Source organism: Paraburkholderia aspalathi (assembly GCF_900116445.1).
In the GTDB taxonomy this organism is placed as follows: Bacteria; Pseudomonadota; Gammaproteobacteria; order Burkholderiales; family Burkholderiaceae; genus Paraburkholderia; species Paraburkholderia aspalathi.
In genome coordinates this window covers 1-56853 of the sequence record NZ_FPBH01000012.1, presented here as the reverse complement: position 1 = coordinate 56853, position 56853 = coordinate 1, and the positions used below count along the sequence as shown (strand labels likewise).

Genomic DNA, 56853 nt, shown 5'->3' with positions numbered 1-56853 from the left:
GCGGAATTGATGCAGGTTCATATATAACCTCTCCGCATATCAAAAGAATTTTTTAGTCGTTTGAAATATAAGGCGAGTTTATTACGATCTGTCCATCTTTTTCAATATGGATATCTGTATTTGTCATAAGCAAATGAGAGATGGGTCTAAACCCTCATTCGCCTGACCTGACAAATAGAGGTATTCAAGCCGCGGCGGAACCGGGTGGCCGGCCCCCGGACCGCCGTGTGTCACGCAAAAAATTGGGGTCCCCGAATGTACCAATACGATCAGTACGACCAGACCATCGTCGATGAGCGGGTCGCGCAATACGCCGATCAGGTTCGCCGCCGCTTGTCGGGCGAATTGAGCGAAGAGGAGTTCCGTCCGCTGCGCCTGCAGAACGGCCTGTACATGCAGCGCCATGCGTACATGCACCGCATCGCGATTCCGTACGGCAACCTGCGCAGCGACCAGATGCGCGTGCTGGCCCAGATCGCGCGCGAGCACGACCGCGGCTACGGTCACTTTTCGACGCGCTCGAACATCCAGTACAACTGGATCCAGCTCGAAGAGACGCCGGAAATCCTGCGCAAGCTTGCGGCTGTGCAGATGCACGGCATCCAGACCTCGGGCAACTGTATCCGTAACATCACGGCTGACCAATTCGCCGGCGTAGCGCCGGACGAAGTGGTGGATCCGCGCCCCTGGGCAGAAATCCTGCGCCAATGGTCGACGTTCCACCCGGAATTCGCGTGGCTGCCGCGTAAGTTCAAGATCGCCGTGTCGGGTTCGAAGGAAGACCGCGCTGCTGTGCAGATTCACGACATGGGCGTGTATCTGAAGAAGAACGAGCAGGGCGAACTGGTGGCCGACATTCTGGCCGGCGGCGGCATGGGCCGTACGCCGATCATCGGCGCGATCATCCGCAAGGATCTGCCGTGGCAACACCTGCTGACGTACTGCGAAGCCGTGCTGCGTGTGTACAACCGCTACGGCCGCCGCGACAACATCTACAAGGCGCGCATCAAGATTCTCGTGAAGGCATTGAGCCCGGAGAAATTCTCGGCGCAGGTCGAAGAAGAATGGCAACACCTGAAGGACGGTCCGTCGACGCTGACGCAAGCTGAAGTCGACCGCGTGTCGCAATACTTCCAGCCGCCGGTGTATGAAAAGCTGCCGGATACGGATGCTTCGTTCGAGAACCACCTGCTGGAAAACCGTGCGTTCGCCCGTTGGGTCGAACGTAACGTGCGTCCTCACAAAGTGTCGGGCTATTCGTCCGTCACGCTGTCGTTGAAGCCGACCACGATCGCCCCGGGCGATGCAACCGACGCGCAGATGGAAGCGGTCGCCGATTGGGCCGACGAGTACTCGCTCGGCGAAATCCGCGTGTCGCACGAACAGAACCTGATTCTCGCGAACGTCAAGAAGCGTGACCTGTTCGCGCTGTGGGAAAAGGCCAAGGCGCAAGGTTTCGCGACGCCGAACATCGGCTTGCTGACCGACATCATCGCGTGCCCGGGCGGCGATTTCTGCTCGCTCGCGAATGCGAAGTCGATTCCGATCGCGCTGGCGATTCAGGAGCGTTTCAACGATCTCGACTACGTGTACGACCTCGGCGACGTGTCGCTGAACATCTCGGGTTGTATCAATGCTTGCGGTCACCACCACGTCGGCAACATCGGCATTCTGGGCGTCGATAAGGACGGCTCGGAGTGGTATCAGGTGACGCTCGGCGGCGAGCAGGGCACGGGTGCAACTGGTGCGCATCTCGGCCGCGTGATCGGCCCGTCGTTCTCGGCGGAAGAAATGCCGGACGTGATGAGCAAAGTGATCGACACGTTCGTGGAGAATCGCCACGAAGGCGAACGCTTCATCGAAACGTACAACCGCATCGGCATGGCCCCGTTCAAGGAACGTGTGTACGCCTCGCGTCAACCGGCTCACGCGTAACCGCGAAAAGGATACTGAACAGATGGCTTCTATTATCAAGAATCGCGCGATCGTCAACGACGACTGGACGGTGGTGCGCGCCGCTGAAGACGGCACGCTGCCCGCAGTCGACGCTTTGCCGGCCGGCAAGGTGCTGGTGCCGCTCGCGCTGTGGCAAGCTTCGCGCGATGCGCTGATCGCGTCGCGCAGCACCGCTGAAATTGGCGTGTGGCTCGCGGCGGATAGCGAACCGGCGGATATCGTCGGCGACTTCGACACAATCGCACTGATCGGCGTGGACTTCCCGGTGTTTCGCGACGGCCGCGGCTATAGCATCGGCCGCCTGTTGCGCGAGCGTTATGGTTACAAGGGCGAACTGCGCGCGATCGGCGATGTGCTGCGCGATCAGCTGGCGTTTATGTTCCGCTGCGGCTTCGACGCGTATGCACTGCGTGAAGACAAAGACTTCGACGACGCGCTCAAGGCGTTCGACGAATTCAGCTTCAACTATCAGGGCGCGGTGAACTCGTCGCCGCTGTTCCGTCGCCGCGAAGCGGGCGAACTGGCGAAGGCCTCGGTATGAGCGGCGCACAATTGCTCACGCCGGAACTCGCTGCGAAGGTCGAGCGCCTTGATGCGCTGCTCGATTCGATCGCCGCGCGTCACGCGAACGTGAAGCTCGCCAGCAGCCTCGCAGCGGAAGACATGCTGCTCACGCACGCGATTCTGTCGCGTGGCGTCAAGATCGGCATTTTCTCGCTGAACACAGGCCGTCTGCACGCGGAAACGCTGGGCATGCTCGATCGCGTGAAAGAGCGATACGGCTACGACATAGAGCAGTTTCACCCGCAGGCTGCCGCGGTTGAAGAGTATGTCGGCTCGCATGGTCTGAACGCGTTTTATGAAAGCGTCGATCTGCGCAAGCGTTGCTGCGAAATCCGCAAGGTCGAGCCGTTGAACCGCGCGCTGTCGGATGTCAGTGCATGGGTGACGGGCCAACGTCGCGAGCAGTCGGTGACGCGTGCCGAACTGCACGAGGAAGAACACGACGCCGCTCGCAATATCGCCAAGTTCAATCCGCTGACGGACTGGACCGAAGCCGAAGTGTGGGACTATCTGAAAGCGTTGGACGTGCCGGTCAATCCGCTGCATGCGCGCGGTTATCCGAGCATCGGCTGCGAGCCTTGTACCCGCGCAATCCGTCCTGGTGAAGACAGCCGGGCAGGGCGCTGGTGGTGGGAGTCGCGCGATACGAAGGAGTGCGGCCTGCACATCACGACGATTACGCCGATCAGCGTCATCAGCAGCGAAAACGCTTCGGCATAAAGCATTCAGGTGGTTCAGGCCTTGGTTTCCGACCTGAACGCCTCACATACCGATTTGAATACTTTCGCGACGCAAGCAACCGTTTGCGACGCGAATCAACGAAGGACCCAAACATGAGCACCACGCTCGATTCCACTGTGAATGCACCGCTTACCAACACGGCGAACCGGATGGATCACCTCGATTGGCTCGAGGCCGAGTCGATCCACATCCTGCGCGAACTGGTCGCCGAATGCAGCAAGCCCGCATTGCTGTTTTCGGGTGGCAAGGATTCGGTCGTGGTGTTGCACCTCGCGCTGAAGGCCTTCGGCATTGGCGCAAATCGCAAGACTGTGCTGCCGTTCCCGCTCGTGCATATCGACACCGGTCACAACTACGACGAAGTGATCGACTTCCGCGATCGCCGTGCGAAAGAGATCGGCGCTGAACTGGTGGTGGGTCACGTTGAAGATTCGATCAAGCGTGGCACCGTGCGTCTGCGCCGCGAACTGGATTCGCGCAATGCCGCGCAAGCCGTGACGCTGCTCGAAACGATCGCTGAACATGAGTACACCGCGCTGATCGGCGGCGCGCGCCGCGACGAAGAAAAGGCTCGGGCAAAAGAACGGATCTTCTCGTTCCGCGACGAATTCGGTCAATGGGATCCGAAGGCGCAGCGCCCGGAACTGTGGAGCCTGTATAACGCGCGTCTGCATAACGGCGAACACCTGCGCGTGTTCCCGATCTCGAACTGGACCGAACTCGACGTGTGGCAATACATCGCCCGCGAACAACTTGAGCTGCCGTCGATCTATTACGCGCATCAACGCGAAATCGTGCGCCGCAACGGCCTGCTCGTGCCGGTTACGCCGCTTACGCCGATGCGTGAAGGCGAGACCAGCGAAACCGCGCTGGTGCGTTTCCGCACCGTGGGCGATATTAGCTGCACGTGCCCGGTGGAAAGCGATGCGGATGATCTCGAGAAGATCATCGCCGAAACGGCCGTGACCGAAATCACGGAACGCGGCGCGACGCGGATGGACGACCAGGTCTCCGAAGCCGCGATGGAACAGCGTAAGAAGCAAGGTTATTTCTAAGCACACGAACCAAGGTAAAGCAATCATGAGCGGTATTCACCAACCAGAAGACCTCGGCGTGCTGCGTTTCATTACTGCGGGTAGCGTCGACGATGGCAAGAGCACGTTGATCGGCCGCCTGCTGTACGACAGCAAAGCGGTGTTGAGCGACCAGCTCTCCGCACTGTCGCGCGCGAAGAATAAGCGTACCGTTGGCGACGAAATCGATCTGTCGCTGCTGACCGACGGCCTCGAAGCCGAACGCGAACAGGGCATCACGATCGACGTCGCATACCGTTACTTTGCAACGGCTAAGCGCAAGTTCATCATCGCCGACACGCCGGGCCACGAGCAGTACACGCGCAACATGGTGACGGGCGCATCGACCGCACATGCAGCGATTATCCTGGTCGACGCAACGCGTGTGACGTTCATCGACGGCGTCGCGCAACTGTTGCCGCAAACCAAGCGTCACAGCGCGCTGGTGAAGCTGCTCGGCTTGCAACACGCGATCGTCGCGATCAACAAGATGGACCTCGTCGACTACAGCGAAACGCGTTTCAACGAGATTCGCGATGCGTATGTCGAACTCGCGCGTCAACTCGGTCTGAACGATGTGCGCTTCGTGCCGGTGTCGGCGCTGAAGGGCGACAACATCGTGACCGCTAGCGAAAGCATGCCGTGGTACGCGGGCGAACCGCTGCTCGATTTGCTCGAAGCATTGCCGGTGGAAGTTCCGACGGGTCAGGCGCTGCGTTTCCCGGTGCAATGGGTGGCGCGTCAGGACGGCAGCCAGGCTGACGATTTTCGCGGCTACATGGGCCGTGTCGAAGCGGGCGAGGTGAAGGTCGGCGATACCATTGTCGTGCTGCCGGCGAACCGTGAAGCGACGGTTGCCGAGATCATCGCGCCGGTGACGGGCGGAACGGCGGCGGTGGACCGCGCGTTTGCCGGCCAAACCGTGACAATTCGCCTGGCGGAAGACGTCGACGTATCGCGCGGCGATACCTTCGTGCTGCGCGAAGCAGCGCCGGAACCGGCGAAGAAGCTGGAAGCCGATCTGTGCTGGTTCGACGACACGCCGCTGTCGACGCAACGCAAGTATCTGTTGAAGCAGACCACCAACACGGTGTTCGCCCGGATCGGCGCGATCAAGGAAGTGCTCGACGTGCATACGTTGTCGCAGGCAACCGATCGCAAGGACCTGACGATGAACGACATCGGCCGCGTATCGCTGACGTTGCAAAAGCCGCTGGTGTGCGACGTGTACGACTCGCATCAGGGCACGGGCGCATTCGTGTTGATCGACGAAGCGACGCATCACACCGTCGCGGCCGGGATGATCCGGGCATTTTCGGCTTGAGTCACCGACTGGGCAACTAACGCGCGCTCGCGGCTTCGGGTTTCGCACGAACTGGACGAATGGGGTTAAGGCGAATGGGTAAGGTGTATCTGATCGGTGCAGGGCCAGGGGCCGCGGATCTCATCACGGTGCGCGGCGCGCGGCTGCTCGGCACGGCGGATGTCGTGTTGCACGACGCGCTTGTCGAGCCGGCAATGCTCGACTACGCACCCTCTCACGCGCGGCGGATTGCGGTTGGCAAGCGGTGCGGGCAGTTGTCGACGGCGCAGCAGTTCATCAACAAGCAGATTGTCGATGCTGCGCTTGAGCACGACGTGGTGGTGCGCCTGAAGGGCGGTGATCCGATGTTGTTTGGGCGTGCTGATGAGGAGATGCGGGCGCTTGAGGCGGCGGGTATCGAGTATGAGGTGGTGCCTGGGATTACGGCGGCGCTTGCCAGTGCGGCGACGTTGAAGCGGTCGTTGACGCTTCGCGGCGTGTCTCGCAGTGTTGCGTTGGCTACGCATAGCCGGGCGGCTGATACTGCGGCGATTCGGGAGCAGGTGAATGCGGATTCGCTCGTGTTCTATATGGGGCGGGATAGCGGGCCTGAGATAGCGCAAGAGTTGATTGATGCTGGGCGCGATGGCGCGACTCCTGTGGCGATTGTGGAGGCGTGTAGTACGCCTCGTGAGCGGATGCTTACTCTTACGCTTTCGGGCCTCGCTTGTGGCGAGGCTCAGCAGTGGCTTGATGCTTCGCAGCCTAGTCTTTTGATGATCGGGGAGGCGTTTGCTGCTCGGCAGCAGGTGGGGCGCTCCGCGGATGGGATGTTGGTGGCTGCTTGAGGTTTTTGTTTTGCCTTTTGCGGCGCTTGTTTTGGCCGTGTTCTTAGGGCTTTGGGCTTTCCTTGTTCTGGCTTTGGTGCCTTTCCTTGATTTGTTAGTGGTCTATTAGTGTTGCCCCTGTGCGGGGCGGCACTTACTTTCTTTGCCGCCGCAAAGAAAGATAAGCAAAGAAAGATAAGCAAAGAAAGCGGCTAGAAGCCCCTGCTAAGCGGGCACCATTGTCTGCTACGGGTAGTGGTGCATCTGGAATCTGTGCTCTCTCGCATTCGGCGTCAGTGACAAGGACGTCATACTTCCCGTCTCACACTTCGTGCTCGCCGGAAGCGTTTGCCCCGTCGCGGTCGGTTATCTATCAATGCTCCGTTTCTTTGCTGAAGTTTCTTCGGTGCTGTAGTTCTGTGTTCGGGCGCGCGTTTGGGAAATTTCGGAAATGGTGGTTTCCCACGCTCTTTAGCCCAGGCAGGCGATCACTCGCGAAACGATACGTTTTAAACTCAATTCGCCGTCGAGTCAGCGATGGCCGGGCTTGGCAGCCTGCACACCACGCACGTACTCCTGCCCCGGCAGGTCGTGCGTCTGTTTCAGCGCGTCTTCTTGCTATGGGCGGGCCGTGATAGGGAGATCTTCGGGTCTGCTGGTTTGCTGTGGTGCCAGTCTGCCAACCGTATCACTGAGCCCGCTCACCACAGCGCAAATATGAGCGAGCTGTGTGCGCTCAGACCGCTAATGCTAAGTGGGCACCGTAGCCTGCAACGGGTAGTGGTGCATCTGGAATCTGTGTTCTCTCGCATTCGGCGTTAGTGACAAGGACGTCATACCTCCCGTCTCACACTTCGTGCTCGCCGGAAGCGTTTGCCCCGTCGCGCTTCGCGCGACGTCGCGGTCCGTTATCTATCAATACTCCGTTTCTTTGCTGAAGTTTCTTCGGTGCTGTAGTCCTGTGTTTGGGCGCGCGTTTGGGAAATTTCGGAAATGGTGGTTTCCCACGCTCTTTAGCCCAGGCAGGCGATCACTCGCGAAACGATACGTTTTAAACTCAATTCGCCGTCAAAACAACGACGGTCAGGCTTGGCGGCCTGTTGCCAAACGCAGACCTGTCTCGGCAGGTCTGTGTCTATCTCTGCGCGTCTTATGGGCGGGCCGTGATGGGGAGGCCTTCGGGCCTGCCGGTTTTCGTTTGGCACCGGTCGCCAACCTTGTCATTGAGCCCGCTCACCACTTTGCAAACTACAAGCTAGTGCGTCGGGCGGTCCAGGTAAGTTTCAGGGAGATCGCGCCATGAGTAAATCCGCCAAGAATTCACGAACCACATCGCGCCCACCTGTTGACGCACTTCAGTACGAAAAACTTGCCCTGTCTGCTTTCGGACTTGTTGACCGGCAACTAAGCCAACTGGACAAGTTAGTTACGCTTGCGGCCTCGATATTCAGGAGTCCGGCGGTAACGAGGGAAGAGCGGCATCGTCAGCGAAAATTGCTGGAAGTACTGATCGACACTGGCGAGGATTATCGGCGAGAAGTCGAAATTGATCACGAGTTGTACCAGATCATCGCGCTTGATGCGAAGGGAGTACCCCAACGCTGCATTACCGCGCGTCGCGCAGCGAACCTTCTGGCGAAGGCCACGCAGAGGGCACCGGAGAACTGCAGAGGCATGCGCGCAATGGGAACCATGCGCAACAGGCAGGGACGCTTTAAAACGATCACGCGCCCTATTGCAACAGCACACTGACAAAAACCCGCGGTACTAGGCTACGAACATAAAAAGGCGCTAGCGCCTTTTTATGTTGTAAATAGATGGTTTTGCCGTGACTGGCTTAATCTGGAGATATGACTGCCTTGCCACCAAGGCAGAGTGTGCGAGAACACTGTTGGAACGGCAACGGCACCCGTGCCGTGACCGTGATTGCAAGGCGCCTGCCATATCATTTGAAGTTAGGGTTCCCAGGTGAGTGCAGAGCGCCTCGCCGAGGCGAAGCCGACGGCTCCCATAGATCTTGAACGAAGCCCCGGGTTTCCCATGCATACCCGTCCGCGACGCACGCAGTGCGGAGTGGGAGCTGATGAGTCCTTTGTCACTAACGCGGAATGTGCGAGAACACGGATTCCAGTCGCACCACTACCCGTAGCAGACCACGGTGCCCACTTAGCAGGGGCTTCTAGCCGCTTTCTTTGCTTATCTTTCTTTGCGGCGGCAAAGAAAGTAAGTGCCGCCCCGCACAGGGGCAACGCTAATAGACCACTACCAAAACAAGGAAAGGCACCAAACCCAGATCAAGGAAAGCCCAAAGCCCTAAGAACACGACCAATGCCGCCGCCAAAGGCAAAAAAAACCATGCCCCACCACCATTAGCGATAATAGACCCCCACCCGCCGAAGGCAAAACCCCCGCTGCGATGATCATCCGCCCCCACCTCCATTGGTTCCGCATGCTGCTTGCCTGGAGAGGCTCCGTCCTCCCGCAACTGCTGCCCAGGCTATTCCTCATTTTCTGCATCGCGATCGTCGCGGTCGCCGCCCACGACCACCTGCTGCCAGTCTCGCTCAACCTAAACACCACCACCCCATTCTCCCTGCTAGGCATAGCGTTAGCCGTGTTTCTAGGCTTCCGGAACAACGCCAGCTACGACCGCTGGTGGGAAGCCCGCAAGCTCTGGGGCCAGCTCCTGAACGAGTCCCGCTCGCTCACCCGCCAGGCCCTCACGCTGCAAAATAAACAGCTGCCAAAGGAAGACATCAAGGAGTTCGTCGCCGCCCTCAGCGCCCTCCCCCATGCCCTACGCCACCAGCTCCGCGACAGCGATCCGCGTGAAGATCTCGCGGATCGCCTGCCCAAGGCGCTGTTTGACCGCGTCATAGCGTCGCGCTACAAACCGGCAACACTCCTGCTGTTTCTCGGGGAATGGGTGCAGCGCCACGCGCAAACAGGCGCGATCGATCCGATGGCAGTGCTCGCCTTCGATCGGAATCTGAATGGTCTGTCGGATGTGATCGGCGGTTGCGAGCGCATCGTGTCGACGCCGCTGCCCTTCGCCTACTCGGTGATGATTCACCGCACGGTGTATTTCTTCTGTGCGTCCCTGCCGTTCGGACTGGTCGACAGCATCGGGATCTTCACGCCAGTCTTCGCGGTGTTCGTCGCGTACACCTTCATGGCGCACGAAGCGATCGCCGCGCAGATCGAAGAGCCCTTCGGCATCGACGACAACGACCTCGCGCTCGAATCGATGTCGCTCGGCATCGAAGACGCCATGCGTGATCTGCTAGGAGAGCCGGCCGTTGCGCGGCCCGCGTCGCAAGCCGAAAGCCATGTGCTCACGTAAGCCGCGAACACTCAGCTGTTGCCGACCGTCTCCGACAAGCGTTTGAGCGTCGCCACCCGCGCACCGATGATATCGATGCGGCTGTTTTCATCGATCACCGGCGTGGCGGCGTTGAGATACGCAGTCCAGGCCTTTTGGGCACGTGCAAGCGTCGGGCGCGAGCGCGCCGGCATCTTTGCTTGCAAGCGGCGGTAATAGCGGTTCAGATCGAACATCGCGTGCTCGCATTGCGCGTCCGCCGTACAGGCGCGCAGACGGCGCTGTGAGTCTCCGCCGCCGGCGCTGACCTTGGCCAGGGCGCTGCGCAGCGCAAGCGCGCGGTCACGCACCGGCTGTAATTGCATGTCGGCTTCGGCCAGCACATACATCGTGCCGTGTGTCGTCTCGAACACGGCAGCGAGCAACTGCTTCTCGACATCACGCGAGGCAAGCCAGCTTGCCTGACTCTTTTCCCATGCGTTGCGTTGCGCCGGCGGCAACTTCGCCTGAAGCTGCTGCCACGCGCCGTCCAACGCGGCCTTCCAGCCGATTCGCGCGTTGTCCATACACTGCACCTGCCCCGCCGTCGACGACATGTCACTGCGCGCCAGACAGGTGCGCATCGACGCGTCGATCGGGTCGGCCGCGGCGACTTCGGCATGCGCCTGAAGCGGCGCGATGCCGAGCACGGCCACCGACAGCGCCGACGTCAGGGTCAGCGCGCCAAACGCGCGCCGCCAGCCGTCAGCACCCAGCAGGGACTTCACCACCCACATCGTCAGGCGCGCACGCAATCGACGAAGTATTCGATGCGCCCGTTGATGGTTTCGCCGACAAGCCCGTGGATATCCGTGTGGAAACCCGGGAAGCGCTCGTTGAACTCGCGCGCGAAACGCAGATAGTTGACGATGGTCTTGTTGAAGCGCTCGCCCGGAATCAGCAGCGGAATACCCGGCGGATATGGCGTCAACAGGATCGACGTGACGCGGCCTTCGAGTTCGTCGATCGGTACCCGGTCGATCTCGCGGTGCGCGAGCTTGGCGAACGCGTCCGACGGCTTCATTGCCGGTTCCATGCTCGACAGGTACATCTCGGTCGTCAGGCGCGCAATGTCGTTCGCGCGGTACACGCTGTGAATCTGCTCGCACAGATCGCGCAGACCGACACGCTCGTACATCGGATGATGCGAGACGAACTCGGGCAGCACGCGCCACAGCGGCTGGTTGTTGTCGTAGTCGTCCTTGAACTGCTGCAACTCCGTCACCATCGAATTCCAGCGACCCTTGGTGATGCCGATCGTGAACATGATGAAGAACGAATACAGGCCGGTCTTCTCGACGATGATGCCGTGTTCGGCCAGATACTTCGTGACAATCGCAGCCGGAATGCCGGATTCGCCGAAACCGCCGTCCATATCCAAACCCGGCGTGACGATGGTCGCCTTGATCGGGTCCAGCATGTTGAAACCGTCGGCGAGCGGGCCGAAGCCGTGCCATGCATCGTTCGGGCGCAGCATCCAGTCTTCGCGCGAGCCGATGCCTTCTTCCGCGAACGTCTCCGGGCCCCACACCTTGAAGAACCAGTCGTCGCCGTATTCGGCGTCGACCTTGCTCATCGCGCGGCGGAAATCCAACGCTTCGGCAATCGACTCTTCAACCAGAGCCGTGCCGCCCGGCGCTTCCATCATTGCCGCGGCCACGTCGCACGAGGCGATGATCGCGTACTGCGGGCTGGTCGAGGTGTGCATCAGATAGGCTTCGTTGAAGCGATGCTTGTCGAAGCGGCTGTTCTTCGAATCCTGCACGACGATCTGCGAAGCCTGCGAAATACCGGCCAGCAGCTTGTGCGTGGAGTGCGTGGCGAACACCAGTGCGCCAATACGCGGACGGCCGGCGCCGATCGCGTGCATGTCCTGATAGAACTCGTGGAACTCGGCATGCGGCAGCCACGCTTCGTCGAAGTGCAGCGTGTCGAGCCAGTCGCCGAGCATCTCCTTGATCATCTCGACGTTGTAGATCACGCCGTCATAAGTGCTCTGCGTGATGGTCAGGATGCGCGGCTTCAGGTCCGGATTCTTGGCCAACGCTTCGCGGGCGAACGGATTCGCCAGGATCTTCTTCTTGATGTTTTCCGGCTCGAATTCGCTGCGCGGAATCGGGCCGATGATGCCGAAGTTATTGCGCGTCGGCGTGAGGAACACCGGAATCGCGCCCGTCATCGTGATCGCGTGCAGGATCGACTTGTGGCAATTGCGGTCCACCAGCACGATGTCGCCCGGTGCAACCGTACCGTGCCAGACGATCTTGTTCGAGGTCGAGGTGCCGTTAGTCACGAAGAACACGTGGTCCGCGCTAAAGATGCGCGCAGCATTGCGCTCGGAGGCGGCAATCGGGCCGGTGTGATCGAGCAGCTGACCGAGTTCGTCGACGGCATTACACACGTCGGCGCGCAGCATGTTCTCGCCGAAGAACTGGTGGAACATCTGGCCAAGCGGGCTCTTCAGGAACGCGACGCCGCCCGAGTGCCCCGGGCAATGCCATGAATACGAGCCTTCGTCCGCGTACTGCACCAGTTCCTTGAAGAACGGCGGCGCGAGCGAATCCAGGTACACCTTGGTTTCGCGGATGATGTGGCGCGCAACGAACTCCGGCGTGTCCTCGAACATGTGGATGAAGCCGTGCAGTTCGCGCAGGATGTCGTTCGGCAGGTGGCGCGAGGTGCGCGTTTCGCCGTACAGGAAGATCGGAATGTCGGCGTTGCGGCGGCGCACTTCGGTCACGAACGCGCGCAGCGCGATGATCGCGGCCGCCAGTTCCGGCGTCTCGCCTTCCACCACCACGTTATCGACGTACGGCAGCAATTCGTCGTCGTCGATCGACAGGATGAAACACGACGCGCGGCTCGACTGCTGCGCGAACGAAGTCAGGTCGCCGTAGCTCGTCAGCCCGAGCACTTCCGCGCCTTCTTTCTCGATAGCTTCGGCCAAAGCCCGGATGCCGGAACCCGAGATATTCTCGGAGCGAAAATCTTCGTCAATGATGACGACGGGAAAACGAAACTTCATGGGCGATTCTCCAAAAAGAACGACCGCTGCATTTGACTAAGCAGCGGTCACCCGAATAGCTGGTGGGTCAGTACGCTGCCGACGTCACGTCTTGGGCAACGTGACGCCGTGCTGACCTTGATATTTGCCGCCGCGATCCGCGTACGACGTCTCACAAATTTCGTCGCTTTCGAAAAACAGCACCTGGGCGACGCCTTCGTTCGCGTAGATTTTCGCAGGCAAAGGTGTCGTATTCGAGAATTCGAGCGTGACGTGTCCTTCCCATTCCGGCTCGAACGGCGTCACGTTCACGATGATCCCGCAACGCGCATACGTGGATTTGCCCAGACACACGGTCAGGACGCTGCGCGGAATGCGGAAATACTCGACGGTGCGGGCCAGCGCGAACGAATTCGGCGGGATGATGCAGACATCGCCCTTGAAGTCGACAAACGACTTCTCGTCAAAGTTCTTCGGATCGACGATGGTCGAGTTGATGTTGGTGAAGATCTTGAATTCGTCGGCGCAGCGGATGTCGTAGCCGTAGCTCGAGGTGCCGTAGCTGACAATCTTCCGGCCGTCTTCTGAGACGCGGACCTGATCCGGTGCAAACGGCTCGATCATGTTGTGCGACTCGGCCATGCGCCGGATCCACTTGTCGGATTTGATAGTCATAGGTGAACGCTGCTCGACTTGAGTGACAGATGTGTGACGGGTAACGATCCGGCATAAGGTCCGGGCCGGGCGCCACCGGCTACGCGCTCCGGGCTGGGCGCCCCCGGCTACGCGCCCCCGCCGAAAGGCGCTTATTTTACGCGATCAGGAGAATGCTGCCGCGGAAGGGACCTGAGAGTCGTCCCCGGCACCGCGAAAGGCTTGCCGCAAGGCCATTCAAACGGCTAACCGCTTGCGCCGGATGAACCCGCAGGGCATTGCCCTCACTGGCGAATCAACCCGCATGCGAGCGCGGGGCCCGCGCCATGCTGCGGATACGCGTAAGGGTCGGTCGCATCGTGATGCAGCAGAACCGCGCGTTGCAGCACCGAGCGGATACCGTCGAGCGACACGTCCGGCGCAACGATGAAGCCGGTGGCCACGCCGTTCGCGTCCGCATGGATGTTGCCGAGATCGCCTTCGACCCGGGCGCCGGTTTTCAGACGCTCGGCTGCCGGCGAGAACACCGGGCCGGCGCTGGAGCCGTCAGCGGCATTGCAGTCGCCACGCTCATGCACCTGCAACGCGTGGTCGCTATCGGGCGGCAAGCCGGAGAGATTGTAGGTGACCTGCACACCGTCCGAACGCTCGATGAACGTGACGAGACCGCGTGCCTGATTGCCCACGGTGGGCAGCAACTGTGCGTCAGCACGCTTTTCCTGTGGTCTCAGGAACGTGCTACAGCCGCATAACAGCACACTGCTGGCAGCCAGGACGATGAACGCATGCACCGCCTGCCCGTCGATTCGTTTTCCCATGCGATCCTCTTGCCGGCCTGGTGGCCGCCCCTGCGGCCGCCGAGCCGAACTTGTGAAGTCGACATGATACCGCGAGACCAGCCGCAAATTGGCGACTTGGCCCCGCTTTAACCCCTTGTCCGAACGGCGGGTCAGGTGTTCTGGACGACGATGCTGGGAAACTTCGAGGTCATGTCACGCGCCCGCTCGGCGATATGGATCGCAACCTTGCGTGCGATCGACCGGTAGATCTCCGCAATACGTCCCTGCGGGTCCGCCACGACGGTGGGTTTGCCGGAGTCGGCCTGCTCACGGATGGCGATGTCGAGCGGCAGGCTGCCGAGCACGTCGACGCCATATTCCTTGCCCATCCGCTCGCCACCGCCCGCGCCGAAGATATGCTCTTCGTGGCCGCAGTTCGAGCAGATATGCATACCCATGTTCTCGACGATGCCGAGGATCGGAATGCCGACCTTCTCGAACATCTTGAGACCCTTCTTCGCGTCGAGCAGCGCGATGTCCTGCGGCGTCGTGACGATCACGGCGCCCGTCACCGGCACGCGCTGCGACAAGGTCAGCTGAATGTCGCCGGTGCCCGGCGGCATGTCGACGATCAGGTAGTCGAGATCTTGCCAGTTGGTCTGCCGCAGCAGCTGTTCGAGCGCTGAAGTGGCCATTGGGCCGCGCCACACCATCGGGTTGTCCTGCTCGATCAGAAAGCCGATCGAGTTGGCCTGCAGACCGTGGCCGGTCATCGGATTCATCGACTTTTCGTCGGGTGATTCCGGACGGCCGGTAATGCCGAGCATCATCGGCAGCGAGGGGCCGTAGATGTCCGCATCGAGAATGCCGACCGACGCGCCTTCGCTCGCCAGTGCCAGCGCGAGGTTCACGGCGGTCGTGCTCTTGCCGACCCCGCCTTTGCCCGACGCCACCGCGACGATGTTTTTAACGTTCGGCAAGAGTTTGACGCCGCGCTGCACGGTATGCGCGGCGATTTGCTGGGACACCTCGACGCGCGCGTTTGCCACGCCGGAAACGGCTTTCAGCGCTTCGGTGAATTGCGTGCGAATCGCTTCAAACTGCCGTTTGGCCGGATAGCCGAGTACCACCTCGAGGCTAACCGTGTCACCCTCCACGGCCACGTTCCTGATGTTCCTGGCAGCCGCGTAGGGCTTGCCCGTGTTGGGGTCAGTGACGGCCGCGAGGGCAGCGTCGACCAAAGCCCGATCGATACTCATTGACACTCCGTGGGGAACACTTGCGGCGCGGTGGAATCCAAGTCTCCGCCACGCGCCAGAATTTGAAAAAAATTGTTAGGCAGCATTGCTAAAACCAGGCGTGCCGTGCACCCTTCGGGCAGGCGGAACGCCATGGGGTCGCATCGCTGCGTACTTCAGTCATCATTGTAGTGGCTGGCGCCAAGCCTTGCCGGAAGACCCTTCTCCGCTGTCGGACCGGGACCAGGGAAGACGCAGGATTCTCATATTGTCGACTTGCGCGCTTTACGGCCGTCACGTCCGACGGATAGATTTATCGCTTCCACCCGCTTTACTCGCTTCACTCAAGAGGACACAGAAAATGAACGCAAAACTCATGACTCGCCTGGCTGTATTTGCCGTTGCCGGTTCGTTGCTGGCTGGCTGCGCAACCCAACAAGGCACTAACACGGCCGTCGGTACGGGCGTGGGCGCCGGCACGGGCGCGGCACTCGGCGCAATCTTCGGCGGCGGCAAGGGCGCGGCGATCGGCGCAGGCGTCGGCGCGGCGGTGGGGGGCATCACCGGCTACAACTGGCAAGCCATTCACAACAAGCTGTCGGGCGCCACCAAGGGCACCGGCACGCAGATCACCGAGCAGCCCGACGGCTCGCTCAAGCTGAACATCCCGAGCTCGGTCACGTTCGACACCAACAGCTACGCGGTCAAGCCGTCGTTCGCGCCGGTGCTGGATCAACTGACGCAGACCATGCAGCAGAATCCGGAACTGATCGCCCAGGTGATCGGCTATACGGATAGCACGGGTCAGCCGGCTTACAACCAGACGCTGTCGGTCAATCGCGCGGAAAGCGTGACGGGTTATCTGGGGCAACGCGGCGTTGCGCCGCAACGCCTGTCGGCACAAGGCATGGGCCAGAACCAGCCGGTCGCTGACAACAACACCGAAGCAGGCCGTGCCGCAAACCGCCGCGTGGAAATCTATCTGCGCGCCACGGCTCAGCACGCCACGCAATAAGGGCACAGCCTGAAAGAGGGAGAAGCAACCGGGCGCCGGGCGGCTGCATTTGCAAGTTTGCCACTTTGGCCGGAGGCGTCCGGTAAGCAGTAAAAAAGCGCGGGAAACAAAATCTCGCACGAGAACGAAAAAAATTTCGAACTCTGCCGAAAATCCGCGGTCTGTCTTTACGGTACGTGGCTGGCGAAGCCGCCGCGTCACCATTCTCCTCTTGTCGTTGTTGCTCCGGGGTTAATAGCCCCGGTTTTTTTTGGGCGCTCGGTTTTCGTTCCGCAGGAATCTCCCTAAGGGACACACCACCCTACCCTTGCAGCGACCCAGCCGCGGCCCAGGCGGCCCAGCCCGCGCCAAACGCCGGCCCTGCTAGAATCAACGTTTCGTCCCACCGCAGGCTCCCACCATCCTTATGTCAGCACCCGCAACCGATCTCTCCGCAGGCGCGCCGTCAGGCCGTCGCCAGGTTCTCGTCACGTCGGCCCTTCCGTATGCGAACGGGCAAATCCATATCGGCCATCTGGTTGAATATATCCAGACGGACATCTGGGTCCGGACGTTGCGAATGCACGGGCACGAGGTCTACTACGTGGGCGCCGACGACACACACGGCACCCCGGTCATGCTGCGCGCGGAAAAGGAAGGTCTGACGCCGAAGCAGCTGATCGACCGCGTCTGGCAGGAACACAAGCGCGATTTCGACAGCTTCGGGATTTCGTTCGACAATTACTACACGACCGATTCCGAAGAGAATCGCGTGCTGAGCGAATCGGTCTATCTGGCGCTCAAGGAAGCCGGCTTGATCGAAGCGCGTGACATCGAACAGGCATACGACCCCGTCAAGGAAATGTTCTTGCCGGACCGCTTCATCAAGGGCGAATGCCCGAAGTGCGGCGCGAAAGATCAATACGGCGACAGCTGCGAAGTATGCGGTTCGACTTATCTGCCGACCGATCTGATCAATCCGTATTCGGTCGTCTCAGGCGCCACACCGATTCGTAAGACTTCGACGCACTACTTCTTCCGCCTGTCCGATCCGCGCTGCGAGAATTTCCTGCGCGCGTGGGTGGGCGGTCTGGCACAGCCGGAAGCCACCAACAAGATGCGCGAATGGCTCGGCGACGCCGGCGAAGCCAAGCTCGCCGACTGGGATATTTCGCGCGACGCGCCGTATTTCGGCTTCGAAATTCCGGGCGCGCCGGGCAAGTATTTCTACGTGTGGCTGGATGCGCCGATCGGCTATTACGCGAGCTTCAAGAACCTCGCTGACAAGCGCGGCCTCGACTTCGACGCGTGGATTCGCAAGGGCTCGACCGCCGAGCAGTACCACTTCATCGGCAAAGACATTCTGTATTTCCACACGCTGTTCTGGCCGGCCATGCTCGAATTTTCGGGCCACCGCACGCCGACCAATGTGTTCGCGCACGGCTTCCTGACCGTCGATGGCGCAAAGATGTCGAAGTCGCGCGGCACGTTCATCACCGCGCAAAGCGTGATCGATACGGGTCTGAATCCGGAATGGCTGCGCTACTACTTCGCGGCCAAGCTGAACAGCACGATGGAAGACCTCGACCTGAACCTCGACGACTTCCAGGCGCGCGTGAACAGCGATCTGGTCGGCAAGTACGTGAACATCGCGAGCCGCGCCGCCGGTTTCCTGATCAAGCGTTTCGAGGGCCGGGTGCAGGACAGCGCAATGCAACATCCGCTGCTCGCCACGCTGCGCGCCGCCGTGCCGCAAATCGCCGCGAACTACGAAGCGCGCGAGTACAACCGCGCGCTGCGTCAGACCATGGAACTGGCCGACGCGGTCAATGCGTATGTCGACTCCGCCAAGCCGTGGGATCAGGCGAAAGACGCGGCGAATGCGGTCGCGTTGCACGAAACCTGCAGCGTAAGCATCGAGGCATTCCGCCTGTTGTCGCTGGCGCTCAAGCCGGTGCTGCCGAAGCTGGCGGAAGCGGTCGAAGCCTTCCTCGGCATCGAACCGCTGGTGTGGGCCGACGCGAACGTGCCGCTCTCCTCCACGCGCCCGATCAACGCGTACAAGCATTTGATGACGCGCGTTGATCCGAAGCAGATCGAAGCGCTCATCGCAGCGAATCGCGACTCGCTGCAAGCCACACCGGAAGCGGCGGCGCCGGCGGATGCCAAGGCCAAGTCGAAGGCAGCGAAAGCAGCCGGCGCCGATAAGGATGAAACGCCTGGCATCATCTCGATCGACGACTTCGTCAAGGTCGATCTGCGCATCGCGAAGATCGTCGACTGCAAGGCGGTGGAAGGCTCGGACAAACTGCTGCAACTCACGCTCGACATCGGCGAAGAGAAGACTCGCAACGTGTTCTCGGGCATCAAGTCGGCCTATCAGCCGGAGCAACTGGTCGGCAAGCTGACGGTGATGGTCGCGAACCTCGCGCCGCGCAAGATGAAGTTCGGTCTGTCCGAAGGGATGGTGCTGGCGGCTTCGGCCACTGACGAGAAAGCCGAACCGGGCCTCTACGTGCTCGAGCCGGATAGCGGTGCGAAGCCGGGCATGCGCGTGAAATAAAGCGCGCGGCGTCGAACGCTGCAGGCATCAACAAAAACGGCACGCTTTAAAAGGCGTGCCGTTTTCTTTTGTGTCGTGGCCTTGATCAGAACACGGCCATCGCTGTCGTCTTGATCAGCTCACCACCGAATCTGATCGAAGCGCCGCGTGTACAGCAATTCTAAGCCGTCGAACGTGCCGCCATACGCCGCGACCGACCAATAGCGCGTGAGGTTCACCGTCGCCTTGATCGCATTGCTCGCCGACTGCAGCCCCTGCTCGTAGCCCACCACGAGCCACTCGTTGATCGCCTTCGACACCATGACCACTTGCGGATCGGTCAGCCCGACTTCGCTTCGCCCGATCGAAAACTCGTCGAGCCCGAAGGTCTGCGCGATCCGTTTGCCGCTCGCGCTGCCGAGCAGGGCGAGCGCAGTCGTCATGGTGCTTTGCTGACCGAGGTTGTTGCCCTGATCCGTGCCGTGTCCGAACAGCAGCCACGAGAGCTTTTCGTTATCCGCCACGTTCGGTTCGGACACCAGCTTCGCGACCGGGAACTGGACGGTACCCGTGACCTGCACGCCCGCCTCGACCTGCTGATTGCGGCGCATAGCGAGGATGTTGATCCCCGGATTGGCCACCGGACCGTTGAACGTGAAGAAGCCATTCTCGATGTTGAGCTTGCGACCGAACGCGGTATAGGTCGAACCCTGAGTCACACGGACATTGCCGACCGCGCGCAACGGCAGATTCGGCGCGCTCATCGCGGTGATTGTGCCGCTCAGGCCGAGGTCCGCGCCCATGCCGCGGAAACGGAAGCTGTTGCCGAGACTGATGTCGATATTGGCGCGCGGCGCGAACGGACCGATTGGCTTGTTCGTGCCCGCTACCTGCGGCGGTGGCCGCTCGCCTGCCACCGTGCTGTCCGGACGCACCACTACCACGTCGTCGCCAAGCTTCGGCGCGGACTGCTCCGGCATATCGAACAGCGCGTGATCGACCACGAATTTACCGTTGATCGCCATGCCGCCCTGTGCCCCCGCGTTCGCCACGCTCGCGCTGCCTGATAGCGACAGATTGCGGTCCGGCGCCGCAAACAATTCCAGCTTGTCCGCGACGATACTCGCGGTCAAATCCGGCTCCGCGCCATCCAGGCGCACACGGCCGGTGGCGCGCAGCGTGCCGCTTGCACCGTGAAACTCGACCTGCTGGAAGTCCACCAGATTTTGCGAGAGCGCGATGCGCACCACGCCGTCCTTCAACTGCACACCCTGGTCGACCATCGTCGCCGACAAGCCATCGCCGATCAGCGACCCCGTCAGGTTCGGCTTGGCGACCGTGCCGCCGAGCGCGAGTTTCAGCGCGAGGTGGCCGTCGAGCAGATAGCTCGGCCCGAACAACCCGCCGGTCGTTTTCAGCGACGGCACGTTCGCATTCACATTCCCGCTGACCGCGCCCTCTTCGTTGACGGTCAGGAAGCCGTCGCGCGTCACGAGTGTGGTGTGCGCGTCGGCGTCGATCACGCCGATCCGGCTGGCCTGTGCGTGCAAGGTCGCATTTAGCCGATTGCCGCCGCTGAATTCAGCGCGCGCGGTCATATCCGTGATGCCCAGCGAGGCCAGACCACGGCCGATCTCGACCGTGACGTCGCCGCTGCGACGCTTCAACTGGACGTGGCCGCTCGCGGTGCTGCCGAGCGCGAAATCCCAGTCACCGTCGAATACCAGATCGGTTTTGACGGCCGGTGGCTCGCCGGTGATTTGCCGCCGCAGATCCTGCAGGCGCGCGAGTGAAATGTCGGTCAAGGTGCCCGCGGACTGGATCTTGCCGTGGTCGAACGCGAACGATTTCAGGCTCAGCACCGCGCCTTCGAGCGTGAGGCGGGTCGCACCGAGCGTCAGACGGTTCGGCCCGGCGCTTACGGCGAGCGGCGACTCGAGATTCAACGCTGGTGTGCCGCGATTCTGCAGACGGGTCACGGTGCCGTCCCAGCGCGTGCCGTCACGTGCTTCAGTCAATTTGCCGTTGGCGGCGAGCGTCAGATCGAGCGGACGGTCCTGCAATTTGCCGGTGGCCGCCGCCTCCAGCGTATGGTTGGCACGCGTGCCCGACAGGCGCGCCGTGAGCGTGGTGAGATCGACGCCGCCGGCGCTGAGATTGCGCGCGTCGGTCGTGAAAACGAGCGCGCCGTTTGCGCCGTCGCGCAGTTCGGCGTGACCTTCCGCATGGCCGATGCGGTTACTGCTGAACACCACACTGTCCGCCTTGTAGTTCAGCACGACATTCGGATGCGCGAACGAGCCGGTGACGTCGCCATCCGCGGCGATAAGACCGGCTAGGCCGAAACCAAGGCGTTCAAGTTCCGGCGCATCGACCCGGAAACGCAGCCGGTCACCGCGCGCGCCGAAGCTGCCCTGCAAATCCACCTGATTGCCCGCCACCGAAAGATTCGCGCGGCTCGGCAGGATCCGCGAGCCGGACAACTGGACCACGCCGCCGCCCGTCAGCGGCAGGCCGTCGTAGACGCTCGGGCCGAGTTTGAATTCGGCCTTGGTTGTGAAGACCGGGCCGAGCATGCCGGCTGCGGTGAGCGTGCCGTTCACGCGTGCCTCGATCTTGTGGGCAGGCGGCGCAGTGTGTCTGGGCGGCGGCGTTTTACGTTGAACCACTTCGGTCCGCACGGCGGCCTTGGCGGTGTTCTTCACCACGGCGGCGGCCTTGTCGCCAGGGGCAGCGCTTTTCGCACCGGCGGTGCTGCCCGCTTCTGCCGCGCCTTGTGCGACTTTCGCACCTTTCACGTTTTTGGCAGTACTTGCCGCAGGCGCCGGGCCCGTTACCGGCGTGCGGGACGGCATCTGCGAAGTCAGCGTCAACGGATCGAAATCAGTCAGCTGCGCTTTCAGGTTGTAGGTGGAATTCGCGTCGTGCTTAAGCGCACCGGACAGATCGATTCGGCCCTTGCCCGATGTGACACGCACGTCGTTGAAGCTCAAGCGCGCGGGATCGAAGGTCACCTTGCCTTGCGCGCGCAACCCCGCTTTCGGGTCGGCGAGATCGAGTGTCAGGCTTTGCACGTCGTCGTTCAGACGGATGCCGATCGGACCGGAAAGCTGGGTAGGCCGCACGGTCGCTTCAAGTGCGTTCAGGTCGAGTCCTGCAACTTGCAGATCGAACTGGCCGCGTTTGCCAGTCAGCGCGCCGCCGCCCGTAAGCGTGGCGCTTTTCACGAGCCGTACCATCAGGTTCGAAATGCGCTGCGCCTGCGCGTCGAGCCGCACGTCGGCGTTGGCATCGATCACAGGGAGCAGGTTCTGGTCGATCGCACCGGGTTTGGCGTTGACGATCGAAATATGGCCAGCGACGGCGAACCCCGCTGCGGCTTTTGCTGCTGCATCGGTGTTGACGCCGCCTTTGCCGTTTTTGACAACGTGTTGCGGCTCGGCAATACCAGTAGCGCTGCTGGCGCCGGCGGTGCTCGCGGCGCGGGAAGCGCTGGCCGAACTCACCGCACTAGCCCCACTAGCCGCACCCAACGTCACGCCACCAGCCGCATCCGGCCCCACCGGCTGCAGTTCCGCCCGCACGGCCAGATCCGCCAGCGGTGCGCCTGGTGCAAACGCCTGCGGGTTGATGTGATCAAAAGTCAGCGTGGCGCGTTGCAACGGCACGTCGCCGAACGGCGTAGCCTCGACTCGCGCATGGCCGGCGAGCTTCATGCCGCTAGCGTCGAGTTCGGCGATGAGATTCTCCAGCGACCCAGTCAGATGGCCGCCCACCTGCACAGCTTCGTTGTTGACCTTGCCCGAATAGCCGAGGTCGCCGGTCAGCGGAAACGGCCGCACCCCATCTAGCTTCGCAGTTGCCGTCACGGCGCCGAACGGCGTGTCGAGCCGCTCGATCGCGGCCTCGTGGTGCCGGCCGTCGCTGCGGCCATGGAACATGAAACGGGACAGCTCGGTCGTCGACCCGCCCTCGTGCAACAGCAGCTTGTCGACCTGCACGTCGCGCACCTCGAGTTGCATCGGCAAGCGCAAGTCTTGCGGCAGTTTCAGCGGCGCGCTGCTGCTCGACGACGATGAACCGATACGGGCATCGATCGTACCGACATGCAGATAGTCGATCGCGAAGCGCCAAGGCTTGTGCGTCAGTTCCCAGCGACCGGCCACGCGGTCGATCTGGATATCGGTGCCGCTGCCGTCGAGACTGCGCCAGCGCACCTGCCGGAGTTGCACGCCGTGGGCGATAGCGCCGCTCTCGAGCGTGCCGGTCAGCTTGCCGCCCAGCAGTTTGACGGCCGCCTGCCACGCGTACGCCGTGCCACGCTCAGTCGTCAGCGCGCCGTACAGCAGGCCGATCGCCACGGCGACCAGCAGCACCAGCACGGCGACCATCCACGCAAGCGTTTTCAGCAACAACCGCCCGCGACGGCGCCTGGGCGGCGGCGCATCGGACGGAGGCTGCTGTCCGGGCTCCCCTGGCGGAAGAGCGCCGGGCGGCTGCGCGGGAGGTTGGGCGGAAACGTCCGTGGTCATGCGTGGATCATGTAAAAGCGGCTTTCCATCAGAAGGCGATGCCGAGGGTCAGGTACGGCCGCACGCTCCGGTTGCGGATCCCGTAGGCGACATCGACGTTGACCGGGCCGACCGGGCTGCGCCAGCGCGCCCCAACGCCGACGCCGGGATAAAAGACTTTCTCGCCCCAGGTATCGGTGGCGGTGCCGACGTCGAAGAACGCGGCTGCGCCCCAGTCGTGATTGAACCAATGCTGGTACTCCGCCGACGCGGTCACGAGATACTTGGTGGGCAGCACCGAGCCGTCGACGTTATTACCAATGCTTTGATAGCTGTAGCCACGTATCGAATTCGAACCGCCCGCGCGGAACAGCAGCGAAGCCGGAATCCCGCTCGAACTGCCGCTCGTGAACACGCCGCCGAGTTCGGCGCGGATCAGCACAAGGTCTTCCCTGCCGATCGGCAGGTACTGCTGGCCACGGGCGTAGGCGCGCGCGAACGTCTGGTCGGTCAGCGCGCCTTTGACCGCGAAGCCCGCTTCGACGTGAATCAGGTTGCCCGAACGCGGGAACAGCGGATCGTCGGTATTGCGACGGGTCCACGACCATGACGGCACCAGCGCGCGACTGGTGGTCGGTGCGGCCGCATTCTGGTCGAGCCGGTCCTGGTAATAGAGGATCGCGTAGTTGTAGTCGATGAACTGCGACGTCCGGGCCCGCTGCACGCCGCCGCGGATACTGTAGATGCGTGTGTCGGACACGTCGGTCGTGGTGTAGGAAGCCAGCACGCTATTGGTCCACGCGCGCGGCCCCGGCGGCATCGCGAGCTGGATTTGCCCGTACTGCTGGATCTGGTCGATACGGCCGTCGACCGTGAACGGCCACGCTTTGCCAAAGGTGTCGAGATACGAATACGAACCCTGGATCAGCGGGCCGTTGTCGGTCGAATAACCCACGCCGCCGCGGATACTGTTGTACGGATACTCCGACACCTTCACGTGCATCGGCGTCTCGACCGGTTTGGCGGGATCACTGTCCACGTCGATCGCCACGCTCGCGTAGTACGGCGTGTTCTGCAACTGCCGCTGCAATTCGGCGATGCGTTGCACGTCGTAGATATCGCCCTCCGAAATCGGATTCACGTTGTCGACGATCTGTTCCGGATAACGCCGCGTGCCGGATACGTCGAGCTTGCCCATCGTGAAGGTCGCGCCGCTCTCGTACGTCACCGACAATTTCGCTTCGTGCGTACGTGGGTCGATCCGCGCTTCGGAGTGGTAGATCTTCGCGCCCAGGTAACGGCGCGACTGCAACGCCTTGAGCGAAGCGTTTTTCGCGTCGTCCCAGTCGCCTTGCGAAAACGGGTCGCCCTCGTGCAGTGAAAACGCGAAGCGTGCGGCATTTTCCTGCGCCGGGTCTTCGGTCAGCACCGGGCCGCGAAACGATAGCGAAATCGAGGTGATGAGGGTTTGCGGGCCGGGATCGACGCTCACCGTCACACGCTTCTGGTCGTCGACGGTTCGCGCGTCGGTGCGCACGACCGGCGAGAAGTAACCCTGCGTGGCGGCCAGATCGCGCACCTGCTGCGGGGTGGCCGTAATCAGAAATTCAAACTGGTCGTCGCTGATGTCGGGACGCTTGGCGAAGCGCGCCACGTCCAGATGCGCTTCAAGCAGCTTGCGCAACGAGCGCGGCGTGGCTTCGATATCGACCTTGTAGCTGGCGGGCGGGCGCCGCGCCGCGTGCGCGTCGACCGAGGCAAGCATGAGCATGACGATGCCGAACGCCAGCCACGCGTGCAGCCAGCGCCGAATGGGCGTCAGCGGCCCTCGCTCGTCACCGGTTTTGCCGCGCCGCCTATGCGGCTCTTCGATCGCACACCCCGCCAAACAGGACCTCCGGCCGTGGTTGATGAATTCTGTCGCTCGGGCTCGCCGCGGCGGCCGAAGCTCGCTATTTGACCACATCGGCGAGACCGCGCCATCTCTTAAAAGGGCGTTTGCCGTATGAGACCTGGTAGGCGTTTTGGCCCAGCGTGCCGCGCCCCATGCCGCATGCGTAGTGATTTCCACATGGACGCACGGTTCCGCTTCGCACACCGCCTCGCCGACGACGCGCCCGCCTTTGACGCATCGCGGCAGCGGGGGTTCCAGGCGTTTTTGCATGCCGGCCGCTCGCGCCGCCCATCGTTTTTCGACCACGCGCGGCGCATGCGGTAAAATTATGGAATAGGAGCGATGCCGCGCGGGTTCGCGCTTGTTCCCGTTTGTTCCCGCGAAGCAGCCGCCATTCCCCAAACCACGGACGTCTAGCCATGTATCAATCGGACATCACCCAGTTCCTGAACCAGCTCAAGCAACAAAAACCGAATCTGGAAGCTGAGCAGCGCCGTGGCCGGTCGCTGCTGTGGGACAAACAGCCGATCGACCTCGAAGAACGCGCCGAGCAGAAAGCCTCGCGCGTGGAGCAGACGCCTTACTCGTACTATCAAAACTTCTAAGCGCGTGAGTCACGCCGACGAGGCAAAGGGCGCCGCACAGGCGCCTGACGCCGCGCTTGCCGCGCCCGCCACCGATTCGACGCCGGACACTGTAGACGGCATCGCTTTCGCACGCCTGTACGGCGAGCCTCTCTTCAAGCTGCCGACGGATCTGTACATTCCGCCGGACGCGCTCGAAGTGTTCCTCGAAACGTTCGAAGGCCCGCTGGATCTGTTGCTGTACCTGATCCGCAAGCAGAACTTCAACGTGCTCGACATCCCGATGGCGGATGTCACCGTCCAATACCTCGGCTACGTCGACCAGTTGCGCCAGACCAATCTCGAACTCGCGTCCGAGTATCTGCTGATGGCCGCGATGCTGATCGAGATCAAGTCGCGCATGCTGTTGCCGGTGAAGAAGGCCGATAGCGGCGACGAAGCCGAAGATCCGCGTGCCGAACTGGTGCGCCGCCTGCTCGAATACGAGCAGATGAAGCTCGCCGCGCAGCGCATCGACCATCTGCCGCAGCTTGGCCGCGATTTCCTGCGCGCCGAGGTGTATATCGAGCAAAGCATCACGCCGCGGTTCCCGGATGTGGACAGCGAAGACCTGCGCGCCGCGTGGGCCGACGTGATCAAGCGCGCCAAACTGGTTCAGCATCACAAGATTTCGCGCGAGGAGTTGTCGGTGCGCGAGCATATGAGCACGATCCTGCGGCGACTGCAGAACGCGCGCTTCATGGAGTTCTCGGACCTGTTCGACACGAGCAAAGGCGTGCCGGTGGTCGTGGTGAACTTCATCGCCATGCTGGAGTTGTGCCGCGAGTCGCTCATCGAAATCACGCAGGCCGAGCCGTTCGCACCGATCTATGTGCGCCTCGCCTATCTGCCGGCTTGATGCCGCACAACGGGGCCTGCATGCGCCAGCGCTGCCGCAGACGCCTCCTTTCGGTGCACCCCGGGAACAAATCCACTACAATCCCGCGCTCCGAACCTGTCATTACCAGCGAGGCCGCGGGCCACGCGAAAACCTGAGTTTTTGCGCCAACCGAGTCTCGCGCCGCGCGAGGAAATCCCTGTCCGATCATGAAAGTCATCAGCTCGATCCATGAATTGCGCGACCAGTTGCGCGGCCAGAATCGCACCGCCTTTGTGCCGACCATGGGCAATCTGCACGAGGGCCATCTGTCGCTGATGCGCCTCGCGCGCCAGCACGGCGATCCGGTGGTGGCGAGCATCTTCGTCAACCGCCTGCAGTTCGGCCCGAACGAAGATTTCGACAAATACCCGCGCACGCTCGAAGCCGACATCGAGAAGCTGCAGAAAGAAGGCGTCTACGTGCTGTTCGCGCCGACGGAACGGGATCTGTACCCGGAACCGCAGGAGTACCGCGTGCATCCGCCGCACGATCTGGGCGACATCCTCGAAGGCGAATTCCGGCCGGGTTTCTTCCAGGGCGTATGCACGGTGGTGATGAAGCTGATGTCGTGCGTGCAGCCGCGCGTCGCGGTGTTCGGCAAGAAGGATTACCAGCAGTTGATGATCGTGCGCAGCATGTGCCATCAGTTCGCGCTGCCGACCGACATCATCGCCGCGGAAACCGTGCGCGATAGCGACGGCCTCGCGCTCAGCTCGCGCAACCGCTTTCTGGAAACGGCCGAACGCGCCGAGGCGCCGATGCTGGCTGCCGAGCTCAATCGCGTGCGCGATGCGGTGCTTGCAGGCGATCGCGACTTCGCAAAACTCGAACAGGCAGCGATGGCGGCACTGGCCGCACGCGGCTGGCAGCCTGATTACATCGCGGTGCGCAAGCGCTCGAATCTGCTGGCGCCGGGCGCGCAAGACATGAATGCGGAGTTGGTCGTGCTGGCTGCCGCCAAGCTCGGCACCACCCGTCTCATCGACAACCTCGAAATCTGAAGCCGTCTTAGGCTGCGCAAACACGCATTAGAAGTACAAGGGATTGGTCATGCAACGCAACATGCTGAAGTCGAAAATCCATCGCGTCGCGGTCACGCACTGTGAACTGCACTACGAAGGTTCGTGCGCGATCGACGAAGACTTGCTGGAAGCCGCGAACATCATTGAAAACGAACGGATCGACATCTGGAATATCAACAACGGCGAGCGTTTCTCGACGTACGCGATCAAGGGCGAACGCGGCAGCGGCATGATTTCGCTGAACGGTTCGGCCGCACGGCGTGCTCAACTGGGCGATCTGGTGATCATCGCGGCGTTCGCCGTGGTCGACGAAGCGGAATTGAAGGCAGGCTGGAAACCGGATCTGGTGTTCGTCGACGACAACAACAAGATCAAGGGCAGCCGCGATCACGTGCCGACCCAGAACTGGACCTGAGCCGGATCTGAACCGGCCTTTCACCGCACGGCACGGTTCCACAAAGCGGGCGGCCACGCCGCCTGCCATTCACTTCAAGCCTTTTTACCGGCGCCGTTGGTCCACTGGATGATCGGCTGCCATTGCTCCAGATCCTTCTCCACACGGCTTTTCGCGACGTCCCACAAAGTCAGGCCGTGCGCCGCCAGTTGCACGTAATTCTGCGTGTCGCGCAGGTAACCCAGCACCGGCAGCTTCAAGCCCTCGACAAAGCGATGCAGTTGCTCCGCTGAGCGCGTGCGCGCGTCGACGCGCATGCCCACCACGCCGATCTCGATCGCGCCTTTCCTGACCGCCTTCTCCTTGGCCAGCCGCTCGAGAAATTCCTGGGTGGCGAGAATATCGAACATCGACGGCTGCAGCGGCACGATCACCTTGTCGGCGAGATCCAGCGCGATATTCAGGCGATTGCCATGCAAGCCGGCCGGCGTGTCGATGACCGCGTGTTCCAGACCTCTGGGCGGTTTGGCGGGGTTCTCGAGGTCGACCTCCCAGGTCTCGATGGCCGGCAGCGCAGGCGGCCGCAGCGACAGCCACGCGTGCGACGACTGCTGTTTGTCCATGTCCGCCAGCGCGATCCATTCCCCTTGCGACGCGAAATAGCCGGCCAGATTGGTGGACAGCGTGCTTTTGCCCACGCCGCCCTTCGGATTCGCCACCACGATTACCGTCATGAATTCTCCCGGAAAGAAGGCTGGGCGCCGCCAGCCGGTTTACCGCGCAGTTTGCTCTGACTTGCGCCGATGTGCCCTGATCCGTGCCCGTTTCAGGTTCACCCGCCGATCCAGCCGTTGATAATATCGACAAATTCACTGGGGCCGAAGCCCCCAAACGGCTATTGGCCGCCTTACATCGCTATTTTTTCCATCGAGGACCCGAATCTCATGAGCAAACTTCGCCCGGAATACTCCATCGAGCGTCTGCACGAACGTCAGAAGGGCAAGCTGCCCGGCTTGCTAGGCGTGCAGGTTCTGGCGCTGGAGGAAGGCACGCTGACCGCTGAATTGACCGTGCGCGAGGAGTTGCTGGCGCCGAACGGCTTTTTGCATGCCGCCACGGTGATCGGTCTCGCCGATACCGCCTGCGGCTATGCATGCCTCGCCCACCTGCCCGAGACGGCGCGCAATTTCACGACCATCGAACTGAAAAGCAATTTTCTCGGCACGGCGACGGAAGGCACGATCCGCGCGGTCGCCAAGGCCGTCCACCTGGGCCGCAGCACGCAGGTGTGGGACGCCACCGTCACCGATCCGAACGGCAAAACGATGGCGCTGTTTCGCTGCACGCAGATCGTGTTGTATTGATTGATTGGCGCGGGGGGATGCGGCGCAGGGTCCGGAATGCCCGGAACGCCTGAAGTACGCCTCGCTCAACGCAATAAAAAAAGCACGCGGCCACACGGCGCGTGCTTTTTTGTTGCCGGCGCGCTGAAGCGCCGGCGCGGTTTCGTGCCTGGGTGAGGCGTATCAGGCGGCCACTGCGCGCGGCGCCTTCGCACCGCTCAGCGCCAACGCACCGGCGCCGAGCAGCGACTGCACAACCAGAGTCACCGCCCAGAAAGCCGGATATTCCCAGCCGCCGTGCGGCGACGCGACCCCCCAGCCGTTCTGCAGATGCTGCGACGTTGCGCCGAGCATGAACGGCAGCAGCACCAGCGCGACCCAGCGGACCTGCACGCCAAGCAGCAGCGCAATACCGCCGATCAATTCGACGAACGCCGTCACATAGCCGAGCCAGCCCGGCAAGCCGAGCGAAACGAAAAACTGCGCCGTTCCCGGCAGCGTGAAAACGAAAATCTTCTGCAAGCTGTGCGCGAGATAGAGAACGCCCAAGGCCAGACGAAGGATCAAGGCGGCCAGATCGGCGGAGCGGTTCGAGTTCATGACGAGTCCTTTACGAGAGGGAGACGACCCGCATCGGGCGTCGACGTCACGACTGTATTCGAACCAAATGAGGTGAAAAACCACCTCTTAGGCTTTGATTATTTCCCAATGGGATTTAATCACCACCATCCGGTCAGGTTCGCTCAACCAATCGCAGCGAAAAGCTTCGGAAGATCGAGGTGCTCAGCAAGCGTGTCGGCCAGTCGATCCAGCGAGGCCTCACGCAACGCCGGGTAGTCGATTTTCTCGGCGTCGCTCAGTCCCGCCCACGCCAGCAGTGCGGCGCACGCGGCCGGCGTGTCGAACAGCCCGTGCACGTAGGTCGCGAGAATTTGGCCATCGGCCGAGATCGCGCCGTCCGGATGCGCATTTGGCGTTTCGCCCAGTTGCAGCGCGGGCGAGCCGAGCGCCGGACCCTGCGTCTCGCCCATATGAATCTCGTAGCCGGCTACCTCGGGCGCCCCGGGCAACGCGAGATGCCCCGTCACGTTCTTGAGCGTTTTGTCGCGCGTCAGCACCGTCGAGTAATCGAGCCAGCCTAAGCCCGCGCTCGTTCCAGGCGCGCCTTCCACGCCGTGCGGGTCGGCCACTTCGCGTCCGAGCATCTGCATGCCGCCGCAAATTCCGATTACGCGGCCGCCGTAGCGCAGATGCCGTTGCAGCACCGTGTCCCAGCCTTGCGCACGCAAAAAGGCCAGATCGCCCGGCACGTTTTTCGAACCCGGCAGGATGATCAGATCGGCCGGCGGAAGCGGCGTGCCGCTTCGCACGTAATGAAAATCGACCTGCGGATGCGCGCGCAGCGCGTCGAAATCCGTGTGATTGCTGATGTGCGGCAGCACCGGCACGACTACCCGCAACATCCGGTTCGGATCGTCGCTTTGGCCGCTGTGTGCCGCTCGCAACTCAGGTGGCAGCATGTCTTCGGCGTCCAGCGTCAGACCGTGCAGATACGGCACCACGCCGAGCACCGGTTTGCCGGTCTTCGCTTCGAGCCAGTCGAGTCCGGGCTTGAGCAAACTGACATCACCGCGGAAGCGATTGATGATGAAGCCCCGCACACGCGCCTGCTCGCTGTCCGACAGACACGCGAGCGTACCGGTCAGATGCGCGAACACGCCGCCCCGGTCGATGTCTGCCACCAGCACGACCGGACAATCGACCGCTTCAGCGAAACCCATGTTGGCGATATCGCGGTCGCGCAGATTGATCTCGGCGGGACTGCCCGCGCCTTCGACAAAAATCGTGTCGTACGCCGCTTGCAGACGCGCATACGATTCCAGAACTGCCTCGAAGGCGACCGGCTTGTAGTCGTGATACGCGCGTGCATCGAGATTCATGCGCGCTTTGCCGTGGATGATCACTTGCGCGCCACGGTCGCTCGTCGGCTTGAGCAACACCGGGTTCAGATCGGTGTGAGCGGCAATGCCCGCGGCCACCGCCTGCAAGGCCTGCGCACGGCCGATCTCGCCACCGTCGACCGTCACCGCGCTATTGAGCGCCATGTTCTGCGGCTTGAACGGCGCGACCCGCACGCCGGCGCGGCGTGCCAGCCGGCACAGACCCGCGACGAGCGTGCTCTTGCCTGCGTCGGACGTGGTGCCCTGAATCATCAGCGTGCCGCGCGGCACAGGTACGGCGTCATGCGGGTTCGAAATGGCGGTCACGGAATATCGGCTTGGGCGGTAAATAGGCAAATGCGGACAATGAATGCGGGCGATGAACGCGGCATTATCCCATCGTGCCGGCACGCACTGCACGCCGGTACAATCACGCGATGATTTCCCGCGACCTCACCTTCGTTCTCGGCGGCGCCCGTTCGGGCAAGAGCGTGCACGCCGAAAAACTGGCGAACGACAGCGCCCTACCCGTCACGTACATCGCCACCGCGCGCGTAGCCGACGACGCCGAATTCAGCGCGCGGATCGCGCATCATCGCGAGCGGCGTCCAGCGCATTGGGCTTTGCACGAAGCAGACGTGGATCTCGCCGGCGCCGTCACGCAAATCGACGCGCCGGGTCACTGCATTCTGATCGACTGCCTGACGCTGTGGCTCGCCAACCTGCTATGCCCACCTGACGGCGACGGCTTGCCGGTCGATCACTATCACACGCACTTTGCCGCTTTCGAAGCAGCGCTCATCAACGCCAGAGGCAAGATCATCGTGGTCAGCAATGAAATCGGTTTGGGCGTGGTGCCGCTCGGCGCGGAAACACGCCTCTATGTCGACGAACTCGGGCGGCTCAATCAGCGCATTGCCGCGTTGAGCACCCAGGTCACGATGATGGTCGCGGGCTTGCCGCTCGCCTTGAAAACAGCGGGAGGCGCGTGATGCTGTCGCTGCCTTTGATCGTTACGCTGGCAACGGCGGGGGTCGCAGTCGACCGTTGGCTCGGCGAGCCGCGCACCGCGCATCCGCTGGTCGGCTTCGGCAAATGGGCGATGCGCCTCGAAACGCACTACAACACCGGCCGGCGCTTGCGTCTCAAGGGACTACTCGCCTGGTCGCTGACGGTAATGCCGCCGGTGCTGATCGCCTGGTGGCTCGTCTCCGTGCTGCCTTTTTTTGCGGCCTGCGCGGTGCATGTCGTGTTGCTGTGGTTCGCGCTCGGCGCACGCAGCCTGCACGATCACATTGCGCCGATCGCCGAGGCGCTGGCGCGGCGCGATCTGGCGCAAGCGCGCCTCTTGACCTCGCGCATCGTGTCGCGCGAAACCGCTCATGCCGACGAAGCGGCGCTGTCACGCGCCGCCGTCGAATCGGCGCTGGAAAACGGCAACGATGCGATCTTCGGCGCACTGTTCTGGTTCGCGATCGCGGGCGGTCCGGGCGCGCTGGGGTTTCGTCTGGCCAACACGCTCGATGCCATGTGGGGCTACCGCACGCCGCGCTATTTGCGCTTCGGCTGGGCCGCCGCGCGCATCGACGATGTGCTTAACTGGATTCCCGCGCGCCTTACCGCGGCGAGCTACGCCTTGCTCGGCGACACGCGCACCGCGCTGCGTTGCTGGCGCGAACAGGCGCCGCGTTGGGACAGTCCGAATGCCGGGCCGGTCATGGCGTCGGGCGCGGGCAGTCTGAATGTGTTGATCGGCGGACCCGCGGTGTATCACGGAGCGCTTGAACACAGGCCGACGCTTGGTTTCGGACACGCTGCGAAGGCCAGTCACGTTACGGCGGCGTTGATGCTGGTCGAACGGACGGTCATTCTCTGGCTGGCGGTACTGATCGTGCTGGCGTTGCTAAGTGTGCCCTTTCATGGTTGATCGAATGGTTGAGCGCACGACCAATTCCGGCATCACGTTCAACGCCGTGGTTCACGGCGGCAATCTGCACGAAGCGGCTGAGCGTTACGGCATTCCGTACGCGCAATGGCTCGACCTGTCGACGGGTATCAATCCGCACGGCTATCCAGTGCCACCGGTTCCCGCCGATGCCTGGCGCCGCCTGCCCGACGACGGTGACGGTTTTGCAGCCTGCGCAGCGCGTTACTATGGCGCGCCCGATGCAGCCCATGTGCTACCCGTCGCGGGCAGCCAGGCAGGGATTCGCGCACTGCCGGTGCTTTTGCCACGTGCCCGGGTTGGCATCGCGCCGCTCACATATAGCGAATATGCGCCCGCATTCGAGCGTGCTGGGCACGAGGTCGTGCCACTGGATGTGTCCTGGGACACTTTACCCGACGCGCTCACTCACGTTGTCGTCGTGAATCCTAACAATCCGACCGCTGAACATCTCAACGCCGACAAGCTGCTGCGCTGGCATAAGCAACTCATCGCACGCGGCGGCACGCTGCTGATCGACGAGGCATTCGCCGATACGATGCCTTCGGCGTCGCTCGCGGCAAGTACTCATCGCGATGGGTTGATCGTGCTGCGTTCGCCGGGGAAATTCTTCGGGCTCGCGGGTGTGCGCGCCGGTTTCGTACTCGGTGCGCCGTCTTTGCTCGACGCTTTGCGGCTTACGCTCGGGGCATGGACTGTCAGCGGCCCGGCCCGTCACGCAGTCAAAGCCGCGTTTGAAGACACGGCGTGGCAGCAGCAGATGCGCACGCTGCTCGAAGCCGAGAGCGTCCGTCTGGTAAGACTGTTGCAGGCCCACGGTTTCGCCACGCACAGCACACCGCTCTTCGCATGGACCGCCGACGAGCGCGCCGCCGCTCTGCATGAAGCGTTAGCACAACGCGGCGTGTGGACACGGCTCTTCACAGCAACGGGCAGCGTGCGTTTCGGGCTGCCTGCCAGCGACACGGAATGGACACGCTTTGAAGAGAGTCTGCGCGAGGCTGTTCGATGATTCGACTCGCGCGCTTCGTCATCGCCGCAGCACTTGGAGCGAGCACGCTGCACGCGCACGCCGCGATCACCATCACCGACGACACCGGCGCGACCGTCACGCTGTCCGTTCCCGCACAACGCGTCATCAGTCTCGCGCCGCACGTCACCGAACTGCTGTACGCCGCGGGCGGTGGCGCGAAACTGGTCGGCGCCGTGTCCTACAGCGACTATCCACCCGAAGCGAAGCAACTGCCGCGTGTCGGCGACAACAAGGCGCTCGACCTCGAACGAATCGTCGCGTTGAAGCCCGATCTGATCGTCGTATGGCGGCATGGCAATGCGCAGCGCCAGCTCGATCGTCTTCGTGAGATGCATGTGCCGCTGTTCTTCAGCGAGCCGCATCATCTCGACGATGTTGCCGTGTCGCTGACGAAGCTCGGGCAATTGCTCGGCACCTCGCCGACCGCCGATGCGGCGGCCGCAGCATACCGTCAGGACATCGCACGACTGCGTACGCACTATGCGAGCCGCCCGCCTGTCGGCGTGTTCTATCAGGTGTGGGATCAGCCGTTGATGACGCTCAACGGCGAACATATGGTCAGCGACGTGATCGCGCTATGCGGCGGCCGCAATGTGTTTGCGAAACTCGAACCGCTGGTGCCGACCGTCTCGACCGAAGCAGTGCTAGCCGCGAATCCGGAAGCGATCGTCACCGCGGCACCCGGCGCAACCAAACCGGACACCGCCTTGCCGCAACTCGATACATGGCGCGCGTGGCCGAGCCTTAAAGCAGTGGCGAACAACAATCTGTTCGCCATCGACGGCGATCTGATCAACCGGCCGGCGCCTCGTATTGCGCAGGGGGCAAAGCAAATGTGCGAAGACCTGGAGCTAGCGCGCTCGCGCAGGAAGAACGACACGCAGTGATGCCGCTGCGAAAGCTGTGAAGCAGGCAGCGCCGAGTTAGCGCGAGACGGCGTCCGCCCGCTTGAACGGCCAGCGTTCGAATTCGGAAAGCCGCAGCCGATAGCGCGCAACATTACCCAGGTAGAGTTGATCGAGATCGGACTGAATCGCATCGACGAACGAAGATACCTCCGCCGCATCCACCTGATTCTGTGCGAGAGTTTCAATCTCACCGCGCGTACCAGCAAGGCCGCCGCGAATCACCTCCTGCACGACCTGTATCAACGCATTGCGATACTTGAGGCGAAACGCGTCCGGCTCGCCGATAGATTGTCGAATCGCCAGATAACGCTGACACGAGCGCTCGTACGCCCAGATGAAGACGTCGCGCAACAACTCGACACGATTGGCCTCGTACACCCCGAGCGTGCCGTCGACGTAGGCCTTTTCGGGAACGTCGATGAACGACAGCGGACATAGATTCTGCCGGATCAGAGGGATATTCGCGGTCAGACGCGAGACCCTTTTGTTGACGTCTTCGAACGGCTGCAGATAGGGCAAATGCACCATGCTGAAGAAAGCCTGCTCGAAAGGATCGTCGATCTGGGCGGCCTTGTTCAACACCGCCTCGAAGCATTCCGCGATTTGCTGCGGTACGGCGAGCGGAAAAAATACGGTGCCGCTGATCTCCACTTCGCGCGCGCGCAAACGACCACTGGCGAACGGGTCGGACATCAGATTGTCGGAGAGAATCGCGTGCAGATTCAGTACGGTGAATCGATTGAAGCCCACTTCGTCCGCGCTCTCGACGATCATTTCGATCGCGGCCTTGTGGTTCAGGATCATCTGCGTTTCCTGAGCGTCCTTGCCTTCCGCAATGTGCCCTTGCTCGATCAGCCGCACGGTGTCGAGCCGCGTGTAAGTATTGCCCTCGAGTCGCGACGACGCCCACGACAAATCGATCAGAAGCCGGCTCATGATGTCGCGTGCGTAGGTGCCGGCCGGCCGCACATCCGCCGACGTGCGGCCCCATTCATGCAGCCGTTCACGCTGCGCTTGCGATAGATACGCGTCCTGATTCGGACGATAGCGTTCGAGAAACGCACGGTTATAGCCGACCGGCCGGCGCTCGTGCAGCGGCCGGTTCACTTCCGCGCGCACCTCGAGCCCAGCACTGGATACGGGCACGTAGGCCTCGCCGGAAGTGCTTGCGCCAGCGACAACCTGGGTGGGGGAAGCAGCCGCGCCAGGAGCCGCAGCCTGCTTGTAGGACACTGCCCGGCCGGCACCTTCCGAGACGATCCGGCCCGTTTCGAGCAACACGTCAAGACGACGTTGCAGCGTACGGCGTTGCATGGGATGGCGGCGCCCGGCAAGTGCCGCTGCAAGCGCACGAACGCCTCGCCCCTCGGCGCTTGCCGCGATGAGCTGCTCGATCAGATCCAGTTCCTGCTTGATGCCACTGCTGTTCATGCGCGCCACCTCTTGCCAATGTGTCGCGATAAATCCTAATCGCGACACTTTTTCATGGCATTGTGGCACAAATCGCGTGAATCGCGACACTTTTTGCGTCTCAAAGTGTCACGATTTCTGTTTTCGCGACAAATTTCCTGAAAAAGTGTCACGAATAAGGCTGGACTGACGCGATTCGGGGGACTGCGGGGACCAAGCTCCGTCCCTCACACATTCCATCTCACCAACGACCACTGCTGCGTTTCATCATCCCTGCGCAGCCAGACAATCCCCGCCATCTCCAACGACCAGCGCAGACAGCTTTCCACCGGCACCTCCAGCACCAGCGAAGCGATCACCCGTATGACGCCGGCATGCGTGACCACATACGCCGGCGACAACTCGCGCGTCAGCGCAAACGCGTCGAACCACGCTCGCACCCGCGCGACGAATTGCGCGACGCTCTCGCCGCCATGCGCACGCGCGTGCTCGAAGTTGGCCGCCCAGGCGTCGAGCAGTTCGCGATCGATTGCGTCCCAACGCTGCTCCTCCCAATCGCCGAAATTCATTTCCTTCAGACGATCGTCGTGACTGAGCGCGCAACCGAAATCGTTCGCCATGACCGCAGCGAGAGTCGCGCAACGCGTCAACGGACTCGACATCAGCACACGCGGCGGCGGTATCTGCAAGGTCGCCAGTTTCAGCGCAAGAGCACTTGCCGACACCTCGACGTCTTCGGCGAGCGCTACGTCGCTGTGGCCGTAGCACACCCCTGAATCGAGCGCGACGGCAGGATGACGGATCAGGACGATATCCATGCGAGCCCCACGAGGTAGATGCTCAGTTCAAAGATCTGTTGCGCGAAGCCGAGGCAGTCGCCGGTGTAGCCACCAATGCGTCTGACGAAATAGCGGCCCAATGCAAAGCGCAACGCCACCAGTATGACAAGCGTCACGCAGGCGAAGCGCCAATTCGGCGAATCCAGCAAGTTCGGCCAGAGCAACAACGGCAGACCGAACACCGCGGCGCAGAGCAACGCGGGGCCGCTCAAGCGTTGCGCAACCGGTTTGGCTTTGCCTTCGGCGCGCACGTAGTCGAGTGTGGCCAGATAGCTGATGGCGAACACACGGCTCGCGGCATGCGCTGCAATCATCAGACTTGCGGCGCGCATCGGCGGCAACGCGGTGAGCGTCTGCCACTTCAGTGCTAGCGCAATCACGAGCGCGATGGCGCCGAAAGCGCCGATGCGCGAATCATGCATGATGCGCAACACGTCCTCGCGCGTATAGGCGCCACCGAACGCATCGACGCAATCGGCGAGTCCGTCCTCGTGAAATGCGCCGGTGACGAGAAGCGACACCGCCATCGACAGAAGCACCGCCACGCCCGCGGGAAAGACATGCAACGCCGCGAGATAGACCAGCGCGCTCAATCCACCGACCAATAGACCGACGAGCGGGAAATAACGCGCCGCCGCATTCAGATAGTGCGGCTCATAGCCGACCCAGCGCGGCACAGGCACGCGCGTGAAATAGCCGAGCGCCGTGAAGAAATAGCGGAGTTCAGCGAGCGGATTCATGAGTGAGCCGAACGCACGTTTCTGTATGACTGCGCTTCGTATAACGGCTCACGCATCGCGATTGGCGACACCGGCCGATTCGAAGCTGGCCATTTCGTTAATGAACGCCGCTGCTGCGCGCAGCAACGGCACCGCGAGTACCGCGCCGGTGCCTTCGCCGACACGCATATCGAGCGAAAGCAACGGCAGCGCACCGAAATGATCGAGCATGCGCCGATGCCCCGCCTCATTCGACGCATGCGCGAACACACAATACTCGCGGACGTTCGGTGCGAACGCATCGGCCACCAGCAACGCCGAGGTTGCGATAAAACCGTCGATAAGGATCGTCATACGCGCTTGCGCGGCAGCAAGGTATGCCCCCACCATCATGGCGATTTCAAAGCCGCCGAAGGTGGCGAGCACGTTGAGCGGATCGCTGGACGCCGCGTGATGCGCGACTGCAGAGGCGAGTACGTTGCGCTTTTTTGCAAGCCCCGCGTTGTCGAGACCGGTCCCGCGGCCTACGCATTCGTCGATCGGCACGCCGCACAAGCGGCTCATCAGACACGCGGCCGACGACGTATTCGCAATCCCCATTTCACCGAAGCCGATCACATTGGTGCCGAGCGCCGCGTGATGCCGCACGCGAGCCGCACCCGCCTGCATCGCGGTCAGCGCCTGTTCATGCGTCATGGCGGGTTCGTGCGCGAAGTTGCGCGTGCCGGCTGCGACCGGAATGTCGATGAGCCCCTCCGTCGAAGGCATCGGCGTGGCAATGCCTGAGTTGACCACTTCGAGCTCGACGCCGGAGACGCGGCTCAACGCATTGATCGCCGCGCCGCCCGTGAGAAAGTTAGCGACCATTTGCGCGGTCACCGCTTGCGGATACGGACTCACACCTTCCTGCGCAATACCGTGGTCACCGGCGAACACAATCATCGCAGGACGTGCGACCGTGGGGTGCGTCGTACGCTGGATCAGCCCCATCTGGCGCGCGAGCGTTTCCAGCCGCCCAAGACTGCCGGGCGGCTTGGTCTTGGTATCGATGATGTGTTGCAGTTCGGCACGCAGCGTTTGATCGAGCGGTTCGACTTCGGTCAATCCCGCCAATCCCGGCAATCCTGGTAAAGAAGTCATAGACGTTTCTAGAAAAGAGAGTGTTTTTATCAAGCGCTTAGCCTGCTGACGTGTCATGCGCCGCAGGCGATTCGTGACGCGAGCGCGGCGCGGGAATCAGCGCCTCATGCTCGCCGTCGCGAATCAGAATCAACGGATAGCCGAACGCACGGCTCGTCAGCGTCGGCGTTAGCACGTCGTGCACCGGCCCGGCATACGCGCCGCCGTTGCCGTCGAGCAGCAACGCATGCGTTGCGAAGCGGCGCGCCAGGTTCAAGTCGTGGCACGAAAACATCACTGTACGCCGAGGTTCGCGTGTCCAGGCGGTCAGCGCTTCGAGACAGTCGATCTGATGGTGCAGATCCAGATGCGAGAGCGGTTCGTCGAGCAGCAACAACGGCGCTTCCTGGCATAACACCCCCGCGAGCGCAACGCGTTGACGTTCGCCACCGGAAAGCGACAGCACGTCGCGCGCAGCGAATGCGGCGAGGCCCAAAACGTCCAGTGCGGCATGCGCGGCCGCGCGATCGGCCTCGCCCTCCCAACCCCAGCCGGTCAAATGCGGAAAGCGGTTCAGCATCACGATGTCGAGCACGGTCGCGCTGAAGGCGTCCGCAGCGCTTTGCGGCATCAGCGCGCGACGCTGCGCGAGCGGCAATGGCTGCCAGTCGGCGAGACGCACGCCGTCGAGTTCGACATGACCCGCCGATGGCTGCGCCAGACCGGCAAGCGTGGATAGCAAGGTCGTCTTGCCCGCGCCGTTGGGGCCCGCGATGCACCAGATCTCGCCCGCATAGAACGTATGCGTGAATGCGTCGAGCAAGGTGCGCATGCCCGCACGCAAGGTCAGGCGTTGCACGCTAAGCGCCGAATGCGGAGCGTTGTGTGCGTTCATCATCGGCACCTGCGCAACAGCATCCACAGAAACACGGGCACGCCGACGATCGACGTGATCACGCCGACCGGCAATTGCGCCGGTGCGATCACCGTACGCGCAATCAGATCCGCGCCCATCACCGCGACACCGCCACCGAGCGCCGCTGCGGGCAGCAGCATGCGCTGATCGTTGCCGAACGCGAGCCGCAACATATGCGGCACAACGAGCCCGACAAAACCGATCGTGCCCGCCGTGGTCACCGCCGCAGCGGCCGCCAGCGACGCCACCAGATATACGCGCAGGCGCAGCGGCATCACCGCAACACCGAGCGCCTGCGCGGCGGCATCGCCCCGCAGCAGCACATTCAGGCGCGGCGCAGCGGGTACGATCGCCATCAGCACGACGACGAGCGCGGCGAGCGCCGTCCATGGCATCGCGCCGCCGTTCAGATCGCCGGTCAACCAGAACAGCATGCCGCGCAGCCGATTGTCCGGCGCAAGGTTAAGCAACAGGGTAATGACAGCGCCCCAGCCGGCCGCGATCACCGCACCGGTCAGCAGCAAACGCGGCGACGTATCCTGCGGTTCGCCCCGCCACAACTCACGGCGTGCGAGGCCGAGCACCAGCAGGATCGACACGAAGGCGCCGGCGAATGCACTGGCGTCGACGATCCACCACGCACAACCGGCGATCATCGCAACCAGCGCGAATGTCGCCGCGCCACCCGACACGCCTAATACGTAGGGTTCGGCCAACGGATTACGCAACAGCACTTGCAGCAGCGCCCCCGCCAGCGCAAGCAACGCGCCGCACGCGAAGCCGGCCAGCGCGCGCGGCAACCGCAGCGTGCGCACGATCTCGCCGGCAAGATCGCCGGACACCACATGCGACGCGTGCGACGGCAGCAGCGCCGCCAACACGCGCGCCGGCGCGATAGACACACTGCCGAGCGCGAGCGATGCCATCAGCACAACCAGCGCGATCGCCGCGAGCACGAGCCAGATCGCGGCGGCGCGCTTTGCGCTCATCACGCGCAACGTGGTCGTGGGCATCGGGCTCGAGCTACGGTTCATCGGCACGTTTTCATGCAAGTACGTTCGTCATTGCTGCTGCCAACCGACCGTGACATACGCACCGCGCCGCGGCGAGTTATACGAGTAGGCCGTTTCATAGTCCTTGTTCAACAGGTTCTGGATCTGCGCGGCGACGTACCATGCCTTCGTGATGTTGTAGCGCGCCGACAGATTCACCACGCCGTAGCCGCCCAGCGTGCCGCTGCTATCTTCACGCGCGCCGCTGACAATCCACTCGCCGCCGACACGCCACCCGGCAATGCTGCGATTTACCGCCAGCGACGCGAAGCGTCTTGCACGACGCACAAGATCGGTATCGCTATCGAGGTCGACAGGATTCTGCAACGTCACCGACGCACGCACATCCGTCTTGCCCACATGGCCGCTCCACGATCCCTCAAGCCCCTGCACCTTCGCACGGCCGACGTTCTCGGCCAAAAAGATGCCGGGCGTAACCTGCTCGTAGTCGATCAGATTCGAATAACGCGTCTGGAACGCGCTCAGACGCATCACACCCAGCGCGTTCGATGCGTACTGCAACGCTGCTTCGATCGAATGGCTGCGCTCGGGCTGGATCGACGGATTGCCGCTGAGCGGATAGTACAGATCGTCGAAGCTCGGCGCGCGGAATGAATCCGAATAGCTTGCAGTCGCCTTCCAATGCTCGGTGATATCGAAACCGTAGCCGAGATAGTAACTGTTCGCCCCGCCGAAATCGGAATACTGATCGCGCCGCACGTTGGCCTGAATCTGATTGCGCCCAAAGCGCCCCGTGTAGCCGACAAAGCCCGAATCCACATGCCGGTCGGGCGCAGTGAATGTATCCGAGTCGAGGCTCTGATCCAGATGCTCATAGCCGACCTGCAGTTTCTGCTGCGCGGCGAGCGCAAAATCGTTCTGCCACGTGTACTGGCGATTGTCGGTATCGAAGCGGCCGTTGTAGATGCCGTTGGTATTCGCCACGCTGCGGTCGTCGCCTTCGGAAACGATGAAGTGCGTGGTCCACCAGTCGGTCAGTTTGCCGTTCGCGAACACCGACATCTGGCGCACTTTGCTGTAGAGGTTGTTCAGATCGGTCGGCACGCCGTACGCGTTGTCGTAGCTGTTATTGCCGTTCGACTGGAAATAGGTGGCGCCCGCGTCCCACTTGTCGCTGAACTTGTGACGCAGCGAAGCCGAGATGCTTTCGTTCAGATAGCCGTTCGCGTTCGGATTCGCGTTGGGCGCCTGCGACGGATTGAGCGAGGAGAAGCCGTCGTCTTTCGAACGCGCGAGCGAAATGCTGAAGGTGGTGTTGCCGTCTTTATCGAGCGCGCCGTTCACGCCGGCCTGCTGCGTCTGTGTGTGATAGCTGCCATAGCCCACCGAAAAATTGAAACGCGGCGGATGGTCGCCGCCGTCTTTCGTGAACACCTGCACCACGCCGCCAATTGCGCCGGAGCCGTAAAGCGCGGACACATTGCCATTCACCACCTCAACGTGATCGATCTGGTCGAGGGGAATCTGCGCGAGTTGCGGCGCGCCCAGACTCACGGAGTCGACCCGCACGCCGTCGATCAGCAAAAGCGATTGCGTCGACGACGCGCCGCGCAGAAACAGGCTCGTCGTGGAACCCGGACCACCGGTGCGCGAGATTTGCGCGCCGGGCGCGAGTTGCAGCAGGCCGGGCAAATCGGTCGCGGCCGTATCGGCGATGTCCTGCTGGTCGAACAGCGTGGTCTGCGGGATCGCATCGGCGAGCGGTTGCGGCCCGCGCTCCGCGGTCACGACAATGGGCGACAACACCGCGGCTGACGAACCGCTCGCCCCCGTATCGGCAGAAGAAGATGACGACGAGGACGGTGACGCAGAAGAAGCAGTAGCTTGAGCATGCACGACGAGCGGCAGGCTCGCAAAGGCGAGCAACGCCGCGCGAGCGATAGGGGACAGCATGGGATGACATTCCTGTGGATAGCGTGCGCGGCCCGCTTCCCCGCGGGCCGATGCGTAACGAGGCGCCCGCGTTGTTTTACGTTTGCGCGGGAACGAGCCTCTCCCTCTGGCCGGTATCCGGGCTGGCGACACATCGATCCCGCCTTCCCACGCGTGACGCGCAGTGGCACACTCGCGTGTTAAGCATCAAACACGCGATCAGGATCGACCTGCATGACGAATGCGGTCGCTTACCGTTGCGGGGGCAGCGCAGGTTGGCGCGTTCAGGCGAAGCGCGCGCCCTGCTTCCCGTTTAACTGCGCACACTGTGGAAAAGCGCGCGCGGGCACCAAAGTGCGGCCAGTTTAGGAGCGGCCCTCGGGTCCGTCAAGAATGGTTAATCCGTGCGCAAACTGTTCTGTTAAGTGCAGGTTATTGTCCGATGCATGAGTTGTTTTTCATCATATGGTCGATAAAAGCCGGCACAAAGCGATGTTGTTACGTCTCGAAACGAGACAATTGTCGGAACCTGCGACATTCCGCGCTAAAATGCGATGTCTTTAGAGGACGCAGCAGATGCTCACCGAACTCGAAACACTTTCACAGAATATCGGCAAGCTGATCACGATCAGCCAACGCCACAATGAAGCGCGGCTCGCGCTCGAAGATCAGCTCGCCCAAACGCGTGCCGAAGCCGAGGCCACGCGCACGGAACTCGCGCTGATGCGCGAGGAGCGCGATGCGCTGCAGGCGGAACGCGACGCGCTGTCGGCAAAGATCGACGACGCACAGGTGCGCCTCAATGCGATCCTCGAAAAATTGCCGCGGGCCCGCGCGCACAGCGAGCCTGATAATCAGCTCGATCTGCTCGAGACCGCGCCGCATGAGGAAGAAGCGGAGAGCGACGTCACCCGCCATGGAGAAAATGCATGACCACCAAGCAGATCGAAGTATCGATTCTCGGCGTGCCCTATCGTCTCGCCTGCTCGCCGGAAACTGAAGGCGCGTTGCTTGAAGCGGTTGCTCGCGTCGACGCCGAGATGTCGAAGATCCGCAATAGCAGCAACGTGCGCGGCACGGATCGCATTGCCGTCATGGCCGCGCTGTCGCTGGCATCAGAACTGCTTAAGCTGCAAAGCAGCGTGCGGCACGGAGAAGCATTTCCCGCTGAAGAAATCCGGCGTACAATGCACCAAATGAACGAGCAACTGGGTACTGTGATTCAGCAGTACAGCATGTAAAAGTATCTTGTAGCCGGTCCTGAGATCGGCTGCGGATTCAAACGAGGTGCATGAGCAAAGATTCATGCAAACGTCTTGAATTCAATCGGTTTGACTTCCCTGCCTGGTTCGCCAAGGTCATATATTCCTTGAACCAATGCCATGTGCACGGTTGTGGAAATTTGTAGCACGGGTGTGCGCGTCACTCTGTCTGATGTACCCGAAGTGCTGCTAACTGCGACCAATTCTGAACTCCCGGTTCAGGATGCCGGCCTAGCGGCTAAGGCGGGGACCTTATTCAAACGGCATCGGACTTCGGTTCGGTGCCGTTTTTCTTTGGGCCTCGATTTTTTTTTGCTGTGTCAAACCTTTAACGTTCAACTCGATTCATGCGCTACTGGCTAATGAAGTCCGAACCGGACGAAGCAAGCATCGACCATCTGGCAGAGGCACCGCACCACACGTTGCCGTGGACCGGCGTGCGCAACTATCAGGCGCGCAACTTCATGCGCGACATGATGCAGGTCGGCGACGGTGTGCTGTTCTATCACTCGAGTTGCCCGGAGCCGGGCATTGCGGGGCTCGCGGAGGTGTCGTCCACCGCGTATCCGGACCCCACTCAATTCGACAAGAAGAGCCCCTACTACGACCCGAAGTCGTCGCAGGAAACGCCGCGCTGGCTACTCGTCGATGTGGTGTTCAAGAAGAAGATCCCCTTGATTCCGCTTGCCGCGCTGCGCGAGCATGAAGAATTGAAGGACATGCGTGTGCTCGTCAAAGGCAACCGCCTGTCGATCACACCGGTGACCGAAGCTGAATGGCGCTTCATCACCAAACGTCTTGTTTGACCTTGCATACGCGCATGTGACCCGTTGCCGCTTGCGTCACGCGCATGTCCGTGCGCCGATGAACACAAACGTTCAGCAAACGTCAAATTAGGGAACCAAGCTCAGGTTACAAGCGCCTAACGGACTCGCAAACGTTGTGCCACCGCATGACGTTCGCTCCAATCGTGCACAACCTGTTCAAGCAAGGAGTCCAAGAATGACGAAAAACACCGCACGTGCACTCGCTCTCGCTCTCGTATGCGCCGCGCCTGCTGCGCTCGCGTTGACGCCGGCCATGGCCCGCGCGCAGGGCGTGACGCAATATCAACCCGCGGGCGTGCTGTCGCTGAATGCGCAAGCAAGCTCGGAAGTGCCGCAAGACGTCGTCGATATCACGCTTTTCTATGAGCAGGAAGCGAGTGATCCGTCCGTGCTCACCTCCACGCTGAACCAACGCGCCGATGCGGCGCTGCAAAAAGCCAAGGGCGTGAACGGCGTAACGGCTCGCACCGGCTCCTTCTCGATCTACCCGTCCACCGATCGTGACGGCCGCATTTCCGCATGGCGCGGCCGTACTGAAGTTGTGCTTGAATCGCACGACTTCGCCGCGGCGTCGAAGCTCGCGGGCCAGATGGCATCGATCATGCAGGTCGGCAACGTGCAGTTCTCGTTGTCGCCAGAAGCGCAGCGTGCCGCGGAGCAGAAGCTCACCGGCGAAGCCATCAAGTCGTTCCGCGAGCAAGCCGCTTCGTCGGCGCAGGCATTCGGCTACAACGGCTATTCGATTCGCGAGGTCAACGTCGGGCACAACGGCGTCATGCCGCGCCCAATGATGATGATGAGCGCACGCGCAATGGGTGCCGATGCGAAGGCATCCGCGCCGGTGCCGATCGAAGGCGGCACGTCGACTGTCACGGTCAATGTGTCGGGCTCGGTGCAGATGAAGTAAGCAGTTTTACGCCAGACGTCCTGCTGTAAAGAAAAAAGCCACGGCATGCCGTGGCTTTTTTTGTTGGCTTCTCACTACGATAAAACGTAGCGCTCAGTTTGCGCCGACTGGCTGCGCCGGTTCACGCCGCGCACGGCGATAGGACCACACCAGTATCCCGATGCCCACGAGGATCATTGGCAGCGAGAGCCATTGGCCCATCGAGAGACCCATTGCCAGGAGCCCAAGGAAATCGTCCGGCTCACGCGCGAATTCCACCGTGAAACGCGCGAGACCGTAGCCGATCAGGAACATTGCGGAAATCGCGCCCAATGGCTTCGGTTTGCGCGAGAAGAAGAACAGCACGAAGAACAGCGCCACGCCTTCGAACGCGATCTCATACAACTCCGACGGATGACGCGGCAGCATGTGATATTGCGCGAACACTTCGTTCAGATGCCATTGCGCGGCCAGTTGCGGATGAGTGGTGAGCCACGTGGCGTCGTCCGGCGCGGCGCCGGGAAACAGCATGGCCCAGGGTGCCGACGGATCGGTCACACGGCCCCACAACTCACCGTTGATAAAGTTGCCGAGGCGCCCAGCCGCGAGCCCGGTCGGCACCATCGGCGCGACGAAATCGGTGACCTGCAGCCACGAGCGCTTGCGCTGATAGGCGAACAGCACCATTGCCAGCGTGACGCCGAGGAAGCCGCCGTGAAACGACATACCGCCTTCCCACACCTTGAAGATGTCGAGCGGATGCGCGAAGTAAAAGCTCGCCTTGTAGAACAGCACATAGCCGAGCCGGCCGCCGAGGATCGTACCGAGCACGCCGTAAAACAGCATGTCGTCGATATCTTTAGCGGTCCAGCCTTGCGCGGCGACGTACGGCAAACGCAGCCGCAAGCGGCCGACGACAATCGCCGCGATGAACGCAACGAGGTACATCAGTCCATACCAGCGCACAGCAAGCGGCCCCAGATGAATGGCAACGGGGTCGAAATTCGGGTGAATGAGCATCGTGTTGTTATGGGCAGTTCAGGTTCAGAAGCGGATTTCTAGTCGGGTTTCAAGTAGCAGCCGGCGGTGTGCGCATCATGCGGCGCATGCGTTGGACGGTTCCGCTTGCAATGCGTTCGCGGCAGCGGCTCACCTAAGCTCGCCTAAACACGAGGCGCCGCGAACTGCGCCTCCATGGTCGCCGCGTGCGCCCGCACGATCTCGATGAAGCCGGCCAGCACCGGACTCACCTCCGCCGTGCGCCAGACCAAACCCGTCTCGATCGCCGGCACCGATTCGGAGAGCGGCCGGTACACGACACCCGTGCGGCGCAGATTACGCAACGATTGCGGCACCAGTGCGACGCCCATCCCGGCCGACACGAGGCTCACGATCGTCTGCATCTGGATCGCCTCCTGGCCGACCCGGGGCGAGAGGCCCGCCACGCCGTAGCAATCCATAATGATGTCATAAAAGCCTGGCGCCAGACGCCTCGGGAAAATCACGAGCGGCTCGTCGGCGACGTCGCGCAGGCTGATGGGCGTATCCAGCCACTCCGCGGGCGAGTCAGCCTTGGAACCTGCGGCGCTGCCCACTCGCTTCGCCATGTCCGTCGACATCGCGATCACCAGCGGCTCGCGGGCGATCGGCAGCCACGAGAGCTGGGCGGCATGGCGCGACGGTAGCGGCGCGATCACGAGGCCTGCGTCGATGCGCCCGGCCACCAGTTCGTCGATCTGCACGTCGCTGGTGGCTTCGGTCAGTTCGAGGCGCACCCGTGGATGGCGCGCGCCGAAATCACGCAGCAGCAGCGGCAGCAGGCCGTAATCCGCCGTTGAGACGAAAGCCAGCGAGAGCGCCCCGGCCTCGCCTCGCGCGAGGCTCTGCGCCAGCGGCCGCAGGCCCTCGGCGCTCGCCAGCAGACGCTGCACTTCGGGCAACAGGTCAACGCCCACCGGAGTCAGCTCCACCGAGCGCTTGGTGCGCGCAAACAGCTCGACGCCAAGTGTTTCCTCCAGCGCCCGAATCGCCTGCGACAACGGCGGCTGCGTCATGGAAAGGCGCACGGCCGCCCGCCCGAAGTGCTTTTCTTCAGCGACGGTCACGAAATAGCGCAATTGGCGCAGATCAGGAATCGGAGGCAACATGATTAATACATTTTACGACCTAATCGAGCCTGAATAATATATTGGACACGCGCTTCGCAAAACTGCACCCTTGCGCAACGCGTCGGAACTAAACTGAACTGACCAGAACCGCCGTATCGGCCGACGCCGCCGGCAACGCATTGCAGCGTCACCGCAAGCCTCTGCGGCAGCACCTGAGTCCCGCACACGCAGCACGGATCAAAACAAAACAGATTGGAGTTCCCCATGGCATACAACCGTCGTTCGAAGAACATCACGCAAGGCGTGGCGCGCTCACCGAACCGCTCGATGTACTACGCACTCGGCTACGAAAAGGCCGACTTCGACAAGCCGATGATCGGCATCGCCAACGGCCACTCGACCATCACGCCGTGTAACGCCGGCCTGCAGCGACTGGCCGACGCGGCCGTCGCCGCGGTCAAGGGCGCCGACGCGAATCCGCAGATCTTCGGCACGCCGACGATTTCGGACGGCATGTCGATGGGCACCGAAGGCATGAAGTACTCGCTCGTGTCGCGCGAAGTCATCTCCGACTGTATCGAGACGTGCGTGCAAGGCCAGTGGATGGACGGCGTGGTGGTGATCGGCGGCTGCGACAAGAACATGCCGGGCGGCATGATCGGCATGCTGCGCACCAACGTGCCGAGCATCTACGTGTATGGCGGCACGATCCGTCCGGGCAACTGGAAGGGCACCGACCTGACCATCGTGTCCTCGTTCGAAGCCGTGGGCGAGTTCACGGCCGGCCGCATGTCGCAAGAAGATTTTGAAGGGGTCGAAAAGAACGCGTGCCCGTCTACGGGTTCGTGCGGCGGCATGTACACCGCCAACACGATGAGCTCGTCGTTCGAAGCGCTGGGCATGTCGCTGTTTTATTCGTCGACGATGGCCAATCCGGACCAGGAAAAGGTCGACTCGGCGGCCGAGTCGGCACGCGTGCTGGTCGAAGCGGTCAAGAGAGATCTGAAGCCGCGCGACATCGTCACGAAAAAGGCGATCGAAAACGCCGTGGCCGTGCTGATGGCCACGGGCGGCTCGACCAACGCCGTGCTGCACTTCCTCGCCATCGCCCACGCGGCTGAAGTGGAATGGACCATCGAAGACTTCGAGCGCATGCGCAAGAAGGTGCCGGTGATCTGCAACCTGAAGCCGTCGGGCCAGTTCGTGGCGACCGATCTGCACAAGGCCGGCGGCATTCCGCAAGTCATGAAGATCCTGCTCGACGCAGGCCTGTTGCACGGTGATTGCATCACGATCACCGGCAAGACGATCGCCGAAGAACTGAAGGACGTGCCGAGCAAGCCGCGCGCCGACCAGCAGGTGATTTTCCCGATCGAGCAGGCGCTGTACAAGGAAGGCCATCTGGCGATCCTGAAGGGCAACCTCGCCGTAGACGGCGCCGTCGCCAAGATCACCGGCCTGAAGAACCCGGTCATCACCGGGCCGGCCCGCGTGTTCGACGACGAGCAAAGCGCGCTGGAAGCGATTCTGGCCGACAAGATCGTGGCCGGCGACGTGGTCGTGCTGCGCTACCTCGGCCCGAAGGGCGGCCCCGGCATGCCGGAAATGCTCGCGCCGACGTCCGCAATCATCGGTAAGGGGCTCGGCGAAAGCGTCGGCCTGATCACCGACGGCCGCTTCTCGGGCGGCACGTGGGGCATGGTGGTCGGTCACGTGGCGCCGGAAGCGTTCGTGGGCGGCACGATCGCGTTCGTGCAGGAAGGCGACTCGATCACGATCGACGCGCACAAGCTGCTTCTGCAGTTGAACATCGACGACGCCGAGCTGGAACGCCGCCGCGCTGCATGGCAGCAACCGAAGCCGCGCTACACGCGTGGCGTGCTGGCGAAGTACTCCGCGTTGGCGCTGCCGGCCAACAAGGGCGCCGTGACGGGCTGAGCGGGCATTGAGCACGCTACGCTGATCCGCCTCGATTCACCTCGAGTCGCCGGGGCCAACGCCTAGCATCGCTCGACGCCACATCGGTTGCGTCAGTTACGAAAAAGCGCAAAGGGGCGCACGGGAAACCGTGCGCCCCTTTCCTTTTATAATGCGTGCACCACGAGTCGGGCACCTGCACCGACGGAGACCAGAATGAAATCAATGTCGTATGCAGCGCTCGCAACGGCCAGCGTGCTGAGCTCCATGTTAGGCGCCGGCAGTCCGGCGGCGTACGCGGAGGTGCCTGCCGCCCTCGCGCTTGCTCAGCAAGAAAACTGCATGAGCTGCCACTCGGTGACGCGTCCATTCATGGGACCGGCGCTGCATGACGTCGCCTCGAAATATGCCGGCCGCGAAGATGCCGCGACCTATCTGAAGCACAAGATTCTGGATGGCAGCACGGGTGTGTGGGGCGCGGTGCCGATGCCCGCGAATACGCAACTCACGCCCGATCAGGCGGCTACGCTGGCGAGCTGGGTGCTGACGCTCAAATAACCACACGTAACGAAGACTCAAATGAACGCCGCTTGATGAAAGCGGTGAGCGCGCCCGGATAACGGCGCGCCCTCGGCCACGATCAGGCGCTGCCCGAGCGCCGCGCGATCTCCTGATCGACCGCTTCCCTGACCCAGCCGGTCAATTCCGTCTCCAGCGCCAACGCGACTTCGCGTGTGATCTGGTTGACGAGCCAGGAGGTGTGATCCTGCAACGCATCACGGCAACGTGCTTCGATGATGCCGCGCCCATCTCCCGTCAGAAAACCCGCGAACCGTCCGCGCAGACGTTCGGCGATGACATCGGCATCGAGGTTCGGTTGCGGCTGCGTTTCATAAGCGATATCCGGCGGCACGATCGTACCCGCCTCGATCGGCGCATGCGGTTCAGCCCGATCGAAGACGCCTGCTGACGGCGCCATGGCCGGCTCATGCCCGTGCCGGTGATCGGAAGCGTGGTGTGCCCTCGAACGCTTTTTCGGGTGGGCGTGGTGCTCGGCCGGATGCGCTTCCTCCGACACGTGCGCGGGCTCCGGCGCGAGCGTCGGCTCCTTTGGCGCATGCTGGGATGCTGGCGCAGGCGCAGGCACCGGCTCGTGTGTGGGTTCCGGCGTAAGGACCGGTTCTTGCGCAGTGGCGGGATCGGACACTGGCTGGGTAGCCGGCGCCGCTGCGCCGCCCTCCGCCTGGCGCGCCTGGGCGGGATTGCCCGGCACGAGAATCTCGTTCAAAACCGGGATCGAACTATCGTTAGGATCGGACACGCGCGCTCTCCGTGTTTGAGTCCAAGCCGAGGCAGGCCGCGCGCGCGTCGAATCCATCCGACAAAAACATCACGCGACGCGGGCGAAATAGGACCCGGCTGGGGGCCTAACTGCCTTGCTTGTAGTTGTTCAAAGCATAGCCGCGATCGCGATAGAAACGATAGCGTTCGCGGCCAGCCGCGAGTTCGTCGTGTGCGTTACCGACCACTTCCAGCAATCTTTCGAAGCGGGCGAATTGCGCCGGCACCGTGGCGCCGAGATTGAGCAGCACCTGATGATGCGGCACATCATCGAGGTTCGACGCCAGCACGATTGGCGTTTGCGCGGCAAGCGCCGTGCCCGCCATGCAGTGCGGCACGAAGTCGAGGGGTGAGAAGGTCCACAACTGCTCGTCGAAAGCCCGCAGACGCGCGGGCTCGGCCAGCACGATGGTCGGCTGGCCCGCCTGATACGCCTTGCGGATCAGGCGGCACGCATACAGCAGCGAATCGCCGACGTTCGAGTGAAAATCGATTCTCGTCATCGGCGGCTCCGCTTTGCGTCTACAGCAATGCCTGCAACCTTACTGCAATGCGTCATTGTGCAGCGCGACCGTCCGCGGCCCTATCGATCAGGAACTGCGCGAGCAAAGGCACCGGGCGGCCGGTGGCGCCCTTCGCCGCGCCGCTCTTCCACGCTGTGCCGGCGATGTCCAGATGGGCCCACGGATACGCGTCAGTGAAGCGCGACAGGAAGCACGCCGCCGTCACGCTGCCCGCCGGACGGCCGCCGATGTTCGCCAGATCCGCGAAATTCGACTTGAGCTGATCCTGATACTCGTCGTCGAGCGGCAGGCGCCAGGCCGGGTCGGAGGCTTCACGCGAGGCATCGAGCAGCTCGCCCGCCAGCGCGTCGTCTTTCGAGAACAGGCCGCTGTTGTGGTGACCCAGCGCGATGATGCAGGCGCCGGTGAGCGTGGCGATGTCGATCACCGCCGCCGGCTTGAAACGCTCGGCATAGGTCAGCGCGTCGCACAGGATGAGCCGGCCTTCGGCGTCCGTGTTCAGCACTTCGATCGTCAGGCCCTTCATGCTGGTGACGATGTCGCCCGGCTTGGTGGCGGTGGCCGACGGCATGTTCTCGACGGCCGGGATGATGCCGACCACGTTGATTTTCAAGCCCATTTCGGCGACGGCGCGCAACGTGCCCAGCACCGAACCGGCGCCGCACATGTCGTACTTCATTTCGTCCATGCCTTCGCCCGGCTTCAGCGAAATGCCGCCGGTATCGAACGTGACGCCCTTGCCGACCAGCACCACCGGCGCGGCTTTCGCGGCGCCGCCCTGGTACTGCAGCACGATGAACTGGGCCGGTTCGACCGAGCCGGCCGTGACCGACAGGAACGAGCCCATCTTCAGGGCTTCGCACTGCTTCTCGCCGAGCACTTCGACTTTCAGCTTCCAGTCTTTGGCGAGCTTCTTCGCGGTGTTGGCAAGATAGGTCGGCGTGCAGACGTTGCTCGGCAGGTTGCCGAGGTCGCGCGTCAGATCCATGCCGTTGGCAAGCGCCGCGCCCTGCTTGGCCGCGAGCTTGGCGGCCTTTTCGTCGCCGGTATTGACGCTGAACACGATGCGCTTCAGGGCGCGCGGCGCGTTGTCCGGCTTGCTCTTCATCTGCGTGAAGCGGTAGCTCAACTCGCGCAGCGCGAGGATCGCGGCGCGCACGCCCCAATCGACCGAGCGCTCGAGGATCGGCAGCTGGGCGAGCGTGAAGGTGACCTGGACGATCTTGGTGCCGAGCAGTGCGCGCCAGGCGGCCCGCACGGCTTCGCCGTAGGCTTTCTGGCTGAAAGCATCCTGCTTGCCGAGGCCGACCAGCAGCACGCGCGAAGCGCCGATGCCTGAGACTTCGTGCAGGAACAGGGTGGTGCCGGCCTTGCCGTCCATGTCGCCGGCCTTGATGACGCGGGTCAGGAGGCCCTTGGTGGCCGCGTCGATCTCCAGCGCAGCGCCCGAGAGCGTTTGCGACTCGAACACGCCGATTACGATGCAATCGGATTTCCCGGTCAGGAAACCGTTTGACGAGCCTTTGGTCCAATCACAGGCTTTTATGCTAAAGTCCATCGCGCTTGTCCTCGGATAAAATCTGGGCTTAGGATGAAAGCCGCAATTATCCGCTATTTTTCCCGCGGCGGCTGCACCGGAGGCGTGACGGGAACCAATCCGTACGTCACCGAGAGCGCCCCACCTCATCATCAATAATGATCTTCGAACGCTCCCTCCAGCGCGAACTCGCGTATACGGCTGGTGCCGTGTTCATGGTTCTCCTCACGCTCGTGCTGACGACGATGATGATTCGCATCGTCGGCCTCGCGGCCTCGGGCGAGATCGACCCGCGCGACGTGCTGGTCCTGATCGGCCTGACTGTGATCGGCTACCTGGCGATCATGCTCGTCGCGACCCTGTTCGTGTCGATCCTGTTCGTCCTGACACGCTGGTACAAAGACTCCGAGATGGTCGTGTGGCTGTCCTCCGGGGTGAGCCTGACGCAATTCATCAAGCCGATCGCCATTTTTTCCACGCCGATCATCATCCTCATCATGTTCTTCGTGTTCGTCGGCTGGCCGTGGTCGAACCAGCAGAACAAGCTGCTGCGCGCGCGCTTCCAGCAGCGCGACGAAGTCTCGCTGCTCGCGCCGGGTCAATTCCGCGAGTCGGCCACCAACCACCGCGTGTTCTTCATCGAGAAGATGTCGCCCGACCAGGCGCGTGTCGAGAACGTCTTCGTGACCAGTACGGAGAACGGCAAGGTCAACGTGGTCGTGTCGAAAACCGGCCACACCGAGACTCATAAGAACGGCGACCGCTTTGTCGTGCTGGAAAACGGCCGCCGCTATGACGGCGAACCGGGCCACCCCGATTTCCGCATCATGGAATTCGAACGCTACGGCCTGAAGATCCAGAGCCAGCCGGTCGTCAATACGCCCACTACCACCAGCTTGCCCACGCTGACGCTCCTGCGTAACCCTACCGATGAAAATCTCGCCGAGTTCGCCTGGCGCGCGGGGCTGCCGCTGATCGCGATCAACCTGATGCTGCTGGCGATTCCGCTCGCGCACCAGAACCCGCGGCGCAGCCGCACGATCAATCTGGTGATGGCCGTCCTGATCTATCTGACGTATTCCAATCTGTTGAACGTCGTGCAGTCGTGGATCGAGCAAGGCAGGATGTCGTTCGCGGCTGGACTGGTGGGCCTGCACGTTGTCGTGGCGGTGATCGTCGCGTTCATCTTCTGGCTGCGCGTGCGCAACCGGCCGCTATTCACGCGGGCGATGTTCAGCCGTTCGCAGGGGAGCTGACCGATGCGCATCTATGAAAGGTACTTCGCGCGTCAGATCTATCTCACGTTCATCTTCATTCTGTTTGCGTTTTCGGGTCTGTTCTTCTTCTTCGACCTGATCAACGAACTGAATTCCGTCGGCCACGGCAACTACAAGTTCCAGTACGCGGTGCTGCGTGTCGCGCTGCAAACGCCGTCGCGCTTCTACGAAATCATTCCGGTTGCTGCATTGATCAGCGCGATCTACGTGTTCGCGCAGATGGCGGCGAACTCCGAATACACGATTTTCCGAGTGTCCGGCCTCGCCACCAATCAGGCGCTGCGCTCGCTCATGAAGATCGGCATTCCGCTGGTGTTCCTGACTTACCTGATCGGCGAAGTGGTCGGTCCGTACACGGATCAGTTGTCGGAACGCGTGCGGCTTGAGGCGTTGGGGTCGTCGGTATCGAGCAACTTCGAGTCCGGTGTATGGGTGAAGGACACGCTAACCGCGCGCGCGGACGGCGAGCAGGTGACGCGCTTCGTCAACGTCGGCGAATTGAAGCCGGACGCGACGATCAGCAACGTGCGCATCTACGAATTCGATTCGCAGTTCCGTCTCTCTAACGTGCGGATCGCGAAGAGCGGCACGTACCAGCCGCCGGGTCACTGGCAACTGACTGATGTGACGGACACGCAACTGATCGACGTCCCCCCTCCTGCGGGCACGCCGGCAGATGCATTGAATCCGGTGTACCGTGCAAAGCAGGTGGCGTTGCCGGCGTATTCGCTGCGTTCGGAACTGACGCCGCAGATCTTGTCGGTGCTGCTGGTGTCGCCGGACCGGATGTCGATGTTCAACCTGTTCCGCTACATCCAGCATTTGACCGAGAATCATCAGGACACGCAGCGGTATGAAATCGCGCTGTGGCGCAAGCTGCTGTATCCGTTTGCGGTGTTCGTGATGCTGGTGTTGTCGTTGCCGTTCGCGTATCTGCATACGCGCGCCGGCGTGGTGGGGGTGAAGGTTTTCGGCGGGATCATGCTGGGGATGAGTTTCCAGCTGTTCAATACGCTGTTCTCGCATATCGGCACGTTGAATACGTGGCCTGCGCCGTTGACTGCGGCTACGCCGGGGCTGGTTTATCTCGTGCTCGGGCTGGTCGGGTTGAAGTGGGTTGATCGCCATTAGGGGCCTTTGTCATGGCTACGCATGGACTTGTTTTGTTTGCGCATGGCGCAAGGGATGTGCGGTGGCGGGAGCCGTTTGAGAGGCTTGCTGAGAAGGTGCGCGCTGCGCGCGGCGCTGATGCAGGGGCGGTTTTGTTGGCTTTTCTTGAGTTGATGGAGCCGGATTTGCCTACTGCTGTTGGGGATCTTGTCTCCGACGGGTGCTCTGTTGTGACTGTTGTGCCTGTGTTTTTTGGGCAAGGTGGGCATGTGCGGAGGGATCTGCCGGAGGTGATTGAGAGGTGTCGGGGGGTGTATCCGGCTGTCGAGATTCGGTGTGCTGTTGCCGTTGGCGAGGATGAAGGGGTGTTGGATGCTGTTGCTGGGTATTGCCTTCGGCAAGGTTGATTTTTTGCCTGCTCGGCGCTTTTGTCCGTGCTCTTAGGGTTTTGGCCTTTCCTTGTTCTGGCTTTGGTGCCTTTCCTTGAATTGTTAGTGGTCTATTAGCGTTGCCCCTGTGCGGGGCGGCACTTACTTTCTTTGCCGCCGCAAAGAAAGATAAGCAAAGAAAGCGGCTAGAAGCCCCTG

51 protein-coding genes, 1 other RNA gene and 1 riboswitch (1 of these 53 only partly in view) are annotated in these 56853 nt (G+C 62.2%); of the genes, 29 read left to right on the top strand and 23 right to left on the bottom strand.

Features of this window, described 5'->3' with window-relative positions:
• On the bottom strand, nucleotides 1-21 hold the 5' end (the start) of the coding sequence (locus BM438_RS19360; protein ID WP_007175965.1) for a CysB family HTH-type transcriptional regulator. Its footprint begins 921 nt before the window's first position; the window shows 21 of its 942 coding nt (coding positions 1-21); the start codon lies at nucleotides 19-21; the stop codon falls past the left edge of the window.
• 234 nt (nucleotides 22-255) lie between these two features.
• Here BM438_RS19360 and BM438_RS19355 point away from each other — a divergent pair, with 234 nt between their 5' ends.
• From BM438_RS19355 to BM438_RS19310, 8 genes are all read left to right on the top strand, one after another.
• Entirely contained in the window at nucleotides 256-1935 is a 1680-nt protein-coding gene (locus BM438_RS19355) for a nitrite/sulfite reductase (RefSeq protein ID WP_093636269.1), read from the top strand.
• Between the two features lie 22 nt (nucleotides 1936-1957).
• Nucleotides 1958-2497, top strand: a complete 540-nt coding sequence (locus BM438_RS19350; protein ID WP_093636267.1) for a DUF934 domain-containing protein — start codon at nucleotides 1958-1960, stop codon at nucleotides 2495-2497.
• Nucleotides 2494-3240 carry a phosphoadenylyl-sulfate reductase gene (locus BM438_RS19345; protein WP_093636265.1) on the top strand — a complete coding sequence of 249 codons (747 nt, stop codon included), beginning with the start codon at nucleotides 2494-2496 and terminating at the stop codon, nucleotides 3238-3240. The genes BM438_RS19350 and BM438_RS19345 overlap by 4 nt, the downstream gene beginning before the upstream one ends.
• 113 nt (nucleotides 3241-3353) lie before the next feature.
• A complete protein-coding gene (gene cysD, locus BM438_RS19340; RefSeq protein WP_054042851.1) occupies nucleotides 3354-4316 on the top strand; it encodes a sulfate adenylyltransferase subunit CysD in 963 nt (320 codons plus the stop codon).
• Between the two features lie 25 nt (nucleotides 4317-4341).
• Nucleotides 4342-5658, top strand: a complete 1317-nt coding sequence (locus BM438_RS19335; protein ID WP_054042849.1) for a sulfate adenylyltransferase subunit 1 — start codon at nucleotides 4342-4344, stop codon at nucleotides 5656-5658.
• Nucleotides 5659-5732: 74 nt separating this feature from the next.
• Nucleotides 5733-6485, top strand: coding sequence for a uroporphyrinogen-III C-methyltransferase (cobA, locus tag BM438_RS19330; protein WP_054042847.1), 753 nt, complete (start codon nucleotides 5733-5735; stop codon nucleotides 6483-6485).
• 1278 nt (nucleotides 6486-7763) lie between these two features.
• Complete coding sequence (locus tag BM438_RS19320; protein WP_093636261.1) at nucleotides 7764-8216, top strand: hypothetical protein; 453 nt, start codon at nucleotides 7764-7766, stop codon at nucleotides 8214-8216.
• A gap of 664 nt (nucleotides 8217-8880) precedes the next feature.
• A complete protein-coding gene (locus BM438_RS19310; protein WP_093636257.1) occupies nucleotides 8881-9807 on the top strand; it encodes a bestrophin family protein in 927 nt (308 codons plus the stop codon).
• Between the two features lie 11 nt (nucleotides 9808-9818).
• On the opposite strand, the gene BM438_RS19305 is transcribed toward BM438_RS19310, so the two are convergent.
• The 5 genes from BM438_RS19305 to apbC all read right to left on the bottom strand — a co-directional run bounded on the left by BM438_RS19305 (nucleotide 9819) and on the right by apbC (nucleotide 15521).
• Entirely contained in the window at nucleotides 9819-10562 is a 744-nt protein-coding gene (locus BM438_RS19305; RefSeq protein ID WP_093636255.1) for a lysozyme inhibitor LprI family protein, read from the bottom strand.
• Between the two features lie 2 nt (nucleotides 10563-10564).
• Nucleotides 10565-12850 carry an arginine/lysine/ornithine decarboxylase gene (locus tag BM438_RS19300; protein ID WP_093636253.1) on the bottom strand — a complete coding sequence of 762 codons (2286 nt, stop codon included), beginning with the start codon at nucleotides 12848-12850 and terminating at the stop codon, nucleotides 10565-10567.
• Between the two features lie 84 nt (nucleotides 12851-12934).
• Entirely contained in the window at nucleotides 12935-13504 is a 570-nt protein-coding gene (gene dcd, locus BM438_RS19295) for a dCTP deaminase (RefSeq protein ID WP_028200499.1), read from the bottom strand.
• Between the two features lie 263 nt (nucleotides 13505-13767).
• On the bottom strand, nucleotides 13768-14301 hold the full coding sequence (locus BM438_RS19290; RefSeq protein ID WP_093636251.1) for a superoxide dismutase family protein: 534 nt from the start codon (nucleotides 14299-14301) through the stop codon (nucleotides 13768-13770).
• A 131-nt stretch (nucleotides 14302-14432) separates the two neighbouring features.
• Nucleotides 14433-15521 (bottom strand): iron-sulfur cluster carrier protein ApbC, encoded by a 1089-nt coding sequence (gene apbC, locus BM438_RS19285; protein ID WP_093636249.1) that lies wholly within the window; start codon nucleotides 15519-15521, stop codon nucleotides 14433-14435.
• A gap of 340 nt (nucleotides 15522-15861) precedes the next feature.
• Between apbC and BM438_RS19280 the strand changes: the two genes are divergently transcribed.
• Complete coding sequence (locus BM438_RS19280) at nucleotides 15862-16515, top strand: YiaD family glycine zipper/OmpA-like lipoprotein (protein ID WP_093636247.1); 654 nt, start codon at nucleotides 15862-15864, stop codon at nucleotides 16513-16515.
• 406 nt (nucleotides 16516-16921) lie between these two features.
• Entirely contained in the window at nucleotides 16922-19057 is a 2136-nt protein-coding gene (gene metG, locus BM438_RS19275; RefSeq protein ID WP_093636245.1) for a methionine--tRNA ligase, read from the top strand.
• A gap of 119 nt (nucleotides 19058-19176) precedes the next feature.
• On the opposite strand, the gene BM438_RS19270 is transcribed toward metG, so the two are convergent.
• The gene (locus tag BM438_RS19270; RefSeq protein WP_093636243.1) at nucleotides 19177-23568 is read right to left on the bottom strand and encodes a translocation/assembly module TamB domain-containing protein; all 4392 of its coding nucleotides are present in this window, start codon (nucleotides 23566-23568) and stop codon (nucleotides 19177-19179) included.
• 28 nt (nucleotides 23569-23596) lie between these two features.
• Nucleotides 23597-25435: an autotransporter assembly complex protein TamA gene (locus BM438_RS19265; RefSeq protein ID WP_093636241.1), complete on the bottom strand. Its 1839-nt coding sequence runs from the start codon at nucleotides 25433-25435 to the stop codon at nucleotides 23597-23599.
• A gap of 425 nt (nucleotides 25436-25860) precedes the next feature.
• Between BM438_RS19265 and BM438_RS19260 the strand changes: the two genes are divergently transcribed.
• The 4 genes from BM438_RS19260 to panD all read left to right on the top strand — a co-directional run bounded on the left by BM438_RS19260 (nucleotide 25861) and on the right by panD (nucleotide 28381).
• Nucleotides 25861-26046, top strand: a complete 186-nt coding sequence (locus BM438_RS19260) for a DUF3460 family protein (protein WP_054035105.1) — start codon at nucleotides 25861-25863, stop codon at nucleotides 26044-26046.
• Between the two features lie 4 nt (nucleotides 26047-26050).
• The gene (locus BM438_RS19255; RefSeq protein WP_093636239.1) at nucleotides 26051-26923 is read left to right on the top strand and encodes a segregation and condensation protein A; all 873 of its coding nucleotides are present in this window, start codon (nucleotides 26051-26053) and stop codon (nucleotides 26921-26923) included.
• Between the two features lie 188 nt (nucleotides 26924-27111).
• A complete protein-coding gene (gene panC / locus BM438_RS19250) occupies nucleotides 27112-27945 on the top strand; it encodes a pantoate--beta-alanine ligase (protein WP_093636237.1) in 834 nt (277 codons plus the stop codon).
• A 49-nt stretch (nucleotides 27946-27994) separates the two neighbouring features.
• Entirely contained in the window at nucleotides 27995-28381 is a 387-nt protein-coding gene (panD, locus tag BM438_RS19245) for an aspartate 1-decarboxylase (protein WP_046566452.1), read from the top strand.
• Nucleotides 28382-28455: 74 nt separating this feature from the next.
• Here the strand turns inward: panD and BM438_RS19240 are convergent, their stop codons facing one another.
• Nucleotides 28456-29094 (bottom strand): ParA family protein, encoded by a 639-nt coding sequence (locus BM438_RS19240; RefSeq protein WP_093636235.1) that lies wholly within the window; start codon nucleotides 29092-29094, stop codon nucleotides 28456-28458.
• Nucleotides 29095-29304: 210 nt separating this feature from the next.
• Between BM438_RS19240 and BM438_RS19235 the strand changes: the two genes are divergently transcribed.
• Nucleotides 29305-29724: a PaaI family thioesterase gene (locus BM438_RS19235; RefSeq protein ID WP_093636233.1), complete on the top strand. Its 420-nt coding sequence runs from the start codon at nucleotides 29305-29307 to the stop codon at nucleotides 29722-29724.
• A gap of 162 nt (nucleotides 29725-29886) precedes the next feature.
• Here BM438_RS19235 and BM438_RS19230 read toward each other — a convergent pair whose 3' ends face one another.
• Nucleotides 29887-30303 (bottom strand): DoxX family protein, encoded by a 417-nt coding sequence (locus BM438_RS19230; protein WP_093636231.1) that lies wholly within the window; start codon nucleotides 30301-30303, stop codon nucleotides 29887-29889.
• A 143-nt stretch (nucleotides 30304-30446) separates the two neighbouring features.
• On the bottom strand, nucleotides 30447-31916 hold the full coding sequence (locus BM438_RS19225) for a cobyric acid synthase (RefSeq protein ID WP_208620677.1): 1470 nt from the start codon (nucleotides 31914-31916) through the stop codon (nucleotides 30447-30449).
• Between the two features lie 164 nt (nucleotides 31917-32080).
• Between BM438_RS19225 and cobU the strand changes: the two genes are divergently transcribed.
• Genes cobU through BM438_RS19205 form a run of 4 tightly spaced genes read left to right on the top strand, consistent with a single transcriptional unit; the run spans nucleotide 32081 to nucleotide 35508 of the window.
• Nucleotides 32081-32635: a bifunctional adenosylcobinamide kinase/adenosylcobinamide-phosphate guanylyltransferase gene (gene cobU, locus BM438_RS19220; protein WP_093636616.1), complete on the top strand. Its 555-nt coding sequence runs from the start codon at nucleotides 32081-32083 to the stop codon at nucleotides 32633-32635.
• Nucleotides 32635-33570, top strand: a complete 936-nt coding sequence (cbiB, locus tag BM438_RS19215) for an adenosylcobinamide-phosphate synthase CbiB (protein ID WP_093636229.1) — start codon at nucleotides 32635-32637, stop codon at nucleotides 33568-33570. The genes cobU and cbiB overlap by 1 nt, the downstream gene beginning before the upstream one ends.
• Nucleotides 33563-34600, top strand: coding sequence for a threonine-phosphate decarboxylase CobD (gene cobD, locus BM438_RS19210; protein ID WP_244179399.1), 1038 nt, complete (start codon nucleotides 33563-33565; stop codon nucleotides 34598-34600). Before cbiB ends, cobD begins: the two co-directional genes overlap by 8 nt.
• Nucleotides 34597-35508 carry a cobalamin-binding protein gene (locus BM438_RS19205; protein ID WP_093636225.1) on the top strand — a complete coding sequence of 304 codons (912 nt, stop codon included), beginning with the start codon at nucleotides 34597-34599 and terminating at the stop codon, nucleotides 35506-35508. The genes cobD and BM438_RS19205 overlap by 4 nt, the downstream gene beginning before the upstream one ends.
• 36 nt (nucleotides 35509-35544) lie before the next feature.
• On the opposite strand, the gene BM438_RS19200 is transcribed toward BM438_RS19205, so the two are convergent.
• The 7 genes from BM438_RS19200 to BM438_RS19170 form a co-directional block, all read right to left on the bottom strand.
• Nucleotides 35545-36960 carry a Fic family protein gene (locus tag BM438_RS19200; protein ID WP_093636223.1) on the bottom strand — a complete coding sequence of 472 codons (1416 nt, stop codon included), beginning with the start codon at nucleotides 36958-36960 and terminating at the stop codon, nucleotides 35545-35547.
• Nucleotides 36961-37166: 206 nt separating this feature from the next.
• Complete coding sequence (cobC, locus tag BM438_RS19195; RefSeq protein ID WP_093636221.1) at nucleotides 37167-37757, bottom strand: alpha-ribazole phosphatase; 591 nt, start codon at nucleotides 37755-37757, stop codon at nucleotides 37167-37169.
• Entirely contained in the window at nucleotides 37742-38518 is a 777-nt protein-coding gene (locus BM438_RS19190; protein WP_093636219.1) for an adenosylcobinamide-GDP ribazoletransferase, read from the bottom strand. Before BM438_RS19190 ends, cobC begins: the two co-directional genes overlap by 16 nt.
• Nucleotides 38519-38566: 48 nt before the next feature.
• Nucleotides 38567-39637, bottom strand: a complete 1071-nt coding sequence (gene cobT / locus BM438_RS19185; protein ID WP_093636216.1) for a nicotinate-nucleotide--dimethylbenzimidazole phosphoribosyltransferase — start codon at nucleotides 39635-39637, stop codon at nucleotides 38567-38569.
• A 37-nt stretch (nucleotides 39638-39674) separates the two neighbouring features.
• Entirely contained in the window at nucleotides 39675-40514 is an 840-nt protein-coding gene (locus BM438_RS19180; protein ID WP_093636610.1) for an ABC transporter ATP-binding protein, read from the bottom strand.
• A complete protein-coding gene (locus BM438_RS19175) occupies nucleotides 40511-41566 on the bottom strand; it encodes a FecCD family ABC transporter permease (protein ID WP_093636214.1) in 1056 nt (351 codons plus the stop codon). The genes BM438_RS19180 and BM438_RS19175 overlap by 4 nt, the downstream gene beginning before the upstream one ends.
• A gap of 27 nt (nucleotides 41567-41593) precedes the next feature.
• A complete protein-coding gene (locus BM438_RS19170) occupies nucleotides 41594-43498 on the bottom strand; it encodes a TonB-dependent receptor domain-containing protein (protein ID WP_093636212.1) in 1905 nt (634 codons plus the stop codon).
• A gap of 91 nt (nucleotides 43499-43589) precedes the next feature.
• A riboswitch (cobalamin riboswitch) is annotated at nucleotides 43590-43846 on the bottom strand.
• A gap of 207 nt (nucleotides 43847-44053) precedes the next feature.
• Between BM438_RS19170 and BM438_RS19165 the strand changes: the two genes are divergently transcribed.
• From BM438_RS19165 to BM438_RS19145, 5 genes are all read left to right on the top strand, one after another.
• Entirely contained in the window at nucleotides 44054-44410 is a 357-nt protein-coding gene (locus BM438_RS19165) for an ATPase (protein ID WP_093636210.1), read from the top strand.
• The gene (locus BM438_RS19160) at nucleotides 44407-44718 is read left to right on the top strand and encodes a cell division protein ZapA (protein ID WP_054035122.1); all 312 of its coding nucleotides are present in this window, start codon (nucleotides 44407-44409) and stop codon (nucleotides 44716-44718) included. Before BM438_RS19165 ends, BM438_RS19160 begins: the two co-directional genes overlap by 4 nt.
• A 93-nt stretch (nucleotides 44719-44811) precedes the next feature.
• Nucleotides 44812-44993: non-coding RNA, 6S RNA (gene ssrS, locus BM438_RS19155), on the top strand.
• 93 nt (nucleotides 44994-45086) lie between these two features.
• Entirely contained in the window at nucleotides 45087-45545 is a 459-nt protein-coding gene (locus BM438_RS19150) for an EVE domain-containing protein (protein ID WP_054035123.1), read from the top strand.
• Nucleotides 45546-45741: 196 nt separating this feature from the next.
• A complete protein-coding gene (locus tag BM438_RS19145) occupies nucleotides 45742-46473 on the top strand; it encodes an SIMPL domain-containing protein (RefSeq protein WP_093636208.1) in 732 nt (243 codons plus the stop codon).
• 93 nt (nucleotides 46474-46566) lie between these two features.
• On the opposite strand, the gene lgt is transcribed toward BM438_RS19145, so the two are convergent.
• Both lgt and BM438_RS19135 read right to left on the bottom strand, forming a co-directional pair.
• Nucleotides 46567-47472 (bottom strand): prolipoprotein diacylglyceryl transferase, encoded by a 906-nt coding sequence (lgt, locus tag BM438_RS19140; RefSeq protein WP_093636206.1) that lies wholly within the window; start codon nucleotides 47470-47472, stop codon nucleotides 46567-46569.
• 143 nt (nucleotides 47473-47615) lie between these two features.
• Nucleotides 47616-48599, bottom strand: coding sequence for a LysR family transcriptional regulator (locus BM438_RS19135; protein WP_093636204.1), 984 nt, complete (start codon nucleotides 48597-48599; stop codon nucleotides 47616-47618).
• A gap of 225 nt (nucleotides 48600-48824) precedes the next feature.
• Between BM438_RS19135 and ilvD the strand changes: the two genes are divergently transcribed.
• Both ilvD and BM438_RS19125 read left to right on the top strand, forming a co-directional pair.
• Nucleotides 48825-50498: a dihydroxy-acid dehydratase gene (gene ilvD / locus BM438_RS19130; RefSeq protein ID WP_093636201.1), complete on the top strand. Its 1674-nt coding sequence runs from the start codon at nucleotides 48825-48827 to the stop codon at nucleotides 50496-50498.
• A gap of 195 nt (nucleotides 50499-50693) precedes the next feature.
• Nucleotides 50694-51035, top strand: a complete 342-nt coding sequence (locus tag BM438_RS19125; protein WP_093636199.1) for a c-type cytochrome — start codon at nucleotides 50694-50696, stop codon at nucleotides 51033-51035.
• An 82-nt stretch (nucleotides 51036-51117) separates the two neighbouring features.
• Here the strand turns inward: BM438_RS19125 and BM438_RS19120 are convergent, their stop codons facing one another.
• The 3 genes from BM438_RS19120 to BM438_RS19110 all read right to left on the bottom strand — a co-directional run bounded on the left by BM438_RS19120 (nucleotide 51118) and on the right by BM438_RS19110 (nucleotide 53900).
• The gene (locus BM438_RS19120) at nucleotides 51118-51798 is read right to left on the bottom strand and encodes a DUF2486 family protein (RefSeq protein WP_093636197.1); all 681 of its coding nucleotides are present in this window, start codon (nucleotides 51796-51798) and stop codon (nucleotides 51118-51120) included.
• 106 nt (nucleotides 51799-51904) lie between these two features.
• A complete protein-coding gene (locus BM438_RS19115; protein WP_093636194.1) occupies nucleotides 51905-52321 on the bottom strand; it encodes a DNA polymerase III subunit chi in 417 nt (138 codons plus the stop codon).
• A 52-nt stretch (nucleotides 52322-52373) separates the two neighbouring features.
• Nucleotides 52374-53900 (bottom strand): leucyl aminopeptidase, encoded by a 1527-nt coding sequence (locus BM438_RS19110; RefSeq protein ID WP_093636192.1) that lies wholly within the window; start codon nucleotides 53898-53900, stop codon nucleotides 52374-52376.
• Between the two features lie 137 nt (nucleotides 53901-54037).
• Here BM438_RS19110 and lptF point away from each other — a divergent pair, with 137 nt between their 5' ends.
• From lptF to BM438_RS19095, 3 genes are read left to right on the top strand one after another with little or no spacing between them, the layout of a single operon-like run.
• A complete protein-coding gene (gene lptF / locus BM438_RS19105; protein ID WP_093636190.1) occupies nucleotides 54038-55135 on the top strand; it encodes an LPS export ABC transporter permease LptF in 1098 nt (365 codons plus the stop codon).
• Between the two features lie 3 nt (nucleotides 55136-55138).
• Nucleotides 55139-56287 (top strand): LPS export ABC transporter permease LptG, encoded by a 1149-nt coding sequence (gene lptG / locus BM438_RS19100; protein WP_054035129.1) that lies wholly within the window; start codon nucleotides 55139-55141, stop codon nucleotides 56285-56287.
• Between the two features lie 11 nt (nucleotides 56288-56298).
• The gene (locus BM438_RS19095) at nucleotides 56299-56673 is read left to right on the top strand and encodes a sirohydrochlorin chelatase (RefSeq protein ID WP_093636188.1); all 375 of its coding nucleotides are present in this window, start codon (nucleotides 56299-56301) and stop codon (nucleotides 56671-56673) included.
• Nucleotides 56674-56853: the final 180 nt, after the last annotated feature.

What these genes read in the sequence shown, in the direction of transcription:
- BM438_RS19355 (WP_093636269.1), top strand. Translation starts at nt 256, where the DNA reads ATGTACCAATACGATCAGTACGACCAGACCATCGTCGATGAGCGGGTC.
- BM438_RS19350 (WP_093636267.1), top strand. Translation starts at nt 1,958, where the DNA reads ATGGCTTCTATTATCAAGAATCGCGCGATCGTCAACGACGACTGGACG.
- BM438_RS19345 (WP_093636265.1), top strand. Translation starts at nt 2,494, where the DNA reads ATGAGCGGCGCACAATTGCTCACGCCGGAACTCGCTGCGAAGGTCGAG.
- cysD (WP_054042851.1), top strand. Translation starts at nt 3,354, where the DNA reads ATGAGCACCACGCTCGATTCCACTGTGAATGCACCGCTTACCAACACG.
- BM438_RS19335 (WP_054042849.1), top strand. Translation starts at nt 4,342, where the DNA reads ATGAGCGGTATTCACCAACCAGAAGACCTCGGCGTGCTGCGTTTCATT.
- cobA (WP_054042847.1), top strand. Translation starts at nt 5,733, where the DNA reads ATGGGTAAGGTGTATCTGATCGGTGCAGGGCCAGGGGCCGCGGATCTC.
- BM438_RS19320 (WP_093636261.1), top strand. Translation starts at nt 7,764, where the DNA reads ATGAGTAAATCCGCCAAGAATTCACGAACCACATCGCGCCCACCTGTT.
- BM438_RS19310 (WP_093636257.1), top strand. Translation starts at nt 8,881, where the DNA reads ATGATCATCCGCCCCCACCTCCATTGGTTCCGCATGCTGCTTGCCTGG.
- BM438_RS19305 (WP_093636255.1), bottom strand. Translation starts at nt 10,562, where the DNA reads ATGTGGGTGGTGAAGTCCCTGCTGGGTGCTGACGGCTGGCGGCGCGCG.
- BM438_RS19300 (WP_093636253.1), bottom strand. Translation starts at nt 12,850, where the DNA reads ATGAAGTTTCGTTTTCCCGTCGTCATCATTGACGAAGATTTTCGCTCC.
- dcd (WP_028200499.1), bottom strand. Translation starts at nt 13,504, where the DNA reads ATGACTATCAAATCCGACAAGTGGATCCGGCGCATGGCCGAGTCGCAC.
- BM438_RS19290 (WP_093636251.1), bottom strand. Translation starts at nt 14,301, where the DNA reads ATGGGAAAACGAATCGACGGGCAGGCGGTGCATGCGTTCATCGTCCTG.
- apbC (WP_093636249.1), bottom strand. Translation starts at nt 15,521, where the DNA reads ATGAGTATCGATCGGGCTTTGGTCGACGCTGCCCTCGCGGCCGTCACT.
- BM438_RS19280 (WP_093636247.1), top strand. Translation starts at nt 15,862, where the DNA reads ATGAACGCAAAACTCATGACTCGCCTGGCTGTATTTGCCGTTGCCGGT.
- metG (WP_093636245.1), top strand. Translation starts at nt 16,922, where the DNA reads ATGTCAGCACCCGCAACCGATCTCTCCGCAGGCGCGCCGTCAGGCCGT.
- BM438_RS19270 (WP_093636243.1), bottom strand. Translation starts at nt 23,568, where the DNA reads ATGACCACGGACGTTTCCGCCCAACCTCCCGCGCAGCCGCCCGGCGCT.
- BM438_RS19260 (WP_054035105.1), top strand. Translation starts at nt 25,861, where the DNA reads ATGTATCAATCGGACATCACCCAGTTCCTGAACCAGCTCAAGCAACAA.
- panC (WP_093636237.1), top strand. Translation starts at nt 27,112, where the DNA reads ATGAAAGTCATCAGCTCGATCCATGAATTGCGCGACCAGTTGCGCGGC.
- panD (WP_046566452.1), top strand. Translation starts at nt 27,995, where the DNA reads ATGCAACGCAACATGCTGAAGTCGAAAATCCATCGCGTCGCGGTCACG.
- BM438_RS19240 (WP_093636235.1), bottom strand. Translation starts at nt 29,094, where the DNA reads ATGACGGTAATCGTGGTGGCGAATCCGAAGGGCGGCGTGGGCAAAAGC.
- BM438_RS19235 (WP_093636233.1), top strand. Translation starts at nt 29,305, where the DNA reads ATGAGCAAACTTCGCCCGGAATACTCCATCGAGCGTCTGCACGAACGT.
- BM438_RS19230 (WP_093636231.1), bottom strand. Translation starts at nt 30,303, where the DNA reads ATGAACTCGAACCGCTCCGCCGATCTGGCCGCCTTGATCCTTCGTCTG.
- BM438_RS19225 (WP_208620677.1), bottom strand. Translation starts at nt 31,916, where the DNA reads ATGATTCAGGGCACCACGTCCGACGCAGGCAAGAGCACGCTCGTCGCG.
- cobU (WP_093636616.1), top strand. Translation starts at nt 32,081, where the DNA reads ATGATTTCCCGCGACCTCACCTTCGTTCTCGGCGGCGCCCGTTCGGGC.
- cbiB (WP_093636229.1), top strand. Translation starts at nt 32,635, where the DNA reads ATGCTGTCGCTGCCTTTGATCGTTACGCTGGCAACGGCGGGGGTCGCA.
- cobD (WP_244179399.1), top strand. Translation starts at nt 33,563, where the DNA reads ATGGTTGATCGAATGGTTGAGCGCACGACCAATTCCGGCATCACGTTC.
- BM438_RS19205 (WP_093636225.1), top strand. Translation starts at nt 34,597, where the DNA reads ATGATTCGACTCGCGCGCTTCGTCATCGCCGCAGCACTTGGAGCGAGC.
- BM438_RS19200 (WP_093636223.1), bottom strand. Translation starts at nt 36,960, where the DNA reads ATGAACAGCAGTGGCATCAAGCAGGAACTGGATCTGATCGAGCAGCTC.
- cobC (WP_093636221.1), bottom strand. Translation starts at nt 37,757, where the DNA reads ATGGATATCGTCCTGATCCGTCATCCTGCCGTCGCGCTCGATTCAGGG.
- BM438_RS19190 (WP_093636219.1), bottom strand. Translation starts at nt 38,518, where the DNA reads ATGAATCCGCTCGCTGAACTCCGCTATTTCTTCACGGCGCTCGGCTAT.
- cobT (WP_093636216.1), bottom strand. Translation starts at nt 39,637, where the DNA reads ATGACTTCTTTACCAGGATTGCCGGGATTGGCGGGATTGACCGAAGTC.
- BM438_RS19180 (WP_093636610.1), bottom strand. Translation starts at nt 40,514, where the DNA reads ATGATGAACGCACACAACGCTCCGCATTCGGCGCTTAGCGTGCAACGC.
- BM438_RS19175 (WP_093636214.1), bottom strand. Translation starts at nt 41,566, where the DNA reads ATGAACCGTAGCTCGAGCCCGATGCCCACGACCACGTTGCGCGTGATG.
- BM438_RS19170 (WP_093636212.1), bottom strand. Translation starts at nt 43,498, where the DNA reads ATGCTGTCCCCTATCGCTCGCGCGGCGTTGCTCGCCTTTGCGAGCCTG.
- BM438_RS19165 (WP_093636210.1), top strand. Translation starts at nt 44,054, where the DNA reads ATGCTCACCGAACTCGAAACACTTTCACAGAATATCGGCAAGCTGATC.
- BM438_RS19160 (WP_054035122.1), top strand. Translation starts at nt 44,407, where the DNA reads ATGACCACCAAGCAGATCGAAGTATCGATTCTCGGCGTGCCCTATCGT.
- BM438_RS19150 (WP_054035123.1), top strand. Translation starts at nt 45,087, where the DNA reads ATGCGCTACTGGCTAATGAAGTCCGAACCGGACGAAGCAAGCATCGAC.
- BM438_RS19145 (WP_093636208.1), top strand. Translation starts at nt 45,742, where the DNA reads ATGACGAAAAACACCGCACGTGCACTCGCTCTCGCTCTCGTATGCGCC.
- lgt (WP_093636206.1), bottom strand. Translation starts at nt 47,472, where the DNA reads ATGCTCATTCACCCGAATTTCGACCCCGTTGCCATTCATCTGGGGCCG.
- BM438_RS19135 (WP_093636204.1), bottom strand. Translation starts at nt 48,599, where the DNA reads ATGTTGCCTCCGATTCCTGATCTGCGCCAATTGCGCTATTTCGTGACC.
- ilvD (WP_093636201.1), top strand. Translation starts at nt 48,825, where the DNA reads ATGGCATACAACCGTCGTTCGAAGAACATCACGCAAGGCGTGGCGCGC.
- BM438_RS19125 (WP_093636199.1), top strand. Translation starts at nt 50,694, where the DNA reads ATGAAATCAATGTCGTATGCAGCGCTCGCAACGGCCAGCGTGCTGAGC.
- BM438_RS19115 (WP_093636194.1), bottom strand. Translation starts at nt 52,321, where the DNA reads ATGACGAGAATCGATTTTCACTCGAACGTCGGCGATTCGCTGCTGTAT.
- BM438_RS19110 (WP_093636192.1), bottom strand. Translation starts at nt 53,900, where the DNA reads ATGGACTTTAGCATAAAAGCCTGTGATTGGACCAAAGGCTCGTCAAAC.
- lptF (WP_093636190.1), top strand. Translation starts at nt 54,038, where the DNA reads ATGATCTTCGAACGCTCCCTCCAGCGCGAACTCGCGTATACGGCTGGT.
- lptG (WP_054035129.1), top strand. Translation starts at nt 55,139, where the DNA reads ATGCGCATCTATGAAAGGTACTTCGCGCGTCAGATCTATCTCACGTTC.
- BM438_RS19095 (WP_093636188.1), top strand. Translation starts at nt 56,299, where the DNA reads ATGGCTACGCATGGACTTGTTTTGTTTGCGCATGGCGCAAGGGATGTG.